Raw genomic sequence first — 56147 nt, 5'->3', positions numbered from 1 at the left:
CGACGTCGACGACCTCGACGCGGCGGCCTCGGCCGCGGCCGACGGCGCGTTCTACAACCAGGGGGAGGTCTGCTCGGCCAACTCCCGCCTGCTCGTGCACGCCTCGATCCGCGAGGAGTTCCTGGCCGCCGTGGCCCGGCACGCGGAGGCCTACCGGCCCGGGGACCCCCTGGACGCGGCGGCCCGCTCCGGCTCGCTCGTCAGCGCCGCGCATGCCGACGCGGTCTGGGAGGCCATCGGCACCGCGCGCCGCGACGGGCACATCGTCGCCGGTGGTCAGCGGCTGACCCGCGGGGACTCCGAGGCCTTCATCGTGCCGACGATCGCCACGGACCTGCCCGCCGATCACTCGCTGCACGCGGAGGAGGTCTTCGGCCCGCTGCTGACCGTCGAGACCTTCGAGGACGAGGACGAGGCGATCGCCCGCGCCAACGCGACCGAGTACGGTCTCGCGGCCTCGGTGTGGACCGGCTCGCTGGCCCGCGCACACCGCGTGGCCGGGCGCCTCGTCGCCGGCACCGTCTCGGTCAACACGATGGACGCCCTGGGCCTGACCACGCCCTTCGGCGGCTTCAAGCAGTCCGGGTTCGGCCGCGACCTCTCGCTGCACGCCTTCGACGCCTACTCGGCGCTGAAGACCACCTGGATCCAATTCGGATGAGCACCACCGACGCCCGCGGCACGAGGAGAGCACGATGACCACCGACACGACGGCAGATGGCACAGCGCCGAGCCCCGGACCCGTTCCGGACGCCGACCGGGAGCACGGCACCTCGACCCCGCCGCATCCCGGCGCGCTCACCTTCCGGTACCTCGACGAGCCGGCGATGATCGCCGCCGGGGTCGAGGACATGGCCCGCTGCATCGACGTCATGGAGGAGACCTTCGCGCTCCTGGGCGCCGGCGACTACGTGATGACAGGCGCCAACGGCCACTCCCACGGCGCGGAGATCGACTTCCCCGACGAGCCCGCGGTGCCCGGCATGCCCACCAACGACGGCGACGACCGGCGCTTCCTGGCCATGCCCGCCTACCTGGGCGGCCGCTTCGGGACCACCGGCGTCAAGTGGTACGGCTCCAACGTCGCCAACCGCACCCAGGGCCTGCCGCGCTCGATCCACACCATCGTCATCTCGGACACCGACACCGGGGCGCCGCTGGCCTTCATGTCGGGCAACCTCGTCAGCTCGATGCGCACCGGAGCCGTCGCGGGGCTCGGGGCGCGCTACCTGGCCGCGGACGACGCGGAGGTCGTCGGGATCATCGGCCCCGGGGTCATGGCCCGCACGGCCCTGCGCGCCTTCTGCGCGGCGCGCCCCTCGCTGCGCACCGTGCGCGTCAAGGGGCGCGGCGCCGAGAGTCTGCAGGCCTTCTGCGCCTGGGCGCGGGAGACCTTCCCGCAGCTGACCGTCGAGCCGGTCGAGACCGCCGAGGAGGCGGTGCGCGGTGCCGACATCGTCACCTATACCAACACCGGCGGCACCGGGCGTGACACCTACCCGCTGCTGGAGCGGGCATGGGTCGAGCCCGGCGCCTTCGTCTCCCTGCCCTCGGCCACCGCCCTGGATGCCGGGATGGAGAACGCCGAGGTGCGCAAGGTCGTGGACTGCCGGGCGATGTACGAGGCCTGGCGCGACGAGGTGCCGCGCCCGTGGTTCGACCACCTGAACCTCATCGGCATGCGCTTCGAGGAGCTGGTGGACTCCGGGCACATCGCCGCCGAGGACCTCGTCGAGCTCGGGGACGTCGTCGCGGGCACCGCGCGCGCGCGCACGAGCCCGGACCAGATCGTGATCCTGTCGATCGGCGGGCTCGCCGTCGAGGACGTCGCCTGGGCCACCGACATCATGCGCCGCGCCGAGGAGCTGGGACTGGGGCAGGAGCTCGCGCTCTGGAACCGCCCCGCGATGGCATGATCGCCGATCCGTCGGCGACGCCCGCGAGCAGCGACGGGCCCCGGGGATGAGCGGCCGCAGCAGCGGCCGCCGGCCCGACGTCGTCGTCGTGGGCCTGGGGACGATGGGGTCGATGGCGGCCTGGCAGCTGGCCGAGCGCGGCGCCCGCGTGGTCGGGATCGAGCAGTACGGCCCCGTCCATGCCCACGGATCCTTCACGGGGGAGTCGCGCCTGTTCCGCGTCGCCGCGAAGGAGGGCCGGCGCTACGTACCGGCGCTCCAGGAGGCACGGCAGCTCTGGGAGCGACTGGGCCGGGAGACGGGACGCACGCTGCTGCTGCCCATCGGAGCCCTGAGCGTCGGACCCGGCGACAGCCCGGAGCTGCGCGAGACGCGCACGGCGATCGACGAGTTCGCACTGGCGCACCGGATGCTGGACGCCGCCGACCTGCGTCGGGAGTACCCCCAGTTCCGCATCGAGGACGACGACACCGGGATCCTCGATCCGTCCGGCGGCGGCCTGCGCCCCGAGCTCGCGGTGCTCTCGGCCCAGGAGCGGGCGCGTGAGCACGGAGCCGATCTCCGGTTCCGCACGCCCGTGCTGGACATCGAGGAGCGGAAGGACGGCGTGGTGGTGCACCTGCCCGACGGGCACCTCCATGCCGATGCCGTCGTCGTCGCGGCCGGGTCCTGGGCGAGCCGCGTGCGACCGGGGCTGGCGCCGCTGCTGCGGGTGCGCCCCCTGATCCTCACCTGGTTCCTGCCGCGGCACCTCTCGCTGTTCACCTCGGACCGCCTGCCCGTGTTCATGCGGGACCTCGGGGACGTCCACGCCTTCGGCGCGCCGAGCCTGGACGGCTGCGCGGTCAAGGTGTGCCCGGCCAGCCGCGTCGAGGAGCAGTACGCGGGCATCGAGGACGTGCCCGGGGTGATCGACGACGAGGAGCTGGGTGTGCTCGGTGCCCGCGCGCAGCTGCTGTTCCCGGACCTCCACCCCGAGCCCGTCCGCTGGAACGTGCACCACGACGCGTACACACCGGACCGGATCCCCATCATCGATCGCTCCGAGGACGGCCGCATCGTGACCCTCGCGGGCTTCTCCGGGCACGGCTTCAAGTTCGCGCCGGCCTTCGGGAAGGTGGCCGCGGAGATCGTGCTCGACGGTGGTTCGGACCTGTGGCGGGAGGAGTACGCGATCGGTGCGGTGCGGGAGCGCCTCGCGTTCTGATCGCCGTCGCCGGAGGGCAGCTCGGCGAGCCGGGGGAACCAGATCGTTCCCTCCCCAGGTCGAGGATGTCCCCGGCGAGGACTTCGGCGCCGCGCCCTGCCCAGGGCCGCTCCTAGCCTCGCGACATGGACTTCACGAGCGGGGACGCCAGGAGCGGGAACAGCACGGATGGTCACGGACCGTCCGGGCACGACATCGCCCCGGGACGGCACGCACGGCACAGAGCGTCGGAGTTCGCTGGGGCAGATGGCCTGTCCGACTCTGAGCCTCCCCGGGAGCGACTGCTCGACGGCGTGCCCGGCGCGCAGCGGGACCCCGGTGACGACCAGCCGCTCGTGACCGTCCTCGACCGGTCCCAGGAGCGTCGTCGTCGCCGCAGGTTCAGGTTTCCGACGGTCAGCCGGTCCGCAGCCCTGGGTGTGCTCGCGGTCGTCGTCGTCGGGGCGGGGGCGATCCATCTGTCGACCCGAGGAACGGCGATCGAGCTGGACCCCGCGGCCCCGCCGACCGTGGCGGCCCGGTCCTCCGGGCCGAGCGGAGCCGCGGGCGGCGCGACGACGGGCACGAGCCCGGATGCCGCAGCCGGCACCGCGGCGTCCGTCGAGGCGCCGTCCAGCGAGAGCGCTCCGGCCACCGCATCGGGATCCGAGGCCGGGTCGGAGCAGGGGAGCACCGCCACGGGGACCGTGGTCGTCCACGTCACCGGGGCGGTCCAGTCCCCGGGGATCGTGCGATTGCCCTCGGGCTCGCGCATCGACGATGCGGTCCGTGCGGCCGGGGGCGCGCGGCCCGATGCCGATCTCTCCGCCGTCAACCTCGCGCGGCCCCTCGCGGACGGCGAACAAGTGCACGTCCCGGTCCCCGGGGAGCCTCCGCCCACGGCGGCGGAGGCGGCGCCCCCCGCCGCGGGTTCGGCGGGACAGGCGGGACCCGGCGCGGAGGCACCTGCCGAGGGTGCCCTCGTGGATCTCAACACCGCGAGCGTCACGGAACTGGACGCCCTGCCGGGGGTGGGTCCGGCGATCGCCCAGCGGATCGTGGACCACCGCGACCTCAACGGGCCCTTCGCCAGCGTCGACGACCTCGAGCAGGTCTCGGGCATCGGCCCGGCGACGCTCGAGAGGATCAGACCGCGGGCGACCGTCTGACCGGCCTCGGACATGCCTGAATCCCCGCCGGCCTCACCCCTCGTCCCCGGCGCCGAACCCTCCCTGCTGGACCTGCGCCTCGTGCCGGCGTCCGTCACGCTCTGGGTGCTGGCCCTCGTCGGGATCGCGTCCGACCTGCATGCGACGGTGCTGCTCCTGGCCGGCCTCCTGGCGGCCGTCGTGCTGGTGCGGGTCCTGGTCGGCACGGCCCGCCGGGAGCGCCCGACCGCGGGACCCGTGGTGGGCCACGTGGCGCTCGTGCTGTGCGGAGCCGCGCTCCTGCTGCCCGGAGTGCACCGGCACGACGTCTCGCGGGACGCGATGGAGACCGCAGCACGCACGGGAGCGCGCGCCACCGTCGAGGTCGTGACCCTGTCCGATGCCCAGGCTCCCCAAGGGGCTCCCGCGTGGGCCCGCGATGACCTGACGGCGACGGCGCGCACCGTGCCCGGGATGATGGAAGTCGGGAGGGAGAGGATCCCGAGCCCGGCGTCGATCCGGGTGCTGCTGCGCGGCCCTGCGGGCACCGGAGGAGCGGCCCCGGGACAGGACCCGACCGCCGCGGGAGGGCTCGGTGGGGTCCGGGACGGCAGCAGGCTCCGGGTCACCGGGACCGTGCGGGTCGAGGGCACGCTGGTCCTCGTGCGCGTCGACCGCGTCGAGACGATCGCACCCGCGGCCGGTGTGCGCACGCTGCTGCGTGACACGGCGCGGGACGCGACGTCCCATCTGCCGCCCGACGAGGCGGCCCTCGTCCGCGGGATGACGACCGGGGACACGGCGGGCCTGTCGGGCACGGCCGAGGACCAGCTGCGACGCGCGGGCATCTCCCACCTCGTCGCGGTCTCCGGGGCGAACATCGCCCTCGTCCTGGCCGCGGTGCTGCTGCCGCTGCTGGTCCTCGGCGTCCCCCGGCGCCCCCGGCTGCTCGTGGCCGCAGCTGTCGCGGGCGGGTACGTGGCGCTCGTCGGCGAGGAGCCCAGCGTCCAGCGTGCCGCGATGATGGCCGCGCCGCTGCTGGCCGCGCGGTTCCTGGGCCGCCGGCCACGACCGGTGACGGCGCTCGCCGCAACGGTGGCGATCTGGGCGTGCGCCTCCCCGCAGACCGTCGCCTCCTTCGGGTTCGTGCTCTCGGCCCTGGCGACCGGGGCGATACTCGTCCTGGCACCGCGGGTCGCCGCGGTGCTCCGCGAGGTGTCCGGAGACCGGATCGGCACCGTCCCTGCCCTCGTCGTGGCGGTCCCCCTGGTCGCCCAGCTCGTGTGCACTCCGGTGCTCGTGCTCCTGGACCCCTCGATCTCCGCCTGGGCCGTCGCGGTCAACCTCGTGGTCGCACCCCTGGTCGCCCCGATCACCGTGGTCGGGCTCGTCGCGGTCGTGGTCGGTCCCGTCGTCCCGGCAGCGGCCCGGGCGCTCGACACCGCCGCCGGGGGCGGTGCCCACCTCGTCCTGCTCGTCGCGGGCACCGCGGACGCGCTGCCCGGATCCCGGATCGATGTGCCCGGCGGTGCGGTCGGCGGGCTCCTGGCGGCCGCGGTGGTCGTGCTCGTGGGCGTCGCGACCGTCCTGCGCCACCGTCGGATCGTGCGGTGGTCGGTGGCTCTCGTGCTCGTCGCGATGCTCGCACCGCCGATCGCCGCCCGCGTTCCCGGCGGCACGGACGCCGGGGAGTGGACCGTCGCGGCATGCGCCGTGGGTCAGGGGGACGCCTTCGTGCTGCGCGGAGCACCCCGCGGGCCGGACGGCACGCGCGACGTCGTCGTCCTCGACACCGGGCCGGATCCCGACGCGCTCACGAGCTGCCTGGACACCCTGCGCGTCGAGCACGTGTCGCTGCTGGTCCTGACACATCCGCACGCCGACCACATCGGCGGCGTCGACGCGCTGGTGGGGTCCCGGCGTCCCGTCGAGCAGTGGATCTGCCCGAGCGAGGGGGCCGCACGCGCCCGAGCGGTCCCCTCGGGTCCCGCACCCGTGCCCGTCGTGCGCGGGCACGCCATCGAGCTGTCCGGCCTGCGCCTGGACGTGCTCTGGCCGGAGTCGGCGGACGCGGCCGCTCGTGTCGCGGCCCTCGAGGACTCGGGGGACGAGGAGGCGGGCGCCAACGACTGCTCCGTGGTCGTCGCGGTGAGCTGGGACGACGGGACCCGTCTGGTGGCGCTCGGGGATCTCGAGCCCGCGGCGCAGCGTGCCCTCTCACGGCTCGACGTCGGGCACGCCGACATCGTCAAGGTCGCCCACCACGGCTCCCGGCGGCAGGACGCCGGGCTGTACGCGGGGATCCGGCCGCGCCTGGCCCTGATCGGCGTGGGTGCCCAGAACTCCTTCGGGCACCCGGCCCCTGCGGCGCTCGGGATCCTCGAGGGTCTCGATGCACGGGTGCTCCGCACGGACCGGGACGGCACGGTCGTGCTCACCCCCGCCCGCCCCGGTACGACGGGGGACGAGGCCCGGTCCGTCAGTGGTCCCCGATAGGATCGAGAACGCTCGCGAGCACCCGCCGGACGGCGCGGAGGTGCCCCGCGCGAGCACCGGCAGCGGGAGCTGCGACGTGCGACGGAGGGACGGCGACATGGGTGACGTGGCCTGGCACTCGGTGGACCCCGCGCCGATCGTCCTCCTCCACGGCACCGAGCCGCTCCTGGCCCAGCGCGCCCTCGAGCGGATCCGCCGGATCCTCCGCGAACGCGATCCCGAGACCGCCGTGCACGAGCTCGGCGGCGAGGGGGCCGCGACCTCGCTGGCCCAGGTCGCCAGCCCATCGCTGTTCGGCGAGCCGCGCCTGGTGATCGTCCGCGACCTGCAGAGCGCCCCGGAGGCGCTGGTGCGGGAGATCGACGCCTATCGGGCGCACCCCGAGGACGACGTCATCCTCGTCCTCGTCCATCGCGGCGGCCAGCGCGGCAAGAAGCTCCTCGACGCCCTGCGCGCCGCCGGGGTCCCCCGGGTCGCGTGCGACCCGATCAAACGCCCTGCGGACAAGCAGGCCTTCGTCACCGCGGAGTTCAGCCGCGCCGATCGCCGCATCCGCCCCGAGGCCGCCGCGGCCCTCGTCGACGCCTTCGGCGGGGACCTCTCCGAGCTCGCCGCCGTCAGCCGGCAGCTCATCGAGGACACGACCCCCGAGCAGGGCTCGGGGCGCCCCGACCCCGTGGGGATCGAGGAGGTCCGCTCCGTGACCGCCGGGCGCGTCGAGTCGACGGCCTTCGCGGTCGCCGACGCCGCGATCTCCGGCCGCGACGCCCAGGCCCTGGTGCTGCTGCAGCAGGCGAGCCTGGCCGGGGTGGACCCGGTGCCGCTCGTGGCCGCGGTCGCCCGCAAGGTCCGGGACCTCGCCAAGGTCTCGGCCCCCGGGGCGGACGCCCGCCGCCTGGGCATGCCGGACTGGATGCTCCGCAACCTCCTCAAGGAGGCCCGCGCCTGGGACGACCGCTCCCTGGCCCGGGCGCTCGAGGCCGTCGCCCGCGCCGACCACGAGGTCAAGGGGGCGGGCCGGGACCCCCGATGGTCCGTCCAGCGGATGGTCACCGAGATCTGCCGGGCCCGCGCCCGACGCCCCTGAGGTCACGGACGTGTCGCGCGCCCTCCTGCGTCGTCTGAGCGGCGCCTGGCTGATCCTCCAGGGTGTCGGCGTCCTCGCCTGGTGGGCGCTGCTGCTCCTGGTCCCGGGTTCGCGGGGGAGCTCTTCCGGGCCGCGACGGCACCGGACGCGACCCTGCTGGCCTTCGCCGTCGGCGACGTGCTGATGGTCGGGATCCTCGCGATCCTCACCGGGTGGGGCGTGCTGCGTCAGCGGGCGTGGTCGGGGCCGGCCCTGCTCGTGGTCGCCACCGCCTCGGCGTACGCGGCGCTGTACTGCCTGTTCCTCCCGCTGATGGGTGACGGCTCGGGGTGGCTCGCCGCGCTGTCGATGGCGCCGCTGCCGGTCGTCCCCGCGCTCATCGCCTTCGCGTGGTGGGCCGGGCTCCTGTCCGCGCACGGGGCCGCCGTCCCCGGCGTCCGGGGAGCTCGACGCGGGAGCAGCCCGCGATGATCCGCGTGTATCGGCCCGCGCGCCCTGCCCGGGCGCGTCGTCACCTCGCGGCCGGGGCCGTGCAGAGCGCCGTCCTGTCCCTCGTGCTCCTGGGGCTCGTGCCCGCCGCGATCTCCTGGGCCGAGGCCCGCTGGTCGCCCGTCCGTCCCACCGGCCGCCTCGGTCGAGCCACGATCGGGGCCGGCGCCGCGGTGCTCGCGGGGGCGACGGGGCTGAACGTGGGGTCGGCGGCCACGATGGCCGTCCACGGCGACGGCACCCCGCTGCCGATGGACGCCGCCCGTCACCTCGTCGTGCGCGGACCGTACCGCTGGGCGCGCAACCCCATGGCGATCGGGGGCATCGCCCAGGGCATCGGGGTGGGACTCCTGCGGCGCTCCGGGGGGACGATCCTCTTTGCGCTGTGCGGCGCGGTGCTGTGGCACGTGGCGATCCGTCCCTCGGAGGAGGCCGATCTCCTCCGCCGGCACGGGGAGCCCTACGCCCGGTACCGGGAGGCGGTGCGCTGCTGGTGGCCGCGCCGCCGGCCGGTGCCGGCGCCGTGACGCGGCAGGCCGCCGCGAGCACCCCTCGACACGACGCAGCGCCCCACCCGGGGACCCGGGCAGGGCGCTGCGGACGTCACCGAGGTGACCGGACGCTCAGGGCGTCCGAGGACGGATCATCAGGCCTTGATGTCGGCCACGAGGCTCGCGAGACCGGACTTGCGGTTCGCGGCCTGGTTCTTGTGGATGACGCCCTTGGAGACGGCCTTGTCGAGCTTGCGCGACGCGGCGGCGAGCGCGGTGCCCGCGGCGGCGGCGTCGCCGGCCTCGGCGGCCGAGCGGACCTTGCGCGAGTAGGTCTTGAGCTCGCTCTTGACGGACTTGTTGCGCAGGCGGGCCTTCTCGTTGGTCAGGTTCCGCTTGATCTGGGACTTGATGTTTGCCACAGGGACTCTTCTCTTGGACTGATCGTGGATCTCCCGCGCCGCTGAGGCGAGCAGCCGACGGGGACCGGCGGTGGGGATCGCCTGGGACGTCGGCCGCCGTATCGCGGCCACGGACTACGCTCGAGGTCGGCACGCCCGCCGACGCCCGGACACGGAGGGGCGGGACGGCATGCGCACACCTCGCGGTATGTCACACATACAGCGGACGATGCTACCAGCCACGACGCCACGGACGCCAAGGCCTGCCGCGTGTCCTGGGTCCCATCGGGCCGCGCCGTCCCGAGGGTCCTCGTCGCGAGGTCCGTCGGGCCCCGATCGTTCCTTGCGGCGCGGCGTCCATCTCAGCGCCGTGCCCGACGGACCTCGCCGACGACGACCTCGAAGCGGCGCGCGTCCAGCCGTGCGCCCTCGCGGCGCACCGCGCCCAGCGGGATCCGCAGAAGGCGGTCCACCCGCACCTCGGAGGGTCGGCCCCGGGAGTCCCAGGGCCCGGAGCCGATGTCGACCCACGTCGTGCCGTGCTCATCGGTGTGCGTCCCGGTGCCGCGGTCGTGGGAGGTCAGCATGAGGGCGACGGCGACGGGTCCGCTGCCGTCCGTTCCCCCGTCGCGCGCGTCCTCGCGGGCGATGACGAGCACCGGGCGGTCCTTGCCGCGGGAGATGTCCTCCTCGAACGCGACCCAGGCCCAGACGATCTCGCCGGGATCCGCGAGATCGTCGTCGACGGGGGCGTAGCGGAGCTCGGGCAGCGCGCCGCCGGACCGGTCCGCGAGGGCGAGGTGCGCGCCGTCGCCATCTGCCGAACCTGCACCGCGCGGGGAGCGGGACGTCGAAGACGCCCGCGGCACGGGCCGCCGTGCAGGGGACGGGCGGCGGTCGGCGGGGAGCGTCCCGGTGCGCTCCCGGCTCGACTCCCCGGTGCCGCGCGCCGACGCGCCCGAGCGGCCCGACAGGCGCCGTCCGGCCTCCTTCGCCAGCCCCTGGGCGGCGCGCCGCACCTCCGGGAACCGGGCGGCGGAGCGGAACAGGGCGGACAGGCGTGAGGCGATCGACATACGAGGGATCGTAACGAGGTCGGCACGGCCGGTCGTGAGACGATGGTGCGTCGCCCCGCCGTCGCGGGGCCAGACCCGCCGTCGCGACCGCCCCGGTCCCGCACGCGCCCCGCACCACGAAAGGACGGATGCCGGTGACCCCGAGGATCGCCGATGCCGACGCCGCCACGATCGCTCCGGCCTCGACGCCCACGGAACGCATCCGCAACTTCTGCATCATCGCCCACATCGACCACGGCAAGTCGACGCTCGCGGACCGGATGCTGCAGCTGACCGGCGTGGTCGACGAGCGCGCCATGCGCGCCCAGTACCTCGACCGCATGGACATCGAGCGCGAGCGCGGGATCACCGTGAAGTCCCAGGCCGTGCGCATGCCCTGGGCCCTCGAGCAGGCCGACGGCTCGACCGAGGCCTACGCGCTGAACATGATCGACACCCCCGGGCACGTGGACTTCACCTACGAGGTCTCCCGTTCTCTCGCCGCGTGCGAGGGCGCGATCCTGCTGGTCGACGCCGCACAGGGCATCGAGGCCCAGACCCTCGCGAACCTCTACCTCGCGATGGAGGGCGACCTCACCATCATCCCGGTGCTCAACAAGATCGACCTCCCCGGCGCCGATCCCGACAAGTACGCCGCGGAGATCGGCCAGCTCGTCGGCGTGGACCCCCAGGACGTGCTGCGCGTCTCGGGGAAGACGGGAGTGGGCGTCGCCGAGCTCCTGGACCACGTGGTGCGCACCGTCCCGGCCCCCACCGGCGATGCCGACGCCCCCTGCCGCGCGATGATCTTCGACTCCGTGTACGACACCTACCGCGGCGTCGTGACCTACGTCCGGGTCGTCGACGGGTCGCTGAGGCCCCGCGAGCGCATCGCCATGATGTCCACCGGTGCCCAGCACGACCTCCTCGAGATCGGCGTCATCTCTCCCGAGCCGATCCCCACCCAGGGACTCGGCGTGGGAGAGGTCGGCTACCTCATCACGGGCGTCAAGGATGTGCGCCAGTCCAAGGTCGGCGACACGGTCACCCTGGCCCGCAGGGGCGCCACGCAGGCCCTGGAGGGGTACTCCGACCCCAAGCCCATGGTGTTCTCGGGGCTGTTCCCGATCGACGGCTCGGACTACCCCGTCCTGCGCGACGCACTCGACAAGCTCAAGCTCAACGACGCGGCGCTCGCCTACGAGCCCGAGACCTCCACCGCCCTGGGCTTCGGGTTCCGCGTCGGGTTCCTGGGCCTGCTCCACCTCGAGATCATCCGCGAGCGGCTCGAGCGCGAGTTCGACCTGGATCTCATCGCGACCGCCCCCAGCGTCGTCTACCACGTGACGATGGAGGACGGCACCGAGGTGGAGGTCCTGAACCCCTCGGACTTCCCCGAGGGCAAGGTGCGGGAGATCCGCGAGCCCGTCACCCGGGCCACGATCCTCGCGCCGAGCGAGCACATCGGCGCGATCATGGAGCTGTGCCAGACCAAGCGCGGTGCGCTGCTGGGCATGGACTACCTGTCCGAGGACCGTGTCGAGCTGCGCTACACGCTGCCGCTGGCCGAGATCGTCTTCGACTTCTTCGACCAGCTGAAGTCCCGCACCAAGGGCTACGCCTCGCTCGACTACGACATCGACGGGGAGACCCCGGCGGACCTCGTCAAGGTCGACATGCTGCTCCAGGGGGAGCCTGTCGACGCCTTCAGCGCCGTCGTCCACCGCGACCGCGCCTACGGCTACGGCGTCGAGATGGCGGGCAAGCTCAAGAACCTCATCCCGCGCCAGCAGTTCGAGGTGCCGATCCAGGCCGCGATCGGCTCACGGATCATCGCCCGCGAGAACATCCGGGCGATCCGCAAGGACGTGCTGTCCAAGTGCTACGGCGGCGACATCTCCCGCAAGCGCAAGCTGCTGGAGAAGCAGAAGGAGGGCAAGAAGCGCATGAAGAACATCGGCAGCGTCGAGGTGCCGCAGGAGGCCTTCATCGCCGCGCTGTCCTCGGACGATGCTCCCGCCGCCAAGGACAAGAAGTCGTGAGCGGCAACGTCCGCCACAACGGCGACCGCGGCGCACCGGGCGCGGTCGCGACCCGGATCGGGGCATGACCACGACCTCCGCCTCGCTGTCCGCGTACATCCACGTCCCGTTCTGCGCCGTGCGCTGCGGGTACTGCGACTTCAACACGTACACCGCGACCGAGCTCGGCGGCGGCGGCTCCCAGCGCGAGTACCCCGACGCCGCAATGGCCGAGATGGACCTGTGCCGGGACGACGACCGCGCCGCCGGCTACGTGTACGACCGGGTGGACACGGTGTTCTTCGGCGGCGGCACCCCCACCCTGCTGCCCGCCGAGGACCTCGTGCGGATGCTCGCCCACCTCGACGCGCTCGTGCCGCTGGCGCCGGACGCCGAGGTCACCACGGAGGCCAATCCCGATTCGGTCACCGCCGCCTCCCTGCGGCGCCTCGCCGAGGGCGGGATCACCCGGGTGTCCTTCGGGATGCAGTCCGCGGTGCCCTCGGTGCTGCGGACCCTGGACCGCACGCACGATCCCGAGCGCGTCCCCCAGGCCGTCGCCTGGGCCAAGGACGCCGGGCTCCAGGTGAGCCTGGACCTCATCTACGGCACGCCGGGGGAGACCCTCGAGGACGTCGGCACCTCGGTGCGCGCGGCGCTGGCGTGCGACGTGGACCATGTCTCCGCATACTCGCTCATCATCGAGGGCAACACCGCGATGGCCCGGCACCTGCGGCGCGGTGAGATCGAGGCGCCCGATCCCGACGACATGGCCGACAAGTACGAGCTCGTCGACGACCTCCTCAGCGGCGCGGGGCTCACCTGGTACGAGGTGTCCAACTGGGCGCGGGACGAGGCCTCCCGCTGCCGCCACAACCTCGCCTACTGGCGCGGGCGCGACTGGTGGGGGATCGGCCCCGGGGCGCACCGTCACCGCGATGGCCTGCGCTCCTGGAACGTCAAGCACCCCAGCCGCTACGCGACGATGGTGGGCGCCGGGACCCTCCCGGTCCAGGAGAGCGAGCAGCTCAGCGACGCCGACCGCGCCCTCGAACGGATCATGCTGGGTCTGCGGATCGCCGAGGGCCTGCCCCTCGAGGTGATCCCTGGCCAGGCCCGCGACCAGGTGCAGGTCCACGTCGACCGCGGCCATCTGGTGCCGGCGGCGGCCGAGGAGGGGCGGCTGGTGCTGACCCGGTCGGGCCGGCTGCTGGCCGATGCGGTGATCCGCGACCTCACGCCCTGAGGCCACGAGGCCCTGCCCGGAGCGTGCAGGGCCTCGTGCCCCGGACGCACGGATGCCCCGCGGCCTCGGACGAGGCGGCGGGGCATCCGGCGCTGGTGATCGGACGGTGCCGATCGGTCCGTCACTTCACGAGGCGGATGTTCACGGGGTAGTTCCACCAGGAGAGCTCGTTGGCCTTGACCGCGCCGATGATCGCGAAGATCAGGTGCAGCACGACGGGGACGGCCAGCAGCACGTAGAGCACGGACCCGATGCCGAAGGTGACGACGGCGATGATCGTGATGACGATGGACAGCGCGATCTCGGCGATGAGGACGGCGATCGCGGCGTTGAGCGCCTCGGCGGCGTTGTACCGGACGTACCGGTCGCGGTCCTTGTAGATCACGAACACGATGAGCGGGCCGACCCAGCCGAGGAAGCCCGCGCCGAGCACGTACCCCGCCACCGTCGACAGCTGGGCCAGGATCGACCAGAGCTTGACATCCGAGGGGCTGACGGGCTGGCCGGTGAGCGGTCCCTCGTAGATGCCCTTGAACCCCGCCGGCGGGGTGGACGGCGCGCCGGCCCCGGGGGCGCCCCCGGGCTGGGGCCCGTAGCCGCCCTGCGGGCCCGCATAGGGACCCTGGGGGCCATGGCCCTGCGCTCCCGGTGCGGCGCCGGACTGCGGCGGCACGGCGTAGGGATCGCTCTTGGGCGCGCCGTGGCCGCCCGCATGGGGCGCGCCGTACCCCTGGGGGGCGGCGCCGCCGGTGCCGGGCACGGCGTACGGATCGGCCGGCTCCTGCGGCGCCGCCGAGGCGGGGCTGCCGTAGGGCGCGGCGGAACCGGCGCTCGGAACCGGCGCCGCCGAGGCCGGGCTGCCGTACGGAGCAGCGGAACCGGCACCCGAGGACGGTGTTGCCGGTGCCGACGGTGCCGGGCTGCCGTACGGCGATGCCGGGGCGGAGCCGTCGTACGGCGCGGCAGGCTGGGCGGGCGCGCTCCACGGCGCCGCGTCGGAGGTCGGGGCCGCGGGGGCAGGGCCGGGGGCACCCTGCTGCGGCGGAGCCTGGTACGGAGGCTGGGCAGAACCGCCGTCGCCCGCGGGACGAGGCTCGTACGGGTTGGCGGGGCCGGTGTTCTCGGTCATGGGTGGCGCTCCTGGTCGGGCTCGGCGAGGGGGCTGCGCGGCCCCGGGGTCGGGGCAGGCGCTGTCGGGCACCAGAGTATCGAGCGGACGAGGCCACGTCGCGGGGGATGTCCCCCGTGGACGCCGGGGTCGGCAGGGACCGTGCCCGCCCGGGGGCGGTCAGCTCTCCTGGGTCACCCAGTCGATGAGCTCCTCGATGCGTCCCGAGAGGGTCGGCTCGACGTCGGCGTAACTGCGGACCGTCGACAGGATCCGCTGCCATCCCTGGGCGATGTCGACCTGATCGGCGTGCGGCCAGCCCAGCGCCTGCAGGCTGCCCACCTTGATGTCGGTGCCACGAGGGACGTGCGGCCACGCGTTCAGGCCCACTCGGGCGGGACGCACCGCCTGCCAGACGTCGACGTAGGGATGACCCAGCACGATCACGTTCCCGCGCGCTCCCGGCAGGCGCATGACCTGCTCGGCGAGCCGGGTCTCCTTGGATCCTGCGACGAGGTGGTCCACGAGCACGCCCAGGCGCCGTCCCGGCCCGGGGGAGAAGTCCCGCACGCGCTCGGGCAGGTTGTCGGCGCCGTCGAGCATCTCGACCACGACGCCCTCGATCCGCAGGTCGTGACCCCAGACCTTCTGCACCAGCTCGGCGTCGTGCTTGCCCTCGACCCAGATCCGTGAGGCCCGGGCGGTGCGGGCGTCTGCGCCCTCGACGTACACCGAGCCGCTCGCGCTGCGCAGCGGTCGTGCATCCGCGGGGCGCGCCTGCGGCGGGGTGAGGGTCACGGGCCTGCCGTCGACGAGGAATCCGGGCCCCAGGGGGAACGAGCGGGTGCGTCCGCGGGCGTCCTCGAGCTCGACCAGGAGCTGGCCGGCGATCTTCTCGACACGGGTGATGGCCCCGGTCCATCCGGTCGTCGCGTCCTCGACCACGAGGTCCCGGCGGACGGGCACGGGCGTCGAGGTCGGACGCCGCCGGGGGTGGTCCGCGCCACCTCCGGAGAGCACGTCACGGCCGTAGCGATCGGGGAAGGAGCTGGACACGGCCACGACCGTACACCGGGAGCGAACACACACCGGGGCGCCGTGCCGACGCTTGTAGACTTGGCACTCGCCCGACCCGGGTGCCAGCGATCCCGGGCCCCCGCGGGACCGTGATGCGGACGAGCACCGGGTCCCCGCGGGCGCGAGACGGAACGAGGAGGTGGGCACGACGGACGAGCGCAAGCTGCAGATCCTGGACGCGATCGTCCAGGACTACGTCGCGACCCGTGAGCCCGTCGGATCGAAGTCGCTCCTCGAGCGGCACGACCTGGGGGTCTCGGCGGCCACCGTCCGCAGCGACATGTCGGTGCTCGAGGACGAGGGGCTGATCGTCCAGCCGCACACCTCCGCCGGACGTGTCCCCACCGACAAGGGCTACCGCGCCTTCGTCGACCACATCGCCCGGATCAAGCCGCTCTCCTCCCCCGAACGCCGCGCGATCGAGTCCTTCCTGGCCGACGCCGGGGACCTCGACGAGCTGCTGGGCCGCACGGTCCGCCTGCTCGCCCAGGTGACGCACCAGGTCGCGATGGTGCAGTATCCGCTGCGCCGTCAGGCCCGCGTGCGGCACATCGAGCTCGTGCGGCTCGGCGAGACCATGCTGCTGCTGGTGCTCATCACCGAGTCCGGCCGGGTCGACCAGCGGACGATCTCGCTCGCCGCCCCGCGGGACGTCGAGTTCTACGAGGCTCTGCGGGGGGACCTGCTGCGGGCGACGATCGGCGGACAGGTCACCGAGCTCGACGAGGCCCTCGCCGGGGTCGTCGCCACCCGGCCCGTCGAGGACCAGCTCGCGGCCGGGGAGGTCGCCTCCGCGCTCGGTGCGATGTTCGACGAGCGTCGCGAGGAGAGGATCGTGCTGGCCGGTGCCGGCAACCTCGCCCGCTCCGCCGCGGACTTCTCCCGGGAGGTCGAGCTGCTGCTCGACGTGCTCGAGGAGCAGCTCGTGCTGCTGCGCCTGCTGGGGGACATGAATCCCGAGCCGGGCGCCGTCGAGGTGCGGATCGGCGGGGAGATCCGTGACGCGGCGCTGGGCCAGGCGGCGCTCGTGGGAGCCGGCTACGGCTCCGGGGCGCACCTGGCGATCCTCGGCCCCCGACGCATGGACTACGTCGCCGGCATCTCCAACGTCCACGCCCTCGCTCGCTACATCTCCCGATACCTGCAGTGATCGCGCCGCCGGCCCCTCGCCGCAGGGGCCGGCCCGCCCTGCACCCCCGACTCGACCTCGACGACAGGAACACCGCCTCGTGAACGACGACTACTACGACCTGCTCGGCGTCTCCCGTGACGCCTCCTCCGAGGACATCAAGCGCGCCTACCGCAAGAAGGCCCGCAGCCTCCACCCGGACGTCAACCCCGACCCCTCGGCGCAGGAGCAGTACAAGAAGGTCTCCCAGGCCTACGAGACCCTCGCCAACCCCGACAAGCGCCGCACCTATGACATGGGCGGCGGCCCCGGGGGCGCGGGCGGCTTCGGCGGCGCCGGCGGCTTCGACTTCTCCGACATCTTCGACATGTTCGCCGGGGGCGCCGCCGGCATGCGCGGCCGCTCGCAGGGCCCGGTCCCGCGCCAGCGTCGCGGCGGGGACATCCTGCGCCGCACCACCCTGGGCCTGAAGGACGTGGTCTTCGGCACCGAGCAGGACGTCACCTTCCGCACCGCCGTGCTGTGCTCGGTCTGCGAGGGCTCGTGCTGCGCCCCGGGCACCTCCCCGACGCGCTGCACCGTCTGCGGCGGCACCGGGCACGTCCAGCGCGTCGCCCAGTCGCTGCTGGGCCAGATGGTCACGGTGGCCCCGTGCTCGGCCTGCCAGGGCCACGGCGACATCATCGAGAGCCCGTGCGTCGAGTGCTCGGGGCACGGACGCGTCCAGCAGGAGCGCACCACCACGGTGAAGATCCCCTCCGGCGTCGAGGACGGCACCCGCATCAAGCTGCGCGGCGCCGGCGAGGTCGGCGAGGCCGGCGGTCCCTCCGGTGACCTCTACGTCGAGCTCACCGTGAGCGCCGACGACCTGTTCGAGCGCGACGGCGACGACCTCGTCACCCGCGTGCGCGTGCCGATGACCTCGGCCGCACTGGGCACCAAGGTGCCCATCGAGACCTTCGACGGCGCCCGCGAGGTGGACGTCCGCGCCGGCAGCCAGCCCGGTGACGTCCTCACGCTCAAGGGTCTGGGCATCACGCCCCTGCGGTCCGAGCGCCGCGGCGACATCAAGGTCGAGGTCGAGGTGGTCGTGCCCAAGAGCCTCAGCGCGGAGCAGCGCAGGATCCTCGAGCAGTTCACCGACGTGCGCGGCGACGAGCCGCCGCAGCAGCCCGGCCGCAAGGCCGATCAGCGCGGGGGCGTGTTCGGCCGTCTGCGCGATCGCCTGCGCGACCGCTGATCGGGGCCGGCACCGTGCCCGCCACCCGCCCGGCCTTCCTGCTCCTGGACCGCGATCTCGACGGCTCGGGGGCCGGGGACGCGCTCACCCTCGCGGGCGACGAGGGCCGTCACGCCGCCAAGGTCGCCCGGATCGGGGTGGGTGAGGAGATCCTGCTGACCGACGCGGGGGGTCGCCAGGCCCCGGCCGTCGTCGTGGCCGCCCGCAAGGAGCAGCTCGACCTCGAGCTGCTCGGTGCACCCACCGCGGCGGTCGTGCGGATCCCGTGCCTGGCACTGGTCCAGGCGCTGGCCACCGGGGGCCGCGACGAGCAGGCCGTCGAGAGCGCGACCGAGCTCGGCGTCGACCGCATCACCCCCTGGATCGCCGGGCGCTCGGTGTCGGTGTGGCGGGGGGACAAGCTCGCCAAGGGGCGCGCCAAATGGGAGTCGACCGTGCGCACCGCGGTCAAGCAGTGCCGTCGCGCCGGGATCCCCGCGGTCGATGCCGCGGTCCCGACCCAGGAGCTCGTGGACGACGTCGCGGCCCGCACGGCGGCGGGCGGGATCGTCCTTGTCCTGCACGAGCAGGAGAGCAGCCCGCTGCTGGACCTCGCCGCCGAGCTGCGCGGTGCCGCGGAGCACGGGGTCCCCGAGATCGCCGTCGTGGTGGGACCCGAGGGCGGGATCTCCGAGGAGGAGCTCGCGGCCCTGCGCCGCGCCGGAGCCCGCAGCGTGCTGCTGGGCCCGGAGGTCCTGCGGTCCTCGACCGCGGGCCCGGCGGCACTGGCCGTGCTCAGCGCCCTCCTCGGTCGCTGGGGCCGCGACGGCTGAGCCGCCCGGCCCGCGCGGCTCAGCCCTGCCGGGCGGCCACGGCGACGGACTCGAGGGACCGCAGCAGCGCCCCGAGGGCCCCGGTCTGCTCGGGGCGCACGGTGAGGTCGCCGGAGACGTCGAGGTCCTGTCGGAAGGCGAGGCCCACGGAGCCGCGCACGTCGGCACCGACGAAACGCAGCAGGCGCTCGGCCTCGGCGATCGCGCCGGAGCCCGCGCCCCAGCCGTAGCCGACCACGGCCACCGGCAGCTCGGCCCACTCGCGGTGGAGGTAGTCCACGGCGGTCTTCAGCGAGCCGGGGATCGAGCCGTTGTACTCGGGGGTCACGATCACCAGGGCGTCGAGCGCGGAGACGCGGTCGGACCACGTCAGGGTGTGGTCGTGCGCGTAGGGCTCGCCCTGCTTGGGGCTGAAGGCCTCGTCGAAGTTGGGCAGCGACACGGCGCCGAGATCGATGAGGTCGAGATCCCACGCGGGATCGACGTGCTCGGTCACCCACTGGGCGACGTGCGAGCCGACACGGTTGGGGCGGGCGGAGGCGATGAGGATTCCGAGTTTCACTTCCCGCCGAACGCGGCGGCGCCGCCGATGCTTCCCCCGTGTGAACCGGTGTGGCCCGCCTCACGCATGCCGGAGGATCGTAGAATCGACGCCATGACCCAGGATGCGAGCGCCCCCGCGGCTCCTGCCGCCGACCCCGACTGCGTGTTCTGCGGCATCGTCGCGGGCACCGTCCCCGCCGACCTCGTGCATGCCGACGACACCGTCGTCGCCTTCCGCGATCTCGCCCCCAAGGCGCCGGTGCACGTCCTCGTGGTCCCGCGCGAGCACCGTCGCGACGTCCGCGAGCTGGCCGCCGTGCCCGAGACCCTCGCCCACCTCGTCGACGTGGCGGGGCAGATCGCCGCCGACCTCGCCGACGGCGACTTCCGCCTCGTCTTCAACACCGGCGAGAACGCCGGCCAGACCGTCCTGCACGTCCACGCCCACGTCCTCGCGGGCATCGCACAGACCGAGTCCGACACAGGAGAGCTGTGACCGCATCCGTCACCCCCGGCCCCACGCCGTCCGTCATCGAACGGCGACTGGCCATCCCCGACCACCTGAGCCCCTTCCAGGTGCTCGGCGAGAACGACCAGGCCCTCGCGGCGCTCGAGGACGTCGTCCCGGACACGGACGTCACGGTCCGCGGGCACGAGGTCACCCTGCGCGGCACCGAGGAGGCCGTCCGGCGCGCGGAGCACATCGTCCGCACGATCATCGGGATCGCCGCCTCCGGCCAGGCCGTCACCGCCGAGGCGGTGCAGCGGGCCGCCGATCTCCAGGGCGATGAGCGCCGCACCGACCAGCGCCTCGAGCAGGTGCTGTCCCAGGCGGTGCTGTCCGCGCGCGGCCGCACCATCCGGCCCAAGACCCTGGGCCAGAAGCAGTACGTCGACGCGATCGAGCAGAACACCGTCACCTTCGGGATCGGCCCCGCCGGCACCGGAAAGACGTACCTCGCGGTGGCCGTGGGCGTCCACATGCTGCTGACCAAGCAGGTCAACCGGATCATCCTGACGCGTCCCGCCGTCGAGGCGGGGGAACGGCTGGGCTTCCTGCCCGGCTCGCTCAACGAGAAGATCGACCCCTATCTGCGACCGCTCTACGACGCCCTGCACGACATGCTGGACCCCGAGTCGATCCCGCGCCTGATGGCCGCCGGGACGATCGAGGTGGCGCCGCTGGCGTACATGCGCGGCCGCACCCTCAACGACGCCTTCATCATCCTCGACGAGGCCCAGAACACCACGCCCGAGCAGATGAAGATGTTCCTGACCCGCCTCGGCTTCAACTCGACGATGGTCGTCACCGGCGACGTCACCCAGGTGGACCTTCCCGGGGACCAGCGCTCGGGGCTGCGCGTGGTCGAGCAGGTCCTCGGCGGGGTCGACGACATCGCCTTCTGCCGCCTCACGTCGCGCGATGTGGTGCGCCACCGCCTGGTGGCCTCGATCGTCGAGGCCTACGGACGCTGGGAGGTGGGCTCCGGCAACCGCGAGCAGCGCCGCCACGGCTCGCGACGGACGGGGGAGGGCCGATGACCATCGAGGTCAACAACGAGACCACCGTCAAGGTCGACGAGCGCGAGTTCGTCGAGCTGGCGCGCTACGTCTTCGCGGCGATGCACCTCAGCGCCGCCACCGAGCTGTCCATCGTCTTCGTCGACGAGGAGGCGATGACGCAGCTGCACGTCCAGTGGATGGACGAGCCCGGCCCCACCGACGTCCTCTCCTTCCCGATGGACGAGCTGCGTCCCGGCAGCGCCGAGGACGAGACGCCCGAGGGGATGCTCGGGGACATCGTCATCTGCCCCACCGTCGCCGCCGCCCAGGCCGCGTCCTCCGGGCACAGCGCGATCGAGGAGATGCTCCTGCTGACCACGCACGGGATCCTCCACCTCCTCGGCTACGACCACGCCGAGGACGACGAGCGCGAGGTCATGTTCGCCCTCCAGCGCAAGCTGCTCCTGACGTTCCTCGCCACCCGCGACGCCCGCGCATGAGCCTGCTGCTGGGCATCCTGATCCCGCTGGCGATCCTCGGCTTCATCGGCGGTGCCGCCTTCACCGCGGTCGACGCGAGCCTGCTGTCGGTCTCCCGCGTCTCCCTGGACCGTGCCCTCGAGGACGGCACGGACCGGGTGCGCCGCCGGGTGCTGCGTCAGCACGACGACGCGGCGCGGCTGTTCGCGACCGTCACCCTGGGACGCATCCTCTCCGAGGCGGTCTTCGCCGTGTCGATCGCCGCGATCGCCTTCGGGACGATGGACGGCTGGGCCCTGCCGTGGATCATCGCGACCGTCGCCGTCGCGGCCCTGTCCTTCCTGGGCGTCTCGGTGTCCCCGCGCACCCTGGGACGCCGCCACCCGGAGAAGGTCGCGATCGCCCTCTCGGGCCTGACGGCGGTGGCCCGCACCCTGCTGTGGCCGCTCGCGATGGCCCTGATCCACGTCGGCTCCGCCTTCACCCCGGGCGGCGGCGTGCGCGGCGGACCCTACGCGACCGAGGCCGAGCTGCGGCACTTCGTGGACCGCGCCACGGAGTCCCAGGAGCTCGAGCACGACGAGCGCGACATGATCCAGGGCGTCTTCGACCTCGGCGACACCCGGATCCGCGAGATCATGGTGCCGCGCACCGACATGGTCACGATCGCCGCGGACGTCACCGCCGAGAAGGCCGCCCGGCTGTTCGTCCGCTCGGGCTTCTCGCGCATCCCCGTGATCGGCGAGAACGTCGACGACCTGCTCGGCGTGGTCTACGCCAAGGACATCATGCGCGCCATCCACTCCCCGTGGGAGTCCGGCGCCGAGCGTCCCGTCTCCGAGATCATGCGCGCGGCGATGTTCGTCCCGGAGATCGCCGGCGCCGACGACGTCATGCGCCAGATGCAGACCCAGCGCATCCACGTCGCGATCGTCGTCGACGAGTACGGCGGGGTGTGCGGGATCGTCACCATCGAGGACGTCCTCGAGGAGATCGTCGGGGAGATCGCCGATGAGCACGACCGCCGCGAGCCGGAGGTCGAGGATCTCGGCGAGGGCGTGTTCCGGGTGCCGGCCCGCGAGTCCATCGCCGACACCGGCGAGCTGTTCGGCCTGGACATCGAGGACGAGGACGTCGACACCGTCGGCGGCCTGCTGTCCAAGGCGCTGGGCCGGGTGCCGATCGTGGGCGCCGAGGCCGACACCCACGGCCTGCACCTCGAGGCCGAGACCACCGCGGGCCGCCGCCGCACGCTCGCGACGGTGCTCGTGTCGCGGTCCGAGACTAGCGAGGACGAGGACGACGACCAGGAGGACCGCGATGACTGACAGCACCCCCACCGCCCCGGAGGCGACGACGGAGCACCGCTCGGGCTTCGTGGCGATCGTCGGGCGTCCCAACGTCGGCAAGTCGACGCTGACCAACGCGCTGGTGGGCGACAAGGTCGCCATCACCTCGTCCAAGCCGCAGACCACGCGCCGCGCGATCCGCGGGATCGTCACCACGCCCGATGCCCAGATCGTCCTCGTGGACACCCCCGGCGTGCACCGCCCCCGGACGCTCCTGGGCGAACGGCTCAACGACCTCGTGCGCGAGACCCTGCTCGAGGTCGACGTGGTGGGCTTCTGCCTCCCCGTTGACCAGAGCATCGGGCCCGGGGACCGGCACATCTACCAGGACCTCGCGGAGCTGCGACAGGACCGCCGACGCCCGCAGGTCATCGCGATCGTCACCAAGTGCGACGCCGTGCCCCGCGAGAAGGTCGAGGAGCATCTGCTGGCCGTCGACCGCGCCTTCGACGTCGACGACATCGTGCCGGTCAGTGCGGTCAGCGGACGCCAGGTCGACCTGCTCACCGAGGTCATCGCCCAACACCTCCCGGCGGGGCCGTCGCTCTATCCCGAGGGCATGCTCACCGAGGAGACCGATGAGGGGCGCATCGCCGAGCTGATCCGCGAGGCCGCCCTCGAGGACGTCCGCGATGAGCTCCCGCACTCCCTCGCCGTCGTCGTCGAGGAGATCGCCGAGACCGATCCCGAGGACGCCTTCGCCCGCCCCGCGCCGGGGGAGGGGCGCCTGGTGGTCCGCGCCTCGATCTTCGTCGAGCGCGACAGCCAGAAGGGGATCGTGATCGGCCGCGGCGGCTCACGGCTGAAGAAGGTCGGCTCGGACGCCCGCGCCGAGATCTCGCGTCTGCTGGGCCGCAACGTGCACCTGGACCTGCGGGTCAAGATCGCCAAGGACTGGCAGCGCGACCCCAAGCAGCTGGGCCGCCTCGGGTTCTGAGCCCCTCGCCGCGCCCGCCCGGTGCGCGGACACCGCCGAATCCCTCCCGCGACGGTGCTACGGTGTCGGGCGTGCGTGGAACCTTCCTTCTGCTTAGCCGCCGCGTCGAGGCCTGACCCGCTGGGACCTCGCCGCGGCCATCGTTCCTGCCCCCGGCGATCCCCCCACGTGCACAAGGAAGCCCCATCGTGACCACCACGCCCCAGACCACCACGGCCTCGTCCAGCACGGACCCGTCCACCACGGCCCGCGACGCCTCCTCGGAGGCCGCCTCGGCCGGCCCCGTGCGCACCCTCCCTGTGGTCGCCGCCACCCAGGACCCGGACGTCCCCGTCGTCGGTGCCGACGGCCAGGACCCCCAGCAGCCCTCGGGCATGCCGTTCGCCCGGTACCAGCCGTTCTCCGAGCAGATCCGGGTGCATCTCCCGGACCGCACCTGGCCCGATCGCGAGATCACGCGCGCGCCCCGCTGGTGCGCCGTGGACCTGCGCGACGGCAACCAGGCGCTCATCGACCCCATGAACTCCGAGCGCAAGCTGCGGATGTTCGAGCTGCTCGTGCGGATGGGCTACAAGGAGATCGAGGTGGGCTTCCCGGCCGCCTCCCAGACGGACTTCGACTTCGTGAGGACCCTCATCGAGGAGGACCGCATCCCCGGTGACGTCACCATCCAGGTGCTCACCCAGGCGCGCGAGCACCTCATCGAGAGGACCTACCAGTCCCTCGCCGGCGCCAAGAAGGCCGTCGTCCACCTCTACAACTCCACCTCGGTGCTGCAGCGCGAGGTCGTCTTCCGCTCCGATGAGGACGGGATCCTGGATCTCGCCGTCCAGGGCGCCCTGCTCTGCAAGAAGTACGAGGAGACCCTCGAGGGCACCGAGATCGTCTACCAGTACTCCCCGGAGTCCTACACGGGCACCGAGCTCGAGTACGCCGTGCGCGTGTGCAACGCCGTCATCGATGTCATCAAGCCCACCCCCGAGCGCCGCATGATCGTCAACCTCCCGGCGACCGTCGAGATGGCCACCCCCAACGTCTATGCCGACTCCATCGAGTGGATGAGCCGCCACCTGGACCGCCGCGAGGCGATCGTGCTGTCGCTGCACCCCCACAACGACCGCGGCACGGGTGTCGCGGCCGCCGAGCTCGGCTACCTCGCCGGTGCCGACCGCATCGAGGGCTGCCTGTTCGGCAACGGCGAGCGGACCGGCAACGTCGACCTGGTGACGCTGGGCCTGAACCTGTTCGGCCAGGGCGTGGACCCGCAGATCGACTTCTCGGATCTCGACGACGTCCGCCGCACCGTCGAGCACTGCAACCAGATGCGGGTCCCCGAACGCTCGCCCTACGGCGGCGACCTCGTGTTCACCGCCTTCTCCGGCTCCCACCAGGACGCCATCAAGAAGGGCCTCGAGGCGATGCAGGCCACGGCCGACGCCGCGTGCACCTCGATCGACGAGGCCACCTGGCGGGTCCCGTACCTGGCCATCGACCCCAAGGACCTGGGGCGCTCCTACGAGGCCGTGATCCGCGTGAACTCGCAGTCCGGCAAGGGCGGCATGGCCTACCTGCTGCGCACCGAGCACGGCCTGGACCTGCCGCGCCGCCTCCAGATCGAGTTCTCCGCGATCGTCCAGCGCACGATGGACGCCGAGGGCGGCGAGGTCTCGCCGGCGGCGCTGTGGGACTACTTCGTCGACGAGTACCTGCCGGCGACCGACGCGTCCAAGGCCTGGGGCCGGTATGGCTTCCGCGGCGTCCAGCACGAGTCCCAGGGCGAGGGCGCCGATCGCGTCACCGTCGAGCTGCTCGTGGACGGCGAGGTGCGCTCGGTGACCGGGATCGGCAACGGACCCCTCGACGCCTTCGTGCGGGCGCTGTCCGAGCACGGCGCCCCGGTGCGGATCCTCGACTACGCCGAGCACGCCCTGACCGAGGGCGAGCAGTCGCTGGCCGCCGCGTACGTCGAGTGCGAGATCGGCGACCGGATCGTGTGGGGCGTCGGGATCGACGGCTCGATCACCCGCGCCTCGATGCAGGCGATCGTCTCGGCCGTCAACCGCGCCCGCCGCCTCGAGGGTTGAGGCCCACCCCGTCGGGAGCCCCGATCTGCCGCCTCGCGACGGGTCGGGGCTCCCGAACGTGAGGCCGCGCGCTGCGGGGATCGACACCGGGGTGCCGGCGATCCGGATGCCCTGCGCGACGTGTCACGGTGGCTCGGTGGCGAGTGGCCCTGTGCTTCGATGACGCGATGACGCGATGCCGTGGTGAGGCGCCGCCTCACCGTGCGGACGGCGATGCCGCGTCCGCCGGCGGGGCGGGCAGGTCCTCCATGTCGGCCGGATCGCGCGCCGCAGGATCCTCCTCGGGATCCAGCGCCCCGGCGACATGTGCGATCTGGGGCACGGGTGCGAGGCCATCGGTCGACCGGTCCACGGCCGTCGCCCCGTCGCCGGCCCGCCGTCCCGCGAGGCGACCGCTCACGGTGGTGCCGATGCTCGCCCCGATGACGAGCGCGATCGCGGCGATGCCCAGCGCCGTCACGGGCTGGCCCAGGAGCATCAGGCCCGCGAGGGCCGCGACGGCCGGCTCGAGGCTCAGCAGGATCCCGAACACGTGGCGCGGGATCCGGCGCAGCGCCGACAGCTCGAGCGAGTAGGGGATCACCGAGGCCAGCAGGGCGCACCCGAGCGCGAGCAGCAGCAGGTGCGGCTCCGTGACGGCGCGCACGACCCCCGGCGCGCCGAGGGGCATCAGCACGAGGGCGCCGATCGCCATGGCGACGGCCACGCTGCCGTGCCCGGGGACGAGGGCGCCCGCGGCGGAGCTCGTGAGGATGTAGCCGGCCCAGAACACGCCCGCGACGAGCGCGAAGGCGACGCCCACCGGGTCCAGGGCCGTGACCCCCGCGAACGACTCGACGCCGAACAGGGACACGCCCGCCAGCGCGAGGGCCACGCACGCCAGGTCCAGCCGCCGCCGCGACAGCACCGCCGACAGCACGAGCGGCCCCAGGAACTCGATGGCCACGGCCGTTCCCAGGGGGATCCGCTCGATCGCGGCGTAGAAGCTGCCGTTCATGCCGCCCATCGCGAGGCCGAACCACACCATCGCCTTCCACTGCCTCCGGTCCCAGCGCAGCAGCGCCGGACGGATCGCGATGCCCAGCACGATGGCAGCCAGGCCCAGGCGCAATGTCGTCACGCCCCAGGAGCCCAGCGCCGGGAACAGTCCGGCCGCGAAGGCGGCCCCGATCTGGAGGGACACGCACGAGCCGAGGATCATCGCGACGGGGGCCCCGGAGCGGGGGGCAGAGGAGGGGGCGGGCATGCATCCAGGATCCTCGTGGACGATGGTGCAGTCCAGCGTGACTTCTTGACGATGATCGTGAAGCTCGGCTGACGTATCGTGAGCCCGTGGACGCACGGGACCACGAGAGGGGATCGCGATGATCGGGTGGAGCCTGGTGCGCCTGCGCATGCTCTCGGAGCTGCACCGCCTGGGGACCCTCGCCGAGGTCGCACGCTCGATGTCGTACTCGCCCTCGGCCGTCTCCCAGCAGCTCGCCCAGCTCGAGCGCGAGTCCGGCACGACGCTCCTGGAGAGGGTGGGCCGCCGGGTGCGCCTGACCGATGCCGCCCTGATCCTCGTCGAGCATGCCGACGCCGTGCTCGAGCGCCTCGAACGCGCCGAGTCCCACCTCGCCCATGCTCGACCCGAGACCGCCGGGACCCTCCACGTGGCCTCGTTCCAGACACCTCTGCTGTCGATCGCGCCGCCGGCCCTCTCGCTCCTGGCCGAGCGGCACCCCGCCCTGCGCATCACCATCACCCAGCAGGAGCTCGCCCCCTCCTTCGAGGGGCTGCTGACCCGGGAGTTCGACCTGATCCTGGGGGAGGAGTTCCCGGGGGTCCACGAGGAGCTGCGTCCGGGGGTGGACCGCGCCCACCTGGTCTCGGATCCCCTCCTGCTGGTGCTCCCGCGGGAGGGGCCCTGGTCGCGACCGGCCCGGCTCACGGACCTCGCCGCCGCCCCGTGGGCGCTGGACCTCGCGGACACCCCGGCGGGCGCCTGGGCGCGCTCGGCGCTGCGCACCGCCGGGTTCGAGCCGGAGGTGCGCTTCGACAGCCCCGACCCCCTGCTCCAGGCTCACCTGGTGCGCTCGGGCCATGCGGTGGCGCTGATCCCCTCGCTCATCGCCGCCCGCACCTCGGGGGGACGCGGCTGCGGAGGCTCCCGGGGGACCCGCGACGGCAGATCTACACGGCCGTCCGAGCGGGTCGCAGCGCGCATCCGGCGATCCGGGCGTTCCGCACCGCGCTCCAGGAGGCGGCGCTGGCCGAGAGCCCACGGGTGGCCGATCAGGAGATCGCGCCCTGACCGCTCTGGTATCTTGACGTCAAGATAACGCGGGGCGCGGTGATCGGACAGCACCATCTCGGCGGCGCCGCCGGCGCACTGCGGCCGGGTCCCGGACGATCATGAGGAGCGAGCATGCCCCACACCTGGGATCCTGACACCTACCTCCAGTTCGCCGACGACCGCGCACGTCCCTTCCTCGATCTGCTCGCGCGGGTCGGTGCCTCGGCGCCTCGCACCGTCGCCGACCTCGGCGCGGGCCCCGGCACCCTCACCGCGCTGCTCGCGCGGCGCTGGCCGGAGGCGACGGTCACGGCGGTCGACGCGAGTCCCGAGATGGTCGCGCGGGCCCGAGAGGTCCCCGGCATCGACGCCCTCCTCGCGGACCTGCGCACCTGGGAGCCCCCGACGCCCGTGGACGTGCTCGTCACCAACGCCGCGCTGCAATGGGTCCCCGGTCACCTGGACCTCCTGGGCCCGCTGCTGGGACGGGTCGCGCCCGGGGGGTGGTTCGCGATGCAGGTGCCCGGGAACTTCGCCGAGCCCAGCCATGTCCTGCGGACCCGGCTCGCCGCGGATCCCCGGTTCGCCCCGCACCTGGCGGACGTCGCCGTGCCGTCCTCCCACGATCCCGCCACCTACCTCGAGGCCCTCGAGGCGGCGGGCGCGGAGGCGGATGTCTGGGAGACCACCTACCTGCACGTCCTGCGGGGGCAGGACCCGGTCCTGCGGTGGGTGCTGGGCACCGGGGTGCGGCCCACCGTGCAGGCGCTGCCAGACCCCCTCCGGGCCCGGTTCGTCGACGAGTACGGGGAGCTGCTGCGCGAGGCCTACCCGCCCCGCGCCGACGGCTCCGTGATCCTTCCCTTCCGCAGGATCTTCGCGGTCGCGCGCCGTCCCTGATCCGTCGGGGTGCGGCGGTAGATTCGGGGGCATCATGCTCAAGCTCTACCGGGACGACGCGATCGTCCTGCGCACCCACCCCCTGGGCGAGGCGGACCGCATCATCACCCTGCTCACCCGCCGCCATGGGAAGGTGCGCGCCGTCGCCAAGGGTGTGCGCCGCACCGGCAGCCGCTTCGGTGCCCGCCTCGAGCCCTTCGGTCTCGTGGACGTGCAGCTGCACACCGGGCGGTCCCTGCACACCGTCACCCAGGTCGTCGGCATCGAGGCCTTCGCGACCGGCATCAGCGCCGACTACTCCCGGTACACCGCGGCCTCGGCGATGCTCGAGACCACCGACCGCCTCACCGATGACGTCGTGGACCCCTCCGCCCGGCAGTTCCTGCTGCTGGTCGGAGCCCTGCGCACCGCCGCCGAGGGGCGCGTGCCAGCGGACCAGGTGCTCGACGCGTTCCTCCTGCGCACCCTCGCCTACGCGGGCTGGGCCCCGGACCTCAGCACCTGCGCCCTGTGCGGGGCGGAGGGCCCCCACCACGCGTACGACGTCGCGGCGGGCGGGCTCGTCTGCTCGGCGTGCCGCCGCCCGGGAGCCGTCGCGGTGCGCCGCGCGGCCGTCGAGCACATGATCTTCCTGCTCGCGGGGGACTGGGACAGCGTGCTGGCCGACGACGACACGATCCGGGTCGAGGCGGGCCGTCTGATCGCCGACACCGTCACCTGGCACCTCGAACGCGGGGTGCGGGCCCTGGGGTACGTCGAGCGCTGAGCGCGACGCCTTCGACACCGTCCCTCGATCCTCCGTACCGTCGATCCGCACCCCATCGCTCAGGAGTCCACATGCCCCGCAGGTCACGTCCGTCCGCCGAGCCCTTCACGCATCCCTCCGGCGCCCGCCCGCCCGTCCTCCCGGCCGCCGTGGTCCCGGCGCACGTCGCCGTCGTCATGGACGGCAACGGCCGCTGGGCCAATCAGCGGGGGCTCCCACGCACGGCGGGGCACGAGGCGGGCGAGGCGGCTCTCCTGGACGTCGTCGCCGGTGCCCTGCAGGTGGGCGTGACCCACCTCAGCGCCTACGCCTTCTCCACCGAGAACTGGGCGCGGTCGCCCGAGGAGGTGCGCTTCCTCATGGGCTTCTCCCGCTCGGTGCTGCGCCGACAGCGGGACACGCTGAACTCCTGGGGCGTGCGGATCGTGTGGATCGGCCGCCCCCAGCGGCTGTGGGGCTCGGTGATCCGCGAGCTCCAGGAGGCCGAGGAGCTGACGCGGCACAACACCCGGATGACCCTGTACATGTGCGTCAACCACGGCGGGCGCGCGGACATCGTCGATGCGGTGCGCGAGATCGCCGAGGAGGCGAAGCAGGGACGCGTCCGTCCGCGCAGCATCACCGAGAAGAGCTTCGGGCGCCTCGTGGGGGATCCGGACATGCCCGATGTCGACCTGTTCCTGCGGACCAGCGGGGAGCAGCGCACCTCGAACTTCCTGCTGTGGCACGCCGCCTACGCGGAGCTGGTGTTCGTGCCCGAGCTGTGGCCGGACGTGGACCGGCGGGTGCTGTGGCGCGCGATCACGGAGTACGCGCGTCGGGACCGTCGGTACGGGGGAGCGATCGACCTTCCGACCGCCCCCGACGACGACGCACGATGAGCGCGACGACGATCCCCGCGAGGAGGACCAGCGCGGCCACGGCCGCCCACGGGCTCCGCAGGAACAGGTCCACCCACAGGGCGATCGCCGCGAGGCCCACGGTCGCGTAGATCGTCGCCCAGGCCAGGCCCCCGATCGCGAGCGCGGGCAGGTAGCGGCGCACGGGCATGCGGGTCAGTCCCGCGGCGGCGTTGGCCGCGGTCTGGAACCCGACGGTCAGGAAGCTCAGGGCGATGACCGGGGCGCCCCAGCGGTTGACCACGTCGGTGGCCCGCGCCACCTTGGGCGAGCTCAGCATCTCCTCGAGCCGACCCCGCCGGGCCAGGCGGTGCGCCCCGCGGCCGATCGCGTAGGTGCCTCCGGCGCGCAGCAGCACGATCACCCACAGCACGGCGATCGCGGGGATCAGGGGGAGGTCGCGGATCCAGTCCATCGGGGGCGGATCAGGCGTCCGCGGCGGGCGCGGTGTGATCGGGGCACAGCCCGAAGATCTCCATCGTGTGATGGACGTCGGTGAAGCCGTGGCGGGCGGCCATCTGCCGCGTCCACTCCTCCATCTCGGGGGCCTGGAACTCGACGGTCCGGCCGCACTCGCGGCACACGAGGTGGTGATGGTGGGCGGCGTCGGCGCACTGGCGGAAGATCGACTCGCCATCGTCGGTGACGAGCACGTCCACCTCGCCAGCGCCCGCGAGCGCCTGCAGGGTGCGGTAGACGGTGGCCAGGCCCACGCCCTGGCCGTCGGTGCGGGCCTGCTCGTGGATCTGCTGCGCGCTGCGGAAGTCGTCCTGGCGCGAGAGCACATCGAGGATCGCGGCACGCTGACGGGTATTGCGCTGCACGGGTTCAGCCCTCCACGGCCACCGTCGGCGAGGTGGCGGATCCGAGCCGGTTCCTCAGCGTCCTCACGAGAAGTCCCAGCGCGTACACGGCGACGGTCGCCAGCACGATCACCCCACCGGGTGGGAGATCGACGTAGGCCGTCAGGAGCAGCCCGCCGAGGCTGCACACGATGCCGATGATCATGGCCGTGCGCATCGTCCGGGCGAACCCGACGACCACGGTCTGCGCGGCGGCGACCGGGACGATCATGAGGGCCGAGACCATCAGCACTCCGATGATACGCATCGCCAGGGTCACGGTGAGCGCCGCGATGACGGCGATGAGGATGTTCACGGCCCGCACCGGGAGGCCGGAGGCACGGGCGAAGTCCTCGTCGCTCGTCACGGCGTACAGGAGGCGCCACAGGCCCATCCCGACGGCCAGCACGATCACGGCCAGCACGCTCGAGATCAGGACATCGGTCGAGGTCACGGTCGAGAGGGACCCGAAGAGGTAGCCCATCAGGCTCGCCGAGGTCCCCCCGGCCAGCTGGATGACGACGACGCCGCCGGCGATCCCGCCGTAGAAGAGGATCGCCATGGCCACGTCACGGCTCGTGTGACCCACCTCGCGCACGAACTCGATGACGAGGGCTCCGATCACGGAGGCCGCGAGCGCCCCGGGCAGGGCCAGCGCGTCGTGCGGCGTCGTCTGCAGCCACGCGCCGACCAGCCAGCCGATCGCGACGCCGGTCAGGGACACGTGCCCCAGGCCGTCGCCCAGCAGCGACAGCCGCTTCTGGACCAGGTAGGTGCCGACCACGGGGGCGGTCAGCCCCATGAGCACGGCGATCACGAGCGGGTAGCGCATGATGTCGGAGCTCAGCAGCTCCCACGGGGAGATGGTCACGGGTGCAACTCCCGTCCGAGGTAGGTGGTGGGCACGACGGCGTGGTCGTGCCCGGGGTCCAGCAGGGGCCGCTCCGCCGGACGGCCGTCGTGCACGACGCGGCCGTGGTCCAGGACGACAGCACGGTCGATGGAGGACTCCAGGACGCCGAGCTCGTGGAGCACCACCAGCACCGTCGTCCCCCGGTCCTGCAGGCGGGACAGGAGCGTCGCGAGCGTCCTCTGCGTCGTGACGTCGACACCGGAGAAGGGCTCGTCGAGCACCAGGACGGCGGGCGCGCGCACCAGCGCACGGGCGATCAGCACCCTCTGCCGCTGGCCGCCGGACATCTGGGTGACAGGACGGTCGGCGAGGTCGGCGAGGCCCACGTCCTGCAGCAGCGCGGTGACGCGCGGATCGCGGGCGCGCACGAACCAACGCCGGGGGCCCAGCAGCCCGGCCGCGACGGTCTCGCGGGCCGTGGCGGGGATGGAGCCGGCGTCCTCGGCGAACTGCGGGACGTAGCCCAGGCGGTCGTGGGCGCCCTGGTCGGTGATGGGTCGGTCGAAGAGCCGGACGGAGCCGGCCCGGGCGGGGAGGATCCCGGCGATCGCCCGCAGGAGGGTGGACTTGCCCGAGCCGTTGGCACCGAGCAGGGCCACCATCTCCCCGGCATCGACGCGCATCGACACGTCGTGCAGGACGGGCCGGGCGCCGAGGGCCACGTCGAGGTGGGAGACCTCCACGACGGGCGCGGGCGTCGCGGTGGCGACGGTCTCCGTGCCCGCAGGGGGCGTCACGGCGGCGGTGCTCGCGCCGGGCTCCGACGTCATGACCACGTCGCGACGAGCTTGGCGGCGTCCTCGCGCATCACCTGCGCGTAGTCCTTGTCGGGATCGAGGCGGGTCTCGAGGTTGTCGAGGGAGTCGGCCGTGACGCCTGCTCTCTCGGCGAGGGTCTCGGCGACCTTGGGGGAGGCGTTGACCTCGAAGCAGACCGTGGAGACCTGCTTCTCCTCGATGACCGTGCGCAGCTGCAGCAGCCGCTGGGGCGAGGGCTCCGTCTCGGGGTCGATCCCGGTGATGCCCACCTGCTCGAGCCCGTAGCGATGGGCCATGTACGCGAAGGCGGTGTGGCTGGTGACGAAGACCTTGGGGTCGGTCACGGCGTCGTAGGTCGCGCGCAGGTCCTCGTCGAGAGCGGTGAGGATCTCCACGGCCTTCGTGGCGCGCTCCCGGATGGCGTCGGCGTGGGCCTCGTCCTGGGCGGCGAGGCGCTCGCCGAGCGCGGTCGCGACCGTGGCCAGCAGCGTGGGGTCGGTCCACATGTGGGGGTCGGTGGCCCCGTGCCCCTCGGAGTGCTCGCCCTCGCCCGCGTCGGACGCGGCATCGTCGTGCCCCTCCGCCCCGGCGTGATCATGCCCGCCGGCGGCGGGCAGCATCTCGACAACCGTCGAGACGTCGAGGGTGATGTCTCCGAGCGACTTCGCGCTGATGACGTCGTCGACGGCGGACTGGAAGCCAGGGATCTGGACGATCACGGCGGCCTGGGCGACCTTGGCGGCCTCGGCCACCGAGAGCTCCAGGCTGTGCGGCTCGCTCCCGGGCTGGGCGAGGTTCCAGACCTCGGCGGCATCGCCCGCCACGAGGGTCGCCATGTACTCGAGGCCGTAGCAGCCGACCACGACGAGGGGCTTCCCGTCGGCGCCGGATCCCGAGGACCCGCACGCGGCCAGCGCCAGACCGAGAGCCGAGACGCCTCCGGCCCGCAGCAGGGACCGGCGTCCGAGCGCGTGGGGGGTCGGCGGGGAGGGGTCCTGGGGATGGCGCGGGGAACTCTGCATGAAAATCATTATCAACAGGGCCGGGGGGCTGGTGCAAACCGTGCCGGCACGACGTGATGCATGCGGCATCGTGGTCCGCCGTCGGAATCCTGGTCGCTCGGGCACGGGGCCGTCGATATGCTGGCAGGACGGCCGATCCACCTCGGTGGTCGGCCCGTCCATCTCCCCCCAGCCTGCCGCAGGAGTCCCGTCGTGGCCAAGCCCCCGCCCTCTGCCCTGGACCATGTGATCGCGCTCGCCAAGCGGCGCGGATTCGTCTTCCCGGCAGGTGAGATCTACGGCGGAACGCGGTCGGCCTGGGACTACGGGCCACTCGGCGTCGAGCTGAAGGAGAACATCCGCCGGCAGTGGTGGCGCACCTTCGTCCAGGGGCGCGAGGACATGGTGGGCCTGGATTCCGCCGTGATCCTGCCGACCCGGATCTGGGAGGCCTCCGGGCACGTGGAGACCTTCACGGATCCGCTGGTGGAGTCCCTGCACACCCACAAGCGCTATCGCGCCGACCACCTCATCGAGGCCTACGTCGCCAAGCACGGGCATGAGCCCGCCAACGGCCTCGCCGATGTCCGCGACCCCGAGACCGGGCAGGAGGGCTCCTGGACCGAGCCCCAGCAGTTCTCCGGGCTCATGAAGACCTATCTGGGCGCCGTGGACAACGAGCAGGGTCTGCACTACCTGCGGCCCGAGACCGCCCAGGGGATCTTCGTCAACTTCCTGAACGTCGTGACCGCCGCGCGCAGGAAGCCGCCGTTCGGGATCGGCCAGGTGGGCAAGGCCTTCCGCAACGAGATCACCCCGGGCAACTTCATCTTCCGCACCCGCGAGTTCGAGCAGATGGAGATCGAGTACTTCACGCCGCCCGCGGAGGCCGACGCCGCGTTCGAGCGCTGGGTGGAGGATTCCTGGGACTGGTTCGTGGGCCTGGGGATCGATCCGGCGAACCTCCGCCGCTTCGACGTCCCCGAGGACGACCGCGCCCACTACAGCGCCGGCACGATCGACATCGAGTACCGCTTCGGGTTCCAGGGCAGCGAGTGGGGCGAGCTCATGGGGATCGCCAACCGCACCGACTTCGACCTGAACAACCACACGGAGGCCTCGGGCACCAAGCTGCAGTACTTCGACCAGGCCAGCGGCGAGCGGTACACCCCGTACGTCATCGAGCCGTCCTTCGGGCTCACCCGGTCGATGATGGCCTTCCTGGTCGACGCCTACACCGAGGACGAGGCCCCCAACACCAAGGGCGGCGTCGACACCCGCACGGTGCTGCGCCTGGACCCGCGCCTGGCGCCCGTCAAGGCCGCCGTGCTGCCGCTGTCCAAGAGCGGGGACCTGGTCCCGCGGGCCCAGGACCTCGCGCAGGAGCTGCGCGGCCTGTGGAACGTGGAGGTCGACGTCTCCCAGGCCATCGGACGCCGCTACCGTCGCCAGGACGAGATCGGCACCCCGTTGTGCATCACGGTCGACTTCGACACCGCCGAGGACCAGGCCGTCACGATCCGTGACCGCGACACCATGGCCCAGGAGCGCGTGGCCCTGACGCAGGTGCGCGGCTACCTCGCCGAGCGGCTCGCCGGCGCCTGAACCCCGGGCTCACCGAGAGGGAGCCGGGTCCCGCCGCCGCGCGGGACCCGGCTCCCTCTCTCGGTGTGCGGGTCGCGCGCGGCCTCGCGGGGGATCCGCGCTCAGCGCCGGGTGCGGAGCAGGGGCGCGACGTCCTGGGCGAAGGTGACGACGATGCGGCGCACCAGGTCGATCGGTCGGTCCATGGGCAGGGAGAGCACCAGCTCGTCGGCCGCGGCCACGGCGCGGTCGGCCTGGAGCGCGGCGGCGACCCCGGCGGGGTCGTCGACGGGGACCGGAGCGAACACGGCCGGACCGCCGCCGATCTCCCGTTCGAGCAGTCCCTCCTGCCGCGCGCGGCGATGCCAGCCGTCCTCGGTGATGAGCCCGTCGAACAGCTCGCGGTCGGCGTCCGTGCGGATCGGCAGCGCCAGGCGGCCCACCGAGACGTGGCCGTCGCCGAGGCCCCCGATCTGGCAGGCCTCTCGGTAGGCATGGATGAGCTCGGCCTGCAGCTCGTCGACGGGACGGCCCGAGCCGTCGTCGGGATGCATCGTGGTCAGCTGCAGTCCCAGCCCGAGGGTTCCGGCGAGCCCCGCGCCGCGCACCGTCGCCGCGCCGTAGGACAGCCGCTCCCGCAGGCCCGGGACCTGGGGCTGGACCTGGAGCGGAGCTCCGGGGTCCGCGGTCTCGACGTGCGTGTCCGCCAGCGAGACCGTCTCCCCGTCGAGGAAGGCCAGGAGCCCGGTCAGCGTCCGGTCCACGTGCTCGCGGACACCGCCCTCGGGGATCCCGAAGGCCCGGACGTTGATCGCGTCGCGCGCCGAGTAGCCGGGACCCACACCCGCGCGCAGGCGTCCCTCGAGCAGCAGATCGGTGGTCGCGAGGTCCTCGGCGAGGCGGCCTGCGTTCTCGAAGCGCAGGGGGATCACCTGGGTGCCCAGCCGCATCCGCCGCACGTGCTGCCCGAGGGCCGCGAGGAACGGCAGCGGTGAGGAGAGGTAGCGCTGCAGGTGGCGGGTGCGCACGTAGCCCACGTCGTACCCGAGCAGCTCGGCCAGCTCGAACAGCGCGAAGCCCTCGGCGAGGCCCCGTGACCTGACCCGGCCGTCGCGGGCGGCGATCCCGGCATGGTCGACGAAGGCGAGGATCCCGAGGTTGAGGTCCGGGCGCGGGCCGGGGCCGGTGAGGGCGATCCGCTGGGTCATGGGGCAGGGCTCCTTCGCGTGGGAGCAGGAGCGGACGGTCGTCCGCGATGGCCCTCCCGACGCTCCGATGCTGTCATCTGCCGCGACGGCTCATCGGGACCATTGGTCCCGGTGTGCACCCCTTTTCGACCGGAGCGTCCGATACGTCCACCCTCCGCGTGGCAGAGGTCTCGCGACCAGGGCGCCAGGTTGCGCCCGTGCGACCTCAGCCGGTGACGCCGACCTGGGCGCGCAGCACCGGCGCGACGCCGCGCGCGTAGCTCTCGACGATCCGGCGGACCACCTCGATGGGATGCCCGAACGGCAGGGCGAGCACCACCTCGTCCGCCTCGGCCAGGGCAACGTCCCGCGCGAGGAACGCCGCGACGTCGGCGGGATCACCCGAGGCGACGTGCCCGAAGGCGGCCGGCCGGCCCCCGATCGTCGCGGTCCCCTCCCGCATGGCCTCCTGGCGCACGCTGTCCCGCTCGATGAGGTCCTCGAAGCCCCGGAGGTCCTCGGGCCTGTCGGCAGGCAGCACCCGTCGGGAGGCGGCGACGCGGCCCTCGCCGTGCCCGGCCTCGCGGCACGCGGCCCGGTAGGCGCGGATCACGTCGCGCTGCAGCTCCTCGAAGGAGCGTCCGGAGCCGTCGGAGGGCTGGAGCGTCGAGACCTGCAGTCCGATGCCCTGGAGCCCGGCGGCCCGGGCGCTCGCGAGCGATCCCGCCCCGTAGGCGACCCGGGAGCGCAGCCCCGGGGCCTGGGGCCTCACCACGAGCGGGGTGCCCTCCGTCTCGGTCTCGAAGAACTGATCGGCCGTCGCGACCTGCTCCCCGTCCAGGAAGGACAGGAGGTCGGCGAGGACCGTGTCGACGTGGGCGCGCACGTCCCCCTCGACGGGACCGAAGGCCCGGGTGTTGACCGCGTCCTGCGTGACGTAGCCGGATCCGACCCCCAGACGCAGCCGTCCCCCCAGGAGGAGGTCCACGGTCGCGGCCTCCTCCGCGAGGCGCCCGGCGTTCTCGAACCGCAGCGGGATGAGGGAGGTCCCCACGTCCAGCCCGGGCGCCCGCAGCCCGGCGGCCGCCAGGAAGGGCAGCGGGGTCGAGAGGTAGTCCTGGAGGTGGCGGTGGCGCACGTAGCCGACGTCGAAGCCCAGGTGCTCGGCGCGGCCGAAGAGGTCGACGCCGTCATCGAGCCCCTGGGACCTGTGGCCGTGGATCCCGGTGTGGTCGACGAAGGCGAGGAATCCGAGGGCGCGAGCGGTCACGAGGGTCTCCTGGGAGGACGGCGGCGGGCGGAGCACGGAGGACCCCGCGGGGGAATGCCCGCAGTATCCCGCGCGCGCCGCGGAGGGATGCACCGGAGGTGACGCCGCATGACGAATGGCCGGGAGCACCGGAGACCTCGCACTGATGCACATCACGCACCGCCGGGGCTCGGACGATGGGACAATCGAGGGTGATGACGACGCTCGACACCTCCGCCGCACGCACCCTGCGCCCCCACGACCGGGCGGACGGTGCTCCTGGTCCTGCCGCGCGCCGCACCCTGACCATCGGCCCCCACACCCTCGACACCCCGGTGGTGCTGGCACCCATGGCCGGGATCACCAACATGGCCTTCCGGCTGCTGTGCCGCGAGTTCGGTGCCCTGCACAGCCAGGACGACGGCGGCTTCTTCGTCTCGGAGATGGTCACCACGCGCGCCCTGGTCGAGGACCATCGCGAGTCCTGGCGCCTGGTGACGATGGGGGAGCGGGAGACCCCGCGCTCGGTGCAGCTGTACGGGGTGGATCCCGCGACCGTGGGCCGCGCCGTCGAGATGATCCGCGAGCGCGACCTCGCCGACCACATCGACCTGAACTTCGGGTGCCCCGTGCCCAAGGTGACACGCCGCGGCGGAGGCGGGATCCTGCCGTGGAAGACGGAGCTGTTCACACGGATCGTCCGCGCCGCGGTCCGGGCCGCGGGGGACGTCCCGGTCACCGTCAAGACCCGCATCGGGATCGACGAGGACCACGTCACCTACCGCGACGCCGGGCTCATCGCCCAGGAGGTCGGGGCCGCGGCCATCGCCCTGCACGGGCGCACCGTGAACCAGCACTACTCGGGCGAGGCGGACTGGACCGCGATCGCAGACCTCAAGCAGCTGGTCACCGACATCCCCGTGCTCGGCAACGGGGACATCTGGTCCGCCGAGGACGCCCTGCGGATGGTCGAGGAGACCGGGTGCGACGGCGTCGTGGTGGGCCGGGGCTGCCAGGGCCGCCCGTGGCTGTTCGCCGATCTCGCCGCGGGTTTCGCGGGCAGCCCGGATCGCGTGCGCCCCACCCTCGGCGAGGTCGCCGGGATCCTGCGGCGACACGCCGAGCTGCTGGTCGAGTACTTCGAGGACGAGGGCCGTGGCGTGCGCGATCTGCGCAAGCACGTCGCCTGGTACTTCAAGGGCTACCCCGTCGGCGGCGAGATGCGGCACCGCCTGGCGACCATGGAGTCCCTCGCGGACCTCGACCGCAAGCTCTCCGAGCTCGACCTGGACTCCCCGTACCCCGGCGAGGCCGTCGAGGGTCCGCGCGGGCGCGCCGGCACCCCCAAGCGCCCGGTCTGCCCCGAGGGCTGGATGGACACCCGCGACATCACCCCGGACATCGCCTCGCGCCTGCACGAGGCCGAGCTCTCGATCTCGGGAGGCTGATCCCGTGACCTCCCTCCGCGCCTCCGGCCCCGGACCTCTTGCCGAGGCCCTGCCGCCTGGGTACGCCGCCCGGGACGTCGAGCGCTGGGCCGTCGAGCCCCCGAAGTCCCAGGCCCGAACCCCCTTCCAGCGCGACCGTGCCCGCGTGCTGCACTCCTCGGCGCTGCGGCGCCTGGGCGCCAAGACCCAGGTGCTCGGCGCCGGCTCCGACGACTTCGTGCGCACGCGGCTGACCCACTCCCTCGAGGTGGCGCAGGTCGGACGCGACATCGCGACCGAGCTGGGGTGCGATCCCGACGTCGTCGACGCGGCCTGCCTGTCCCACGACCTCGGGCACCCGCCCTTCGGCCACAACGGCGAGAAGGTCCTGGACGAGCTGGCCGCGGACTTCGGGGGCTTCGAGGGCAACGCCCAGACCCTGCGCCTGCTCACCCGGCTCGAGCCCAAGATCGTCGGGGCGGATCGCCCGTACGGCCTGAACCTCACCCGGGCCGTCGTCGATGCCGCGATCAAGTACCCGTGGGCCCGCGGCGAGGGACCGGACCCGCGATCGCGGAAGTTCGGTGCCTACGCCGATGACCTGGGGGTCTACGACTGGGCGCGCGAGGGCGCGCCGGCGCTGCGCAAGTGCCTCGAGGCGCAGGTCATGGATGCCTCCGACGACATCGCCTACTCCGTCCACGACATCGAGGATGCCGTCACCGGGGGGTCGCTGGACCTCGCGCGCCTCGCGGATACCCTCGAGCGCGGCGCGGCGCTGTACGTGGTCCAGGACTGGTACACGCCGCAGGACTCGATCGCCGACCTCGACGAGGCCCTGGGGCGCCTGGAGGCCCAGCCCTGGTGGATGCGCTCCTTCACGGGGACGATGCGCAGCGCCGCCGGGCTCAAGGACATGACCAGCCAGCTCATCGGCCGCTTCACCGGGGACGTCGTCGCCGCGACCCGCGAGGGCTGCGGGCACGCGCCCGTGGCGCGCTTCGACGCCGACATCGTCGTGCCGGAGGAGACCCGCCTCGAGATCGCCGTGCTCAAGGGGCTCGCCGCCGCGTACGTGATGTCCTCGGCGAGCCAGGCCCCCGTCTACGAGCAGCAGGAGCAGATCATCCGCGACCTGTTCGCCGCCCTGTGGCGCACCGGCACGACGCACCTGTCCCCGCTGTACGCGGAGCTGTGGGAGACGGCCGGTGACGACGACGCCCGACGTCGGGTGGTGGTCGACCAGATCGCCTCGTACACCGACCTCGCCGCACGTCGCCTCCACGACGTGCTGTACGTCGAGGGCGGCAGCCACGTCACTGCCGCCGACGAACCGCTCCCGGGACTGGGGTCCTCCCTGTGACCACGAGCAACGGCCTGATCCGCCGCGAGGACGTCGAGCTCGTCCGCGAGCGGTCGCGCCTGGACGAGGTGGTGGGGGAGCACGTCACCCTGCGCACCGCGGGCATCGGCTCGATGAAGGGGCTGTGCCCCTTCCACGACGAGAAGACCCCGAGCTTCCACATCCGGCCCCTGCTGGGGCACTGGCACTGCTTCGGGTGCGGCGAGGGCGGGGACGTGATCTCCTTCGTCCAGAAGATCGACCACCTGAGCTTCGTCGAGGCCGTCGAGTACCTGGCCGGGCGTTTCAACGTCACCCTGCACTACGAGGAGGGCTCGGGCCGCGGCAGCGGGGAGCGCACGGACCTCGGCTCCCGCCAGCGGCTCCTGGACGCCCACGACGTCGCCGAGGCGTTCTACCGTGAGCAGCTGACGACCCCCGCGGCGGGCGTCGGCCGGCGCTTCCTCGCCGAACGCGGCTTCGACCGTGCCGCGGCCGAGCTCTTCGGCGTGGGCTTCGCACCCGAGGGATGGGACGGCCTGCTCAAGCACCTGCGCGGTCGCGGCTTCACCGAGCCCGAGCTCGTGGCCAGCGGTCTGGTGTCCCAGGGACAGCGCGGCGTCTACGACCGCTTCCGCGGGCGCCTCGTGTGGCCCATCCGCGACATCACCGGCAAGACCATCGGCTTCGGGGCCCGCAGGCTCCTCGAGTCCGACCAGGGCCCCAAATACCTCAACACCCCCGAGACCGCGATCTACCACAAATCCCAGGTGCTGTACGGCCTGGACCTTGCCCGACGCACCATCTCCTCCGAGCACCAGGTGGTGGTGATGGAGGGCTACACCGACGTCATGGCGGCCCACCTCGCGGGCGTCACCACGGCGGTGGCGACCTGCGGCACGGCCTTCGGCTCCGAGCACGTCAAGATCGTGCGCCGCGTCATGGGGGACACCAACCCCTCGGCGGGGCTGCGCCTGTCCAGCGAGACCCGCGGGATCGGCGGCGAGGTCATCTTCACCTTCGACGGCGACGCGGCCGGCCAGAAGGCCGCCCTCCGCGCCTTCGACGAGGACCAGCGGTTCGTCGCCCAGACCTACGTGGCCGTCGAGGGCGGCGGCATGGACCCGTGCGAGCTACGGATCGCCCGGGGCGACGAGGCCGTCCGCGACCTCGTGGCCGGTCGTCGCCCGCTGTTCGAGTTCGCGATCCGCTCCGTGCTCGAACAGGTGGACCTCGACACGGTCGAGGGTCAGGTGGCGGGCCTGCGGATGGCCGCGCCCGTCGTGGCGAGGATCCGGGACCGGGCCATGCGACCCGAGTACGCCCGCCGCCTGGCCGGCTGGCTCGGGATGGACGAGCGCACGGTGCTGCGCGCCGTCCACGACGCGGCCCGCGCCTCGGCCCAGCCCGGGCGCCATGCGGCCCCGGAGCCGCATCCCGAGGGCTCCCGACGGGAGGACGGCGAGGGATCCGGTGCGCTGCCCACCACCCGGCTGGCCGATGTCGTGAACCCTCGCGATCCGGTGGGACTGGTGGAGACCCAGGCGCTCGCCGTGCTGCTGCAGTCCCCGAACCTCCTGGACGAGGAGACCGTGGGAGCCCTGCCCGACGACTCGTTCCACGTCCCCGCGCTGCAGGGCGTCTGGGACGTCATGCTCGCCGCGGGCACCCTGCTCGACGCCGTGGGCGGACGCCTGAGCCCCGCGCGCTACCTCGACCAGGTGCTCGAGGTGGCGGGGGAGACGGTGCGCCCCCTCATCGTCGAGCTCGCGAACCTCCAGCTCCCCGCCCGCAGCGAGGCGGACCTCGAACGCCTCGCCACCTCCCTGCTGGGCCGCCTCACCGAGCTGTCGTTCACCCGCGAGTACTCGGTGCTCAGGAAGCGCCTCCAGCGCGCGGACCCCACGCGCGACGCGGACGAGTACCAGCGGATCATGACGCGGTTGTCGAACCTGCAGGACAAGCGGCGGGCGCTGAAGGCGGCGGCGGAGAGCTGAGCTCCGGAGGCAGCGATGCTCACGGGAGCTCCGAGGTCGACGGACCCTCCACGGTCACCGGCTCGAGGTGATGACGGAGCGTACGATGCCGCCATCGACGAGAGGGGCTCCCATGAAGGTGACCTCGGCGATCATCGCCGCGATGTGCCTGGTGTCCCTGAACCTCGGCTACGGGGCGTTCTACGTCCTGTGGTCGATCGCCGATCAGGCGGCGGTGGCCCGCTCCGAGGCCGGCGGGGGCTTCGACCCCTCGCAGCTGTTGCCGTACGGGAACGTGATGTGGGTGCTGGCCCAGCTCCTGCTGCTGGCGATCCTGGTCCTGGACGTCGTGGCCATCGTGCTCGCCATCGCGACCTGGGCTGGGCGACGGAACGTCGGGCGCGCGGCACCGTCGATGCCCACGGCGGCTCCGGGACGCTGAGTCCCGATGCCATGCAGGTCGTGAGGGGATCTCGGAGCGCGGAGATCACCCGTGGGGTAGGCCAGGTGGGGCTTGAACCCACGACCGACGGATTATGAGTCCGCTGCTCTGACCGGCTGAGCTACTGGCCCTCGAAGCCCCATGAGACTACCGGTCCCGGGCGGTGTCCCGCGCACGCCGCGCGAGGGTGGCCCCCGTCACGGCGCGGCCAGTACGGTGGGCGGGTCCCCGGCCCCCTCAGGAGCGCCCGTGCACGTCCTCATCGGTCTCATCGGCCTCGTCGTCTTCCTCGCTCTCGCATTCCTCCCCTCGCGCGATCTGCGCATGCTCCGCGTGAAGGCGCCGTACATCCTCGCCCTGCTGGCGCTCCAGGTGGTGCTCGCGATCCTGCTGCTGCGCACCGGGATCGGGCAGGCCGTGATCGAGGTGATCGCAGGCGTCTTCGGGGCCCTGATCGGCTTCGCGGGCGAGGGCGTGGCCTTCGTGTTCGGCGGCCTCGTGGATGTGGAGGCCGGGGGTGCGGCACCGTTCGTGTTCACGGCGCTCGCGCCGATCATCGTCATCTCCGCGCTGATCGGGATCCTCCAGTACCTGCGGGTCCTGCCGCTGGTGATCCGCGGGATCGGCTCCGTGCTGGCGCGGGTCACGGGGGTGGGCAAGCTCGAGTCCTTCAATGCCGTGTCCTCGGCGGTGATCGGCCAGTCCGAGAACCTCATCGCGATCAAGAAGATCCTCCCGGGGCTGCCCCCGCACCGCCTTTACACGATCAGCGCCTCGGCGATGTCGACGGTGTCGATGTCCATCGTCGGGGCGTACATGACGATGATCGAGCCCCGGTACGTGGTCGCCGCGATCGTCCTGAACCTCTTCGGCGCCTTCGTGGTCGTGAACCTCCTGAACCCCTACGAGCTGACCCCCGAGGAGGACGTGACCGTTGCCCCCGAGCAGTCGCGGCAGTCGTTCTTCGAGGTGATGGGGGAGTACATCCTCGACGGCGGGAAGGTGGTGCTGTCGGTGGCGGCGATGCTCATCGGCTTCGTGGCCGTGATGGCGCTGCTCAACGGGATCTTCGCCTGGGCGCTCGGGGGCACCACGTTCCAGGACCTGCTGGGCTACGCGTTCTGGCCGCTCGCGTTCCTCACCGGCGTGCCGGTCCCGGAGTGTGCGGACGTGGGGCGCCTCATGGCCACCAAGCTCATCTCCAACGAGTTCGTCGCGATGCTCTCCTTCACCGAGGCGGCCCCCGGCGGCCCGGTGCAGCTGAGCGAGCGCGGCACAGCGATCGCCCAGACGTTCCTCGTGTCCTTCGCGAACTTCTCCTCGATCGGCATCATCGCCGGCGCGGCGAAGTCCCTGGCCCCCGAGCAGGGCGACCAGATCGCCCGCTTCGGCCTCAAGCTGCTCTACGGTGCGACGCTCGTCTCCTTCATCACCGCGACCATCGTCGGGCTCGTCGTCTGACGGCGGCGACCGTCCCGTGGCCTTGGTCATACTCGCCGGTCGCGGCACATCCCAACTCGCACGGGACGGGGGCGCACTGCTAGTGTCTACGAGGTCGATCCCGCGTAGCTCAATCGGCAGAGCATTCGACTGTTAATCGAACGGTTACTGGTTCAAGTCCAGTCGCGGGAGCATCAGACGGACGGTGGGTCCCGGCAGGTCCGGGGCTCACCTTCTGCATTCCGGGCACGATGCGCCCACCACGAGCGAGTCCCGGGGCCGGGCCCCGGGCGAGGAAGGGCCGATGACCCCGCTGCCCGACACCGGATTCCCCGTCCCCGAGCAGGCCGGTCCCGGCTCCGTCTGGGCCGACCGCGTCGGCACCAAGCGCCTGATCGGCCGCAACCAGCGCGGCGTCGAGATACCCATCGGCCAGGGCGAGGGCGAGATCAACCCCGGCGAGCTGCTCAAGCTCGCCCTGATCGGCTGCGCCGGCATGTCCTCGGACTTCGGGCTCTCCCGACGTCTGGGCGAGGACTTCGCGATGCGCCTGTGGGTCCACGGCCAGTCCGACGAAGACACCAACCGCTACGAGCGGATCGACGAGCAGATCCAGCTGGACCTCTCCGCCCTCTCCCCCGAGGAGCAGGAGCGTCTGCGCCGCGTGATCGACCGCGCGATCGCGGCGGGCTGCACCGTCGAGCGCACCGTCGCCCCCGGCGTCGAGGTCCACCACGAGGTGCAGGACGCCGGAAGCCCCGTCGCATCACCGTCGGACGGCCCTGCGGGTCCCGAGGGCACCGCGACCACCGAGGACCCGGCATGACCGAGCGTCCGATCCGCGTGATCGGCGACCCCGTCCTGCGGACGCCGTGCGACCCCGTCACCGCCATCACCGACGGCGTGCGCACTCTCGTCGCCGACCTCCTGGACACCGTGGACCACGAGGGGCGCGCGGGTCTCGCCGCCAACCAGATCGGCGTGAGCCAGCGCATCTTCGCCTGGCACATCGAGGACGAGGTGGGGTACATGATCAATCCCGTCATCGTCGAGCTCTCCGAGCAGACGCAGGACGATGACGAGGGCTGCCTGTCCGTCCCCGGCCTCTGGTACCCGCGGATCCGTGCGCTGTTCGCGCGGTGCGAGGGCACCGACCTCGAGGGCCGCGCCGTGTCCCTCGAGGGCGAGGGGATCCTCGCCCGGCTGATCCAGCACGAGGTGGGCCACCTCGACGGGCATCTCTACATCGACGGCCTCGAACGTCCCGTGCGCAAGCGCGCATTGCGGGACATCCGCGAGAGGCTCTAAGCTGACCGGGCACTGAGACCGCCCGCACGGGCGTGATCCCGGGGCCGCACGCCCTGCTCGCCGGAGCACCGATTCGTTGGGGAAGACGCATCGGACACCGGAAGGGGCGTCATGACCCAGGGCGTGCTGTACATCCACTCCGCACCGCGAGCCCTCGCACCGCACATCGAATGGGCCGCCGGCGGAGTCCTCGACGTGCCTGTTCGCATCCAGTGGCGCGAGCAGCCCGTGGGGCGCAACCTCCTGCGGGCCGAGCTCACCTGGCGCGGCCGGGAGGAGACCGGGGCGCGGCTCGCGAGCGCGCTGCGCGGCATGGACGAGGTCCGCTACGAGGTGGTCCAGGACGCGACCCCCAAGGCGGACGGCGCCCGCTGGAGCTGCACCCCCGAGCTCGGGATCTTCTTCGCCGCCACCGACCGCGCCGGGAACATCGTGCTGACCGAGGACCACGTGCGTGGCTGCATGGAGCGTGCCGCCGCCACCCGGGATCCCGGCGCGCTGCAGCGGGAGCTGTCGACGGCGCTCGGTGAGCCGTGGGACGAGGACCTCGAGATCTACCGGCACGCGGGCGAGGGCGTGGCGATGCGGTGGCTGCAGCGGGTCGTCTGAGGCCCCTCGGCACGCCGGTCGCGGCGTGCGCACCCCTGAACCGACACGAAGGGCGGGCATCCGGGAGATCCCGGAGGCCCGCCCTTCGTCCGTGCGTGCGGCGTCAGGCGGTCGTGAAGACCACCGCGACATCGTGCCCGCCGAACCCGAAGGCGTTGTTGAGCACCGCGATGTCGCCGGCGGGCAGCTCCCGCGGGGCGTTGACCGCGACGTCCAACGGCGTGGTCGGGTCGAGGTTCTCGATGTTGATCGTGGGAGGTGCGACCCGGTGGTGCGCGGCGAGGATCGCGAACACGGACTCCAGGGCGCCGGCGCCACCCAGGAGGTGACCCGTCATCGACTTGGTGGAGGTGACGACCAGCTGATCGGTCTGCCCGTCCAGGGCCAGCTGCACGGCCTCGAGCTCGCCGATGTCGCCCAGCGGGGTGGAGGTGCCGTGGGCGTTGAGGTGCACGACGTCGGTGGCGGCGATCCCGGCGTCGTCGACGGCCTCGCGGATCGCGCGGGCCTGCCCGTCCGTGGACGGCGCGGCGATGTGGTGGGCGTCCGAGGCCATGCCGCGGCCGGAGACGTAGGCGTAGATCCGTGCACCGCGGGCCTTGGCGTGCTCCTCGGACTCCAGGACCAGCATCGCCGCCCCCTCGCCGAGCACGAAGCCGTCGCGGTCCACGTCGTAGGGACGCGAGGCGTGCTCGGGGTCGTCGGTGCGCGTGGACAGCGCCCGCATGTTCGCGAAGCCCGCCAGGGGCAGCGGATGCACGCAGGCCTCGGTGCCGCCGGCCATGACGACGTCGGCACGACCCGAGCGGATCATGTCCAGGGCGTTCGCGACGGCCTCGGCGCCGGAGGCGCAGGCCGAGACCGGGGTGTGCGCGCCGGCGCGGGCCCCGAGCTCGATCTCGACATGCGCGGTCGAGGAGTTGGCCATGAGCATCGGCACGGTGAAGGGGTTGACGCGGCGTGCGCCGCGGTCGCGGACCACGTCCCACTGGTCGAGGATGGTCCAGACCCCGCCGATCCCGGTGCCGATGACGACGCCGAGGCGCTCCCCGTCGACCTCGGGCGTGCCCGCGTCCTTCCAGGCCTCCCGGGCCGCGATGAGCGAGTAGCGCCCGCTCGGGTCGAGCTTCTTGGCCTCGGGGCGCGCCAGCACGTCGAAGGGATCGATGCCCACCGTGCACGCGAAGTCGACGGCGAGCCCGTAGCGCTCGGTCCAGTCGTTGTCGAGCGTGTGGGCGGTGGACGTGCCGGCCAGGGCCGCCTCCCACGTCGAGGGGACGTCCCCTCCCAGCGGGTTGACGGTGCCCAGTCCGGTCACGACGACACGGGGGGAAGCTGACATCTTGGGGGACCTCCGGGGGATGGAGCGGGGATCGGGGCGGTGGGACGAGATGCCGCCACCGAAGGAGGACGCCCGGAGCGCCGCAGCGTCTCCGGGCGTCCCGAGCGGCTCAGGCCTGGCCGGCCGCGATGAACTTGACGGCGTCGCCGACGGTCGCGAGGTTCTTGACCTCGTCGTCGGGGATGCGCACCTCGAACTTCTCCTCGGCGTTGACGACGATGGTCATCATCGAGATCGAGTCGATGTCGAGGTCGTCCGTGAAGGACTTGTCCAGCAGGACGTCCTCGGTGGCGACACCGGTCTCCTCGTTGACGATCTCGGCGAGGCCCTCGAGGATCTCGTTCTCGGTGTTGGCCATGGGGTGCTCCTTCGATTGCTTGCGGTGGCTGGGGAAAGACTACCCGCGACAGGGGCCGCGGGGAGGTCATCTGGGGGCCGTGGCGACCGGCGTCACGTCCGGACGTCGGCCCCAGGGCGGGACGGGGAACTAGGGCAGCACGACGACCTGTCCGGCGTACACGAGGCCCGCGCCGAACCCGATCTGGACGCACACGTCGCCCGAGGAGGCGAGGCCCTCGCTCAGCAGACGGTGGGTCGCCAGCGGGATCGAGGCGGCCGAGGTGTTGCCGGTCTCGGCGATGTCGCGGGCGATGACGACGCTGTCGGGCAGGGAGAGCTGCTTGGCGAGCTCGTCGATGATCCGCATGTTGGCCTGGTGGGGCACGAACACGTCGATGTCCTGGACGGTCAGGCCCGCCTCGTCGAGAGCACGCCGGACGATGTCCGCGGTGTGCCAGACGGCCCAGCGGAACACGGTGCGGCCGTCCTGGCGCATGGTGGGCCACGGTGCGGTGCCGTCGCGGAACTCGAGCATCGAGCTGGTCATCCGGATGGACTCCCAGTTCTCCCCGCCGCTGCCCCAGATCGTCGGTCCCACGAGCGGGGTGTCCGAGGCGGTCAGCACGGCCGCGCCCGCTCCGTCGCCGAGCAGGAACGAGATCGTACGGTCGGTGGGGTCCACGAAGTCCGAGAGCTTCTCGGCACCGACCACCAGGACCGTGCGGGCCGTGCCGGAGCGGATCAGGGCGTCGGCCTGGCCGATCCCGTAGCAGAACCCGGCGCAGGCGGCGGAGATGTCGTAGGCCACCAGCTCGGGATTGCCCAGACGGGCACCGAGGAGTGCCGCGAGCGAGGGCGTGGCGTACGGGAACGTGACCGTCGAGACGATGATGACGTCGACGTCGGCGGCCGTGATCCCGGCGTTCGCGATCGCCTCCGCGGCCGCCTCGTGGGCGAGGTCGGCCACGGAGTGCCCGGCGCTCGCGCGGGTGCGGCTGATGATCCCGGTGCGTTGGCGGATCCACTCGTCGGAGGAGTCGATGGGGCCCGCGAGGTCGTCGTTGGAGACGTGCACGTCCCCGCGGGCGGCGCCGTAGGCGAGGATCCGCGATCCGGGGACCGAGGGGCGCGGTCGCAGCGTGACGGCCATGGCTCAGGCCGCCGCGGGGGCGGGGGCGGCGCCTCGGTGGCGCGCGACGAGGTCCCGGGCGGCATCGAGATCCTCCGGGGTGCTCAGCCCCACCAGCTCGATACCCTTGAGCTCGCGCTTGGCCAGGCCCGTGAGGGTACCGGCGGGAGCCACCTCGATCAGCGCCGTGACGCCCTGGTCGCGGAACGTGGCCATGCAGGCCGCCCAGTCGACGGGGGAGGCGACCTGGGCCACCAGGAGGTCGAGGTACTCGGCGCCCGAGGTGACCAGGCGGCCGTCGGCGTTGGTGACGAGGGGGACGCGGGGGTCCGCGGGGGTCAGCTCCGCCGCGACCGCCGCCAGAGCGTTGCGCGCGGGGGCCATGTAGCGGGTGTGGAAGGCGCCGGCCACCTGCAGGGGGATCACGCGGGCGCGGGTCGGGGGCTCCGCCACGAGCGCGGCGACGGCGTCGACGGCCCCGGCGGCGACGACCTGGGCGGCGCTGTTGAGGTTCGCGGGTGTCAGGCCGTGGGCGGCGATCGCCGCGAGCACCTCGGTGCGGTCGCCGCCGACGACGGCGGCCATCGAGGTGGGCTCCACCGCTGCGGCCTCGGCCATGGCGCGGGCGCGGACGGCCACCAGGCGCATCGCCTCGGTCGCCGAGAGCACGCCGGCCAGGGCGGTCGTGGTCACCTCGCCCACGCTGTGCCCGGCCAGGAGGTCCGCGGTCGGGCCCTCGACCTCTGACGCCAGGGCCTCGTGAGCGAGGATCCCGGCGGCCACGAGCAGGGGCTGGGCCACGGCGGTGTCACGGATCGTGTCCGCATCGGACTGCGTCCCGTGCAGGGCCAGATCGAGCCCGGCGGCCTCGGAGAGCTCGGCGAGTCGCTCGGGGACGCCGGGCCGCTCGAGCCAAGGGCTCAGGAATCCGGGCTTCTGGGCGCCCTGTCCGGGGCTGACGATGACGAGCACGGTGACCTCCAGGGGTCGGACGGTTCGGTGGCGGTGGGAAGTCGGGGACCGTCGGTCACCGCGGGACGCGTGCGGCGGCCTCGCGGTGACCGGAGGTCAGGGCCGGGCGGCGTCGAGGGCGGCCACGACGACCCTCTCGGCGCGGACGCGGTCCACGCCGAGTTGGACGGACAGCGCCGCGAAGTCGCGGGCGGCGGACTCGAGACGGCCTGCGACCCCGTCCAGGGGTGCGACCACCGTCCCGGCGCGGCCACGGGTGATGACGATCCGCGACTCCTCGAGCCGACGGAACGCCTTGGCCACGGTGTTGACGGCCAGATCCAGGTCGGCAGCCAGCGCGCGCACCGTCGGCAGACGGGTCCCCGGTGCGAGGGTCCCGTCCTGGACGGCGTGCGCGATGGCGTCGCAGATCTGGCGCACGGGGGGTTCGGCCGCGTGGCGGTCGATCCTGCAGATGCCCGTGAGGGCGTGCTGCCGAGCGGCCGGGGGTCGTGCGGTGGCGAGCTCGGAGGTCAGGACTCGCCTCCGAACGAACCGGACTGCCCCGCGTTGACGTCGAGCAGCTCGTACTTCTCGGCGGCCTGGCGGGGCACCGACGGATCGATCTTCCCCTCGGCCGCGAGCAGCTGCAGCGCCTTGACGGCCATCGAATGGGCGTCGATGTGCAGGTGGCGGCGCGCGGCGGGACGGGTGTCCGAGAAGCCCCAGCCATCGGCCCCGAGCACGCCGTAGGCGCCCGGGATCCACTGGCGGATCATGTCGGGCAGCTCCCCGGCGAAGTCGCTCGTGGCCACGTAGGGACCCTCGACGCCCTGCAGGCGCTGGGTGATCCACGGGGTACGGGGCTCGTCGGGGTGCAGGAACGTGCTGCGGTCGGCGTCCTCGGCCTCGCGGCGCAGTTCGACCCAGCTCGTGACCGACCAGACCGCGGCGCGCACGCCCCAGTCCTGCTCGAGCAGCTCGCGGGCGTGGCGGGCCCATGGGACCCCCACGCCGGAGGCGAGGAGCTGGACCACGGGACCGTCGCCCTCGGGCGCGGCCTCGAGCTCGTACATGCCCTTGAGCAGGCCCTCGACGTCGAGCCCCTCGGGCTCGGCGGGCTGGACCAGGGGCTCGTTGTAGACGGTGATGTAGTAGAAGACGTCCTGGTCACGGGAGTCCTCGCCGTACATGCGCTGCAGGCCGTCGCGGATGATGTGCCCCAGCTCGTACCCGTACGCGGGGTCGTAGATGATCGCCGCGGGGTTGGTGGCCGCGAGGATCGGGGAGTGGCCGTCCATGTGCTGGAGGCCCTCACCCGCGAGCGTCGTCTTGCCCGCGGTCGCACCGATCACGAACCCGCGCACCATCTGGTCGCCGGCGGCCCAGAAGAAGTCGCCGGTGCGCTGGAACCCGAACATCGAGTAGAAGATGTAGAACGGGATCATCGGCTCGCCGTGGGTGGCGTAGGAGGAGCCCGCCGCGGTGAAAGCCGCGGTCGCGCCGATCTCGTTGATGCCCATGTGCTTGATCTGGCCCTGCGCGGACTCCTTGTAGGCCAGCAGCAGGTCGCGGTCCACGGACAGGTAGTTCTGGCCATCCGGGTTGTAGATCTTGGCGGTCGGGAACAGGGAGTCCATGCCGAAGGTGCGGGCCTCGTCGGGGATGATCGGGACCCAGCGCCTGCCGGTCTCCTTGTCCCGCATGAGGTCCTTGATGAGCCGGACGAGAGCCATCGTGGTGGCGATCTCCTGCTTGCCGCTGCCGCGCTTGACGACCTCGTAGGCCTTGTCGCCGGGCAGCTCGAGGGCCTTGTGGGCGTAGTTCCGGCTGGGCACCGGGCCGCCGAGCTCGGCGCGGCGCTCCCGGAAGTAGCGCATCGCGGGGGAGTCCTCCGGCGGCAGGTAGAACGGCGCGTCGTAGACGCTGCCGGACTCGAGCTGCTCGTCGGAGATCGGGATGTTGAGCGTGTCGCGGAGGGCCTTGAGGTCGTCCGCCGTGAACTTCTTCATCTGGTGGGTCGCGTTGCGGCCCGCGAAGCTCTTGCCCAGGCGGTAGCCCTTGATGGTGTGGGCCAGGATCACCGTGGGGCGTCCCGTGTGCTCCATCGCCATCTTCATCGCGGCGTACATCTTCACGGGGTCGTTGCCGCCGCGGTTGAGCTTCCACCAGATGTCGTCGTCGGACATGTCCGCGACGAGGTCCTTGGTGCGGGGATCGCGCGCGAAGAAGTTGTCGCGGATGAACGCGCCGCTCTCGGCGCGGTAGGTCTGGAAGTCGCCGTCGGGGGTGCGGTTCATGAGGTCGATGAGCGCGCCGTCGGTGTCCGCCGCGAACAGCGGGTCCCACCCGGTGCCCCAGATGACCTTGATGACGTTCCAGCCGGCGCCGCGGAACTGCGACTCGAGCTCCTGGACGATCTTGCCGTTGCCGCGCACCGGGCCGTCGAGGCGCTGGAGGTTGCAGTTGACGACGAAGGTCAGGTTGTCGAGGTGCTCCTTGGCCGCGACGTGGATGTGCCCGCGGGACTCCACCTCGTCCATCTCGCCGTCACCCAGGAACGCCCAGACGTGCTGGTCGGAGGTGTCCGTGATGCCGCGGTTGTGGAGGTAGCGGTTGAAGGAGGCCTGCTCGATGGCGTTGACGGGGCCCACGCCCATCGAGACGGTCGGGAACTCCCAGAAGTCCGGCATGGCGCGCGGGTGCGGGTAGGACGGCAGGCCGCGCGGGTGGGACTTCTCCTGACGGAACCCGCCGAGGTCCTCCTCGGTGAGGCGGCCCAGCATGAAGGCGCGGGCGTAGATGCCGGGGGAGGCGTGGCCCTGGAAGAACACCTGGTCGCCGCCGCCGGGGTGCTCGCGACCGCGGAAGAAGTGGTTGAAGCCGACCTCGTACATCGAGGCGATCGACGCGAAGCTCGAGAGGTGGCCGCCGACGCCCACCCCCGGGCGCTGGGCGCGATGGACCACCATCGCGGCGTTCCAGCGCAGCGTGTCGCGGATCTCCTTCTCCAGGGCTGCATCGCCCGGGTACTCCGGCTGGCGGGCCGTCGAGATCGTGTTGATGTAGTCGGTGTTGTCGCTGTAGGGGATGTCGACGTTGCGTCGGCGTGCGTGCTCGACGACGTTCTGGACGATCTCCGCCGTGCGCTCGGTGCCCCGCTGCTCGATCAGCGAGTCGACGGACTCGAGCCACTCCTGGGTCTCCTCGGGGTCGAGGTCACCGGCGTGGCTCGGAAGCTCCGATCCCGTGGCACCGGGCGTGTCGTATGCGGTCACGCTGTCCTTCTCTCTTCGAGGGTAGGGACGGTCGTCCTGGGCGTCATCGCCGCTCCGGCTCACCGGTGGGCGCACTGCGACCCGCGACCTTCGGGTGCCCACAGCGTAGTTGGTCCGGCCCGTCGCCGCGGGGGCCGTCCGTCCCCCACCGGGCGCAAGTGACACGAAAAACACAGTTCGCTAGACTCCAGGCGCGCCGACCCTGTGCCCGTCCCCGACGGGCGAGCGCTCGGCGCCGCAATCGTGCGAGGGTGGGGTCATCAGGCCGCGTCCGCGCGCCGCCCGCTGTCGAGCTGCCCCTGGAAGGAGCCGCCCCTTGTCCCCCTCGTCCGATGAGAAGCCGTCCCGTGAGGCTGCCGAGCTGCTCGGTTTCAGCACGGGACAGATCGTGCAGGAGATCGGGTACGACGACGACGTCGACCAGGACCTCCGAGAGGCGATCGAGGACTCCATCGACGACGATCTGGAGGACGAGGACTGCCAGGAGATCGTCGACGGCGTGATCCTGTGGTGGCGAGACGGCGACGGCGACCTCGTCGACGCGCTCGTGGACTCCCTCACGACCCTCGCCGCCGGCGGGCCCGTCTGGCTGCTGACGCCCAAGCCCCGCCGCGACGGCCATGTGCTGCCGGCCACCATCCAGGAGTCCGCCGACGTCGCGGGCCTGCGCGCCATGAGCTCGGTGAGCCTGGCCGAGGACTGGTCCGGCACCCGCCTGGCCTCCCGCCAGGGCTGATCCGCCGATGCCCGGCCCCGGTGCTCGCGCCCGGGTGCTGCAGGACCACGACGGCGGCACCGTCGACCTCGACGACCTCGCCGGGGTGCGTCACGTCCTGATCTTCCTTCCCGGGGCGTTCACCCCCGTGTGCACCGCCGAGCTGCCCGGCATCGACGCGCTGTGGCGGCGCGCAGGCGAGCGCGGAGTGCCCGTCCTCGCGATCGCCTGTGACACCGCCCCGGTCCTGGCGGCCTGGCGCCGTGCCGAGGAGGTGGACGTGCCGCTGCTGTCCGATGCCTGGCCCCATGGCGCGGTGAGCAGCACCTTCGATGCCTTCGATGCACGCACGGGGCGCTCCTGCCGCAGCTCCCTGGTGATCGACGCCGACGGGCGGATCGCCTGGCGGGAGGATGCGAGCCCCGAGGTCGGACGCGATCCGGACCGAGTTGCCCGCGCCCTGGGAGTTCTGGGAGCATGACGCGCTGCGCGGGACCGGCACCTGCCGGTTCTGCGTCCGGTCACGGGCCCTGCGGGCGCCCGCGATCGGAGCACCGGGGTCGTTAGCTCAGTTGGTCAGAGCGTCTGGTTTACACCCAGAAGGTCGGGGGTTCGAGCCCCTCACGACCCACCCACCACGCATCGTGTCAGCGATCGTCCCTGCCCGCCGCACCCCGGCCGGCGCCGTCACGGGGTGCGCGGCGAGAGACGAGCACCCCCCGCACGACGAGCCCCGCCACGAGCGCCCAGAATGCCGCCCCGACACCCGCGACCGCGATCCCCGAGGCCGCGACGAGCAGCGTCACCCCAGCCGCGAGCTGGTCACGGGGTTCCGCGAGCGCCGCCCGGGCCGAGGACACGAAGGTCCCCAGCAGCGCGAGGCCGGCGACGGCCGGCACCACGCCCTCCGGCGCCAGGGCGATGAGGTGGGCGCACGCCGCCGCGAGCAGCCCGAGGACGACCATGAGCACCCCCGAGGTGCAGCTCGCGATCCAGCGGCGCGAGCGGTCGGGGCCCGCCTCCGGCCCCGCGGCGAGGGCCGCGCTGATCGCCGCGAGGTTGATCCCGTGGCCGCCCAGCGGTGCGGCCAGCAGCGACCCGATGCCGGTGACCAGCATCGTCGGGCGCCACGGCACCTCGTAGCCGAGGCCCCGCATCACGGCCACCCCGGGGACGTTCTGGGACGCCATCGTCACGAGGTACAGCGGCAGGGCGATCCCCACCACGGCGCCCACGGTCAGGGTCGGCGATGTGAGCTCGGCGTGGGGCACCAGCGCGGCGAGGGGGACCCCCCGCCCGGAGGCCGCAACGTGCGCGACGATCACCACGGCGGCGGCGGCGAAGGCCAGCGGCGAGGCCCAGCGCGGGAGGAACCGCATCGCGAGGAGCCAGACCAGCACCACGGGGGCGACCTCCAGCGGGTTCGCGGCCAGCCCCAGCACCGGACCCAGGCACAGCTGCAGGAGCACCCCGGCGAGCATCGCCTGGGCGATCGAGGCGGGGATCCGGGCCATCAGCGCGCCGAGGGGCCGCACCCAGCCGGTGAGGACGATGAGCAGGCCCACGAGCCCGAAGGCGCCGACCGCGGCGGGCCAGCCGCCGTCGACGGCCCCGGTCGCGGCGAGCAGTGCGGCACCGGGGGTCGACCAGGCGATCGTGATGGGCAGACGGAACC

The 56147-nt window shown here is 72.8% G+C and carries 54 protein-coding genes and 3 tRNA genes (2 of these 57 cut by a window edge); 36 read left to right on the top strand and 21 right to left on the bottom strand.

Going from position 1 to position 56147, the window contains the following annotated elements:
- The 8 genes from ACT3TZ_RS00820 to ACT3TZ_RS00785 all read left to right on the top strand — a co-directional run.
- Nucleotides 1-661 carry the final stretch of an aldehyde dehydrogenase family protein gene (locus ACT3TZ_RS00820; RefSeq protein WP_444581489.1) on the top strand. Its footprint begins 821 nt before the window's first position, so only the last 661 of its 1482 coding nucleotides appear in the window; its start codon lies off the left edge, out of view; its stop codon occupies nt 659-661.
- A 34-nt stretch (nt 662-695) separates the two neighbouring features.
- Nucleotides 696-1916 (top strand): tyramine oxidase subunit B, encoded by a 1221-nt coding sequence (locus ACT3TZ_RS00815; protein ID WP_444581488.1) that lies wholly within the window; start codon nt 696-698, stop codon nt 1914-1916.
- A gap of 46 nt (nt 1917-1962) precedes the next feature.
- Nucleotides 1963-3123, top strand: a complete 1161-nt coding sequence (gene solA, locus ACT3TZ_RS00810; protein ID WP_444581487.1) for an N-methyl-L-tryptophan oxidase — start codon at nt 1963-1965, stop codon at nt 3121-3123.
- A gap of 293 nt (nt 3124-3416) precedes the next feature.
- Entirely contained in the window at nt 3417-4271 is an 855-nt protein-coding gene (locus tag ACT3TZ_RS00805; protein WP_444581486.1) for a helix-hairpin-helix domain-containing protein, read from the top strand.
- A gap of 12 nt (nt 4272-4283) precedes the next feature.
- Entirely contained in the window at nt 4284-6746 is a 2463-nt protein-coding gene (locus ACT3TZ_RS00800; protein ID WP_444581485.1) for a ComEC/Rec2 family competence protein, read from the top strand.
- 97 nt (nt 6747-6843) lie between these two features.
- Nucleotides 6844-7833 (top strand): DNA polymerase III subunit delta, encoded by a 990-nt coding sequence (gene holA / locus ACT3TZ_RS00795; protein ID WP_444581484.1) that lies wholly within the window; start codon nt 6844-6846, stop codon nt 7831-7833.
- Between the two features lie 81 nt (nt 7834-7914).
- Nucleotides 7915-8304: a hypothetical protein gene (locus ACT3TZ_RS00790; RefSeq protein WP_444581483.1), complete on the top strand. Its 390-nt coding sequence runs from the start codon at nt 7915-7917 to the stop codon at nt 8302-8304.
- The gene (locus ACT3TZ_RS00785; RefSeq protein WP_444581482.1) at nt 8301-8849 is read left to right on the top strand and encodes a methyltransferase family protein; all 549 of its coding nucleotides are present in this window, start codon (nt 8301-8303) and stop codon (nt 8847-8849) included. Before ACT3TZ_RS00790 ends, ACT3TZ_RS00785 begins: the two co-directional genes overlap by 4 nt.
- A gap of 119 nt (nt 8850-8968) precedes the next feature.
- Here the strand turns inward: ACT3TZ_RS00785 and rpsT are convergent, their stop codons facing one another.
- The gene (gene rpsT / locus ACT3TZ_RS00780; protein WP_444581481.1) at nt 8969-9235 is read right to left on the bottom strand and encodes a 30S ribosomal protein S20; all 267 of its coding nucleotides are present in this window, start codon (nt 9233-9235) and stop codon (nt 8969-8971) included.
- Nucleotides 9236-9576: 341 nt separating this feature from the next.
- Complete coding sequence (locus ACT3TZ_RS00775; protein ID WP_444581480.1) at nt 9577-10290, bottom strand: type II toxin-antitoxin system PemK/MazF family toxin; 714 nt, start codon at nt 10288-10290, stop codon at nt 9577-9579.
- A gap of 128 nt (nt 10291-10418) precedes the next feature.
- Between ACT3TZ_RS00775 and lepA the strand changes: the two genes are divergently transcribed.
- Entirely contained in the window at nt 10419-12311 is a 1893-nt protein-coding gene (lepA, locus tag ACT3TZ_RS00770; protein WP_444581479.1) for a translation elongation factor 4, read from the top strand.
- Between the two features lie 64 nt (nt 12312-12375).
- On the top strand, nt 12376-13536 hold the full coding sequence (gene hemW, locus ACT3TZ_RS00765; RefSeq protein ID WP_444581478.1) for a radical SAM family heme chaperone HemW: 1161 nt from the start codon (nt 12376-12378) through the stop codon (nt 13534-13536).
- A 121-nt stretch (nt 13537-13657) separates the two neighbouring features.
- Here hemW and ACT3TZ_RS00760 read toward each other — a convergent pair whose 3' ends face one another.
- Nucleotides 13658-14665 carry a DUF4870 domain-containing protein gene (locus ACT3TZ_RS00760; protein ID WP_444581477.1) on the bottom strand — a complete coding sequence of 336 codons (1008 nt, stop codon included), beginning with the start codon at nt 14663-14665 and terminating at the stop codon, nt 13658-13660.
- A gap of 159 nt (nt 14666-14824) precedes the next feature.
- Nucleotides 14825-15700 (bottom strand): DUF3097 domain-containing protein, encoded by an 876-nt coding sequence (locus ACT3TZ_RS00755; protein ID WP_444581476.1) that lies wholly within the window; start codon nt 15698-15700, stop codon nt 14825-14827.
- A gap of 160 nt (nt 15701-15860) precedes the next feature.
- Here ACT3TZ_RS00755 and hrcA point away from each other — a divergent pair, with 160 nt between their 5' ends.
- The 3 genes from hrcA (at nt 15861) to ACT3TZ_RS00740 (ending at nt 18902) form a co-directional block, all read left to right on the top strand.
- Nucleotides 15861-16871, top strand: a complete 1011-nt coding sequence (gene hrcA, locus ACT3TZ_RS00750; protein WP_444581475.1) for a heat-inducible transcriptional repressor HrcA — start codon at nt 15861-15863, stop codon at nt 16869-16871.
- Nucleotides 16872-16950: 79 nt separating this feature from the next.
- Nucleotides 16951-18090, top strand: coding sequence for a molecular chaperone DnaJ (gene dnaJ, locus ACT3TZ_RS00745; RefSeq protein ID WP_444581474.1), 1140 nt, complete (start codon nt 16951-16953; stop codon nt 18088-18090).
- Nucleotides 18091-18104: 14 nt separating this feature from the next.
- Complete coding sequence (locus ACT3TZ_RS00740; RefSeq protein WP_444581473.1) at nt 18105-18902, top strand: 16S rRNA (uracil(1498)-N(3))-methyltransferase; 798 nt, start codon at nt 18105-18107, stop codon at nt 18900-18902.
- Nucleotides 18903-18921: 19 nt separating this feature from the next.
- Here the strand turns inward: ACT3TZ_RS00740 and ACT3TZ_RS00735 are convergent, their stop codons facing one another.
- Nucleotides 18922-19464 carry an NADPH-dependent FMN reductase gene (locus tag ACT3TZ_RS00735; RefSeq protein ID WP_444581472.1) on the bottom strand — a complete coding sequence of 181 codons (543 nt, stop codon included), beginning with the start codon at nt 19462-19464 and terminating at the stop codon, nt 18922-18924.
- Nucleotides 19465-19557: 93 nt separating this feature from the next.
- Between ACT3TZ_RS00735 and ACT3TZ_RS00730 the strand changes: the two genes are divergently transcribed.
- The 6 genes from ACT3TZ_RS00730 to leuA all read left to right on the top strand — a co-directional run bounded on the left by ACT3TZ_RS00730 (nt 19558) and on the right by leuA (nt 25797).
- Nucleotides 19558-19941, top strand: coding sequence for an HIT domain-containing protein (locus ACT3TZ_RS00730; RefSeq protein WP_444581471.1), 384 nt, complete (start codon nt 19558-19560; stop codon nt 19939-19941).
- Nucleotides 19938-20987 carry a PhoH family protein gene (locus ACT3TZ_RS00725; protein WP_444581470.1) on the top strand — a complete coding sequence of 350 codons (1050 nt, stop codon included), beginning with the start codon at nt 19938-19940 and terminating at the stop codon, nt 20985-20987. Before ACT3TZ_RS00730 ends, ACT3TZ_RS00725 begins: the two co-directional genes overlap by 4 nt.
- The gene (gene ybeY, locus ACT3TZ_RS00720; protein WP_444581469.1) at nt 20984-21448 is read left to right on the top strand and encodes an rRNA maturation RNase YbeY; all 465 of its coding nucleotides are present in this window, start codon (nt 20984-20986) and stop codon (nt 21446-21448) included. Before ACT3TZ_RS00725 ends, ybeY begins: the two co-directional genes overlap by 4 nt.
- A complete protein-coding gene (locus ACT3TZ_RS00715) occupies nt 21445-22755 on the top strand; it encodes a hemolysin family protein (protein WP_444581468.1) in 1311 nt (436 codons plus the stop codon). Before ybeY ends, ACT3TZ_RS00715 begins: the two co-directional genes overlap by 4 nt.
- The gene (gene era / locus ACT3TZ_RS00710) at nt 22748-23713 is read left to right on the top strand and encodes a GTPase Era (RefSeq protein WP_444581467.1); all 966 of its coding nucleotides are present in this window, start codon (nt 22748-22750) and stop codon (nt 23711-23713) included. Before ACT3TZ_RS00715 ends, era begins: the two co-directional genes overlap by 8 nt.
- Nucleotides 23714-24087: 374 nt before the next feature.
- Complete coding sequence (gene leuA, locus ACT3TZ_RS00705; RefSeq protein ID WP_444581661.1) at nt 24088-25797, top strand: 2-isopropylmalate synthase; 1710 nt, start codon at nt 24088-24090, stop codon at nt 25795-25797.
- Nucleotides 25798-25993: 196 nt separating this feature from the next.
- Here the strand turns inward: leuA and ACT3TZ_RS00700 are convergent, their stop codons facing one another.
- Nucleotides 25994-27043: an EamA family transporter gene (locus ACT3TZ_RS00700; RefSeq protein ID WP_444581466.1), complete on the bottom strand. Its 1050-nt coding sequence runs from the start codon at nt 27041-27043 to the stop codon at nt 25994-25996.
- A gap of 118 nt (nt 27044-27161) precedes the next feature.
- On the opposite strand from ACT3TZ_RS00700, the gene ACT3TZ_RS00695 reads away from it, so the two are divergent.
- From ACT3TZ_RS00695 to ACT3TZ_RS00680, 4 genes are all read left to right on the top strand, one after another.
- Nucleotides 27162-28121 (top strand): LysR family transcriptional regulator, encoded by a 960-nt coding sequence (locus ACT3TZ_RS00695; protein ID WP_444581465.1) that lies wholly within the window; start codon nt 27162-27164, stop codon nt 28119-28121.
- An 86-nt stretch (nt 28122-28207) separates the two neighbouring features.
- Nucleotides 28208-28975 carry a trans-aconitate 2-methyltransferase gene (locus ACT3TZ_RS00690; protein WP_444581464.1) on the top strand — a complete coding sequence of 256 codons (768 nt, stop codon included), beginning with the start codon at nt 28208-28210 and terminating at the stop codon, nt 28973-28975.
- Between the two features lie 34 nt (nt 28976-29009).
- The gene (recO, locus tag ACT3TZ_RS00685; RefSeq protein ID WP_444581463.1) at nt 29010-29741 is read left to right on the top strand and encodes a DNA repair protein RecO; all 732 of its coding nucleotides are present in this window, start codon (nt 29010-29012) and stop codon (nt 29739-29741) included.
- Nucleotides 29742-29812: 71 nt separating this feature from the next.
- Entirely contained in the window at nt 29813-30622 is an 810-nt protein-coding gene (locus ACT3TZ_RS00680) for an isoprenyl transferase (RefSeq protein WP_444581462.1), read from the top strand.
- Here ACT3TZ_RS00680 and ACT3TZ_RS00675 read toward each other — a convergent pair.
- From ACT3TZ_RS00675 to ACT3TZ_RS00655, 5 genes are read right to left on the bottom strand one after another with little or no spacing between them, the layout of a single operon-like run.
- A complete protein-coding gene (locus tag ACT3TZ_RS00675; protein ID WP_444581461.1) occupies nt 30543-31055 on the bottom strand; it encodes a DedA family protein in 513 nt (170 codons plus the stop codon). The genes ACT3TZ_RS00680 and ACT3TZ_RS00675 overlap by 80 nt on opposite strands.
- Before the next feature lie 10 nt (nt 31056-31065).
- Entirely contained in the window at nt 31066-31464 is a 399-nt protein-coding gene (locus ACT3TZ_RS00670; protein ID WP_444581460.1) for a Fur family transcriptional regulator, read from the bottom strand.
- 4 nt (nt 31465-31468) lie between these two features.
- Nucleotides 31469-32353 (bottom strand): metal ABC transporter permease, encoded by an 885-nt coding sequence (locus ACT3TZ_RS00665; RefSeq protein ID WP_444581459.1) that lies wholly within the window; start codon nt 32351-32353, stop codon nt 31469-31471.
- A complete protein-coding gene (locus ACT3TZ_RS00660; protein ID WP_444581458.1) occupies nt 32350-33165 on the bottom strand; it encodes a metal ABC transporter ATP-binding protein in 816 nt (271 codons plus the stop codon). The genes ACT3TZ_RS00665 and ACT3TZ_RS00660 overlap by 4 nt, the downstream gene beginning before the upstream one ends.
- On the bottom strand, nt 33162-34175 hold the full coding sequence (locus ACT3TZ_RS00655; RefSeq protein WP_444581457.1) for a metal ABC transporter substrate-binding protein: 1014 nt from the start codon (nt 34173-34175) through the stop codon (nt 33162-33164). The genes ACT3TZ_RS00660 and ACT3TZ_RS00655 overlap by 4 nt, the downstream gene beginning before the upstream one ends.
- A gap of 192 nt (nt 34176-34367) precedes the next feature.
- Here ACT3TZ_RS00655 and ACT3TZ_RS00650 point away from each other — a divergent pair, with 192 nt between their 5' ends.
- Nucleotides 34368-35759, top strand: coding sequence for a glycine--tRNA ligase (locus tag ACT3TZ_RS00650; RefSeq protein WP_444581456.1), 1392 nt, complete (start codon nt 34368-34370; stop codon nt 35757-35759).
- Nucleotides 35760-35860: 101 nt separating this feature from the next.
- Here the strand turns inward: ACT3TZ_RS00650 and ACT3TZ_RS00645 are convergent, their stop codons facing one another.
- Both ACT3TZ_RS00645 and ACT3TZ_RS00640 read right to left on the bottom strand, forming a co-directional pair.
- On the bottom strand, nt 35861-36946 hold the full coding sequence (locus ACT3TZ_RS00645; protein ID WP_444581455.1) for an LLM class flavin-dependent oxidoreductase: 1086 nt from the start codon (nt 36944-36946) through the stop codon (nt 35861-35863).
- Between the two features lie 205 nt (nt 36947-37151).
- Nucleotides 37152-38195 (bottom strand): LLM class flavin-dependent oxidoreductase, encoded by a 1044-nt coding sequence (locus tag ACT3TZ_RS00640; RefSeq protein ID WP_444581454.1) that lies wholly within the window; start codon nt 38193-38195, stop codon nt 37152-37154.
- Between the two features lie 194 nt (nt 38196-38389).
- Between ACT3TZ_RS00640 and dusB the strand changes: the two genes are divergently transcribed.
- The 4 genes from dusB (at nt 38390) to ACT3TZ_RS00620 (ending at nt 43361) form a co-directional block, all read left to right on the top strand.
- Nucleotides 38390-39622, top strand: coding sequence for a tRNA dihydrouridine synthase DusB (gene dusB, locus ACT3TZ_RS00635; RefSeq protein WP_444581453.1), 1233 nt, complete (start codon nt 38390-38392; stop codon nt 39620-39622).
- Between the two features lie 4 nt (nt 39623-39626).
- On the top strand, nt 39627-40964 hold the full coding sequence (locus ACT3TZ_RS00630) for a deoxyguanosinetriphosphate triphosphohydrolase (RefSeq protein WP_444581452.1): 1338 nt from the start codon (nt 39627-39629) through the stop codon (nt 40962-40964).
- Nucleotides 40961-42940 carry a DNA primase gene (dnaG, locus tag ACT3TZ_RS00625; protein WP_444581451.1) on the top strand — a complete coding sequence of 660 codons (1980 nt, stop codon included), beginning with the start codon at nt 40961-40963 and terminating at the stop codon, nt 42938-42940. The genes ACT3TZ_RS00630 and dnaG overlap by 4 nt, the downstream gene beginning before the upstream one ends.
- 112 nt (nt 42941-43052) lie before the next feature.
- Nucleotides 43053-43361 carry a hypothetical protein gene (locus ACT3TZ_RS00620; RefSeq protein WP_444581450.1) on the top strand — a complete coding sequence of 103 codons (309 nt, stop codon included), beginning with the start codon at nt 43053-43055 and terminating at the stop codon, nt 43359-43361.
- Between the two features lie 57 nt (nt 43362-43418).
- Here the strand turns inward: ACT3TZ_RS00620 and ACT3TZ_RS00615 are convergent.
- Nucleotides 43419-43492 (bottom strand) — tRNA-Ile (locus ACT3TZ_RS00615).
- A 118-nt stretch (nt 43493-43610) separates the two neighbouring features.
- Between ACT3TZ_RS00615 and ACT3TZ_RS00610 the strand changes: the two genes are divergently transcribed.
- The 5 genes from ACT3TZ_RS00610 (at nt 43611) to ACT3TZ_RS00590 (ending at nt 46718) form a co-directional block, all read left to right on the top strand.
- A complete protein-coding gene (locus ACT3TZ_RS00610) occupies nt 43611-44822 on the top strand; it encodes a NupC/NupG family nucleoside CNT transporter (RefSeq protein WP_444581449.1) in 1212 nt (403 codons plus the stop codon).
- 98 nt (nt 44823-44920) lie between these two features.
- Nucleotides 44921-44993, top strand: a tRNA-Asn gene (locus ACT3TZ_RS00605).
- 112 nt (nt 44994-45105) lie between these two features.
- On the top strand, nt 45106-45627 hold the full coding sequence (locus ACT3TZ_RS00600) for an OsmC family protein (RefSeq protein WP_444581448.1): 522 nt from the start codon (nt 45106-45108) through the stop codon (nt 45625-45627).
- Nucleotides 45624-46109 carry a peptide deformylase gene (gene def, locus ACT3TZ_RS00595; RefSeq protein ID WP_444581447.1) on the top strand — a complete coding sequence of 162 codons (486 nt, stop codon included), beginning with the start codon at nt 45624-45626 and terminating at the stop codon, nt 46107-46109. Before ACT3TZ_RS00600 ends, def begins: the two co-directional genes overlap by 4 nt.
- 111 nt (nt 46110-46220) lie before the next feature.
- Nucleotides 46221-46718: a DUF3145 domain-containing protein gene (locus tag ACT3TZ_RS00590; RefSeq protein WP_444581446.1), complete on the top strand. Its 498-nt coding sequence runs from the start codon at nt 46221-46223 to the stop codon at nt 46716-46718.
- A 103-nt stretch (nt 46719-46821) separates the two neighbouring features.
- On the opposite strand, the gene ACT3TZ_RS00585 is transcribed toward ACT3TZ_RS00590, so the two are convergent.
- The 6 genes from ACT3TZ_RS00585 to aceE all read right to left on the bottom strand — a co-directional run bounded on the left by ACT3TZ_RS00585 (nt 46822) and on the right by aceE (nt 53757).
- Nucleotides 46822-48060, bottom strand: a complete 1239-nt coding sequence (locus tag ACT3TZ_RS00585) for a beta-ketoacyl-[acyl-carrier-protein] synthase family protein (protein WP_444581445.1) — start codon at nt 48058-48060, stop codon at nt 46822-46824.
- A 109-nt stretch (nt 48061-48169) separates the two neighbouring features.
- Nucleotides 48170-48418 carry an acyl carrier protein gene (locus ACT3TZ_RS00580; RefSeq protein ID WP_444581444.1) on the bottom strand — a complete coding sequence of 83 codons (249 nt, stop codon included), beginning with the start codon at nt 48416-48418 and terminating at the stop codon, nt 48170-48172.
- Nucleotides 48419-48547: 129 nt separating this feature from the next.
- On the bottom strand, nt 48548-49549 hold the full coding sequence (locus ACT3TZ_RS00575; protein ID WP_444581443.1) for a beta-ketoacyl-ACP synthase III: 1002 nt from the start codon (nt 49547-49549) through the stop codon (nt 48548-48550).
- 3 nt (nt 49550-49552) lie between these two features.
- Nucleotides 49553-50500 carry an ACP S-malonyltransferase gene (locus ACT3TZ_RS00570; RefSeq protein ID WP_444581442.1) on the bottom strand — a complete coding sequence of 316 codons (948 nt, stop codon included), beginning with the start codon at nt 50498-50500 and terminating at the stop codon, nt 49553-49555.
- 96 nt (nt 50501-50596) lie between these two features.
- Nucleotides 50597-50920, bottom strand: a complete 324-nt coding sequence (locus ACT3TZ_RS00565; RefSeq protein ID WP_444581441.1) for a GntR family transcriptional regulator — start codon at nt 50918-50920, stop codon at nt 50597-50599.
- Between the two features lie 92 nt (nt 50921-51012).
- On the bottom strand, nt 51013-53757 hold the full coding sequence (gene aceE / locus ACT3TZ_RS00560) for a pyruvate dehydrogenase (acetyl-transferring), homodimeric type (protein WP_444581440.1): 2745 nt from the start codon (nt 53755-53757) through the stop codon (nt 51013-51015).
- A 316-nt stretch (nt 53758-54073) separates the two neighbouring features.
- Between aceE and ACT3TZ_RS00555 the strand changes: the two genes are divergently transcribed.
- The 3 genes from ACT3TZ_RS00555 (at nt 54074) to ACT3TZ_RS00545 (ending at nt 55103) form a co-directional block, all read left to right on the top strand.
- Nucleotides 54074-54493, top strand: coding sequence for a DUF3052 domain-containing protein (locus ACT3TZ_RS00555; protein WP_444581439.1), 420 nt, complete (start codon nt 54074-54076; stop codon nt 54491-54493).
- 7 nt (nt 54494-54500) lie between these two features.
- Nucleotides 54501-54953, top strand: coding sequence for a redoxin domain-containing protein (locus ACT3TZ_RS00550; protein ID WP_444581438.1), 453 nt, complete (start codon nt 54501-54503; stop codon nt 54951-54953).
- 76 nt (nt 54954-55029) lie between these two features.
- Nucleotides 55030-55103: transfer RNA gene (locus ACT3TZ_RS00545), tRNA-Val, on the top strand.
- Between the two features lie 16 nt (nt 55104-55119).
- On the opposite strand, the gene ACT3TZ_RS00540 is transcribed toward ACT3TZ_RS00545, so the two are convergent.
- Nucleotides 55120-56147: the 3' portion of a benzoate/H(+) symporter BenE family transporter gene (locus ACT3TZ_RS00540; RefSeq protein ID WP_444581437.1), read on the bottom strand. The gene runs 226 nt beyond the window's last position; only the last 1028 of its 1254 coding nucleotides appear in the window; its start codon lies off the right edge, out of view; it ends in the stop codon at nt 55120-55122.

The sequence above is a fragment of the Brachybacterium sp. AOP25-B2-12 genome (assembly GCF_052378625.1).
Classification (GTDB): domain Bacteria; phylum Actinomycetota; class Actinomycetes; order Actinomycetales; family Dermabacteraceae; genus Brachybacterium.
The sequence above is the reverse complement of the archived record's forward strand: the minus strand, read 5'-3'. Positions and strand labels throughout refer to the sequence as shown.

What these genes read in the sequence shown, in the direction of transcription:
- ACT3TZ_RS00590 (WP_444581446.1), top strand. Translation starts at nt 46,221, where the DNA reads ATGACCCAGGGCGTGCTGTACATCCACTCCGCACCGCGAGCCCTCGCA.
- def (WP_444581447.1), top strand. Translation starts at nt 45,624, where the DNA reads ATGACCGAGCGTCCGATCCGCGTGATCGGCGACCCCGTCCTGCGGACG.
- ACT3TZ_RS00730 (WP_444581471.1), top strand. Translation starts at nt 19,558, where the DNA reads ATGACCCAGGATGCGAGCGCCCCCGCGGCTCCTGCCGCCGACCCCGAC.
- holA (WP_444581484.1), top strand. Translation starts at nt 6,844, where the DNA reads ATGGGTGACGTGGCCTGGCACTCGGTGGACCCCGCGCCGATCGTCCTC.
- ACT3TZ_RS00715 (WP_444581468.1), top strand. Translation starts at nt 21,445, where the DNA reads ATGAGCCTGCTGCTGGGCATCCTGATCCCGCTGGCGATCCTCGGCTTC.
- ACT3TZ_RS00690 (WP_444581464.1), top strand. Translation starts at nt 28,208, where the DNA reads ATGCCCCACACCTGGGATCCTGACACCTACCTCCAGTTCGCCGACGAC.
- ACT3TZ_RS00815 (WP_444581488.1), top strand. Translation starts at nt 696, where the DNA reads ATGACCACCGACACGACGGCAGATGGCACAGCGCCGAGCCCCGGACCC.
- ACT3TZ_RS00645 (WP_444581455.1), bottom strand. Translation starts at nt 36,946, where the DNA reads ATGACCCAGCGGATCGCCCTCACCGGCCCCGGCCCGCGCCCGGACCTC.
- hemW (WP_444581478.1), top strand. Translation starts at nt 12,376, where the DNA reads ATGACCACGACCTCCGCCTCGCTGTCCGCGTACATCCACGTCCCGTTC.
- solA (WP_444581487.1), top strand. Translation starts at nt 1,963, where the DNA reads ATGAGCGGCCGCAGCAGCGGCCGCCGGCCCGACGTCGTCGTCGTGGGC.
- ACT3TZ_RS00600 (WP_444581448.1), top strand. Translation starts at nt 45,106, where the DNA reads ATGACCCCGCTGCCCGACACCGGATTCCCCGTCCCCGAGCAGGCCGGT.
- ACT3TZ_RS00775 (WP_444581480.1), bottom strand. Translation starts at nt 10,290, where the DNA reads ATGTCGATCGCCTCACGCCTGTCCGCCCTGTTCCGCTCCGCCGCCCGG.
- ACT3TZ_RS00760 (WP_444581477.1), bottom strand. Translation starts at nt 14,665, where the DNA reads ATGACCGAGAACACCGGCCCCGCCAACCCGTACGAGCCTCGTCCCGCG.
- ybeY (WP_444581469.1), top strand. Translation starts at nt 20,984, where the DNA reads ATGACCATCGAGGTCAACAACGAGACCACCGTCAAGGTCGACGAGCGC.
- era (WP_444581467.1), top strand. Translation starts at nt 22,748, where the DNA reads ATGACTGACAGCACCCCCACCGCCCCGGAGGCGACGACGGAGCACCGC.
- ACT3TZ_RS00550 (WP_444581438.1), top strand. Translation starts at nt 54,501, where the DNA reads ATGCCCGGCCCCGGTGCTCGCGCCCGGGTGCTGCAGGACCACGACGGC.
- ACT3TZ_RS00580 (WP_444581444.1), bottom strand. Translation starts at nt 48,418, where the DNA reads ATGGCCAACACCGAGAACGAGATCCTCGAGGGCCTCGCCGAGATCGTC.
- ACT3TZ_RS00675 (WP_444581461.1), bottom strand. Translation starts at nt 31,055, where the DNA reads ATGGACTGGATCCGCGACCTCCCCCTGATCCCCGCGATCGCCGTGCTG.
- recO (WP_444581463.1), top strand. Translation starts at nt 29,010, where the DNA reads ATGCTCAAGCTCTACCGGGACGACGCGATCGTCCTGCGCACCCACCCC.
- leuA (WP_444581661.1), top strand. Translation starts at nt 24,088, where the DNA reads ATGCCGTTCGCCCGGTACCAGCCGTTCTCCGAGCAGATCCGGGTGCAT.
- ACT3TZ_RS00785 (WP_444581482.1), top strand. Translation starts at nt 8,301, where the DNA reads ATGATCCGCGTGTATCGGCCCGCGCGCCCTGCCCGGGCGCGTCGTCAC.
- ACT3TZ_RS00800 (WP_444581485.1), top strand. Translation starts at nt 4,284, where the DNA reads ATGCCTGAATCCCCGCCGGCCTCACCCCTCGTCCCCGGCGCCGAACCC.
- ACT3TZ_RS00575 (WP_444581443.1), bottom strand. Translation starts at nt 49,549, where the DNA reads ATGGCCGTCACGCTGCGACCGCGCCCCTCGGTCCCCGGATCGCGGATC.
- dusB (WP_444581453.1), top strand. Translation starts at nt 38,390, where the DNA reads ATGACGACGCTCGACACCTCCGCCGCACGCACCCTGCGCCCCCACGAC.
- ACT3TZ_RS00700 (WP_444581466.1), bottom strand. Translation starts at nt 27,043, where the DNA reads ATGCCCGCCCCCTCCTCTGCCCCCCGCTCCGGGGCCCCCGTCGCGATG.
- ACT3TZ_RS00680 (WP_444581462.1), top strand. Translation starts at nt 29,813, where the DNA reads ATGCCCCGCAGGTCACGTCCGTCCGCCGAGCCCTTCACGCATCCCTCC.
- ACT3TZ_RS00585 (WP_444581445.1), bottom strand. Translation starts at nt 48,060, where the DNA reads ATGTCAGCTTCCCCCCGTGTCGTCGTGACCGGACTGGGCACCGTCAAC.
- ACT3TZ_RS00660 (WP_444581458.1), bottom strand. Translation starts at nt 33,165, where the DNA reads ATGACGTCGGAGCCCGGCGCGAGCACCGCCGCCGTGACGCCCCCTGCG.
- ACT3TZ_RS00655 (WP_444581457.1), bottom strand. Translation starts at nt 34,175, where the DNA reads ATGCAGAGTTCCCCGCGCCATCCCCAGGACCCCTCCCCGCCGACCCCC.
- ACT3TZ_RS00695 (WP_444581465.1), top strand. Translation starts at nt 27,162, where the DNA reads ATGATCGGGTGGAGCCTGGTGCGCCTGCGCATGCTCTCGGAGCTGCAC.
- lepA (WP_444581479.1), top strand. Translation starts at nt 10,419, where the DNA reads ATGCCGGTGACCCCGAGGATCGCCGATGCCGACGCCGCCACGATCGCT.
- ACT3TZ_RS00620 (WP_444581450.1), top strand. Translation starts at nt 43,053, where the DNA reads ATGAAGGTGACCTCGGCGATCATCGCCGCGATGTGCCTGGTGTCCCTG.